Raw genomic sequence first — 57,671 nt, 5'->3', positions numbered from 1 at the left:
CACCGAAATCGCCTGCTCCAGGGTGTCACAGCTGACCGCCGCCTGGGACAGCGCGCCGTGGGTTGTGAACTTCAGCCTCAGGCCAAACGCCAGCCCCAGCGCAGGGTCACCGCTTCGCTGCAGGCATTCACGGCACAGGGCAACGAACTGTGGAATGGAGATCAGATTGTCCGGATGCTCGAGCAGGCCCGGCCGGATCCCGGCAGCACTCAGCAACGACGGGCGGGAAACCCCCTTTTCCTGAACCAACTGACACAGGATGTCGGCGTAGTGGGCGTGGATAAACGGTTGATTGGCGGCACTGGTTGGGGCGTTCATCAATGGAAGCCTCTCTGATTATTGTTGTTTTTGCAGCCTAATGCGGTTGAAACCGCTCGGCAATCTCCGGTCCGACGCGGCCAGGCCGGCACTTTTACCACTGAGTTACCCACCCGATCCGCGAGCCAGACTGATTGGCCGAGAAAATGATCCAGACTGGACCACCTCTCGTAAGTTCAGTCACTGACAAATACCGGACGAGTGCATAGAATGACCAGAACGATTTTAAATAATGCGTCTGTCAAGGAGCGGCCAGTGACCACACTGGAGCACACGCCGTCTAGCTCAGAGGGAAGAAAAGATCCCTGGAGCCAGTTACTGCAGAAAGTGGGGAGCCATCAGGATCGGGAAGCTTATCACCAGCTTTTTGAGCATTTCGGCCCGCAAATCAAGTACTACGCCATTGCCAACGGGCTCGCGAGCCACGCCGAGGAGCTGGTGCAGGAGGTGTTCGTGTCGATCTGGCGGCGGGCCACCCTGTACGACTGGAGAAAGGCAGCCGCATCGACCTGGATTTTCACCATTGCCCGTAATCAGCGCATCGACATGCTGCGCAAGATGCAGCGAATGAGCGCGGAAATGGCGGTGGAAACAGAAGATCTGTGGCAGATCCCCGGCGAGAACGAAAATGAACCGGTGACGTCATTGCATCGTCTGATGTCTGAGAGGCGCATTCGCGAATCATTGAGCCATTTGCCGGAAGAGCAGATCACCGTCATTGCCAAAGTGTACATGGAGCACAAATCGCATCAGGTGGTCGCGGACGAACTCAACATTCCCCTTGGCACCGTAAAGAGCCGGGTGCGCCTGGCGCTGAATAAGTTAAAAGTAATTTTGCAGGATCAGAACGTATGACACGGCATCATCCCGATAGCTTGAGTTTGATGGATTACAGTGCAGGCAGCTTGAGCGAGCCTCTGGCGCTGTGTATCCGCTTGCATCTGGACGAGTGCTCCGAATGCCGAGGCCGGGCCGACATGCTGGACAGCCTTGGTGCGGTGATGATGGAGCGTCAGCCGAAAGTATCGGTAAAAGAAGAGATGTTCAGCAATATCCTCGCCCGTATTGATGACGAGATGGCGATGAGCGCTGAACAAGCGGCAAGCCTGGAAAGTGCCTCTGGTCACAGGCAACCGAGACGCAGTGCGTTGCAGAAATTGCTCGGTGAAGACATCAATCAGCTGCCATGGAAGCGGCAACTCGGTGATGTGAGTGTACTGGATATTTCCGACCGGTTTCCTGGCCAGAGCCAGCAGGTGGTGTTGCAGAAACTTGCGGCAGGTGGGAAGGCACCGGCTCATACCCACCGTGGCGACGAGACAACGATCGTACTGCAAGGCGCTTTTGCTGACCAGAACGGGGTTTTCAATCAATGGGACTACGTTGTTTTGAATGAAAAAGACGAGCACAAACCGGTTGCGGTCGGGTGTGAGGACTGCATCACGTTATCGGTGCTGAGCGCGCCGGTGAAACTGACCGGCACCTTTTCCCGAATGTTGAACCCGTTCATCCGGTGAGCAGCAGTAAGATGAGCAAGGGCACCTGACGGTGCCCTTTTTTTGGCTCCTCACCAGGGCAGCTCGCTGCCATCCCAGCTGAGAAAACGACCATTATCGTCACTGCTCACGCCCTCGAGCACGGTCATCAGATTGGCTGCTGTGTCAGCCGGTTGATGAACCTGCAACTGCGCCAGGGACTGGCCAAATGGTGCGCTCAACTCCGACTCCGTGGTACCCGGGTGCATGGCAACACAGGCGACCGGCTTGCAGCGCCTCGGCAATTCCACCGATAACGTCCGCACCAGCATATTCAACGCGGCCTTGGAACTGCGATAGGCATACCAGCCACCCAAGCGATTGTCACTGATCGACCCGACCTTCGCCGAAATCGCCGCAATTCGCTTGAATCGCCGATGCCGGAACCAGGGTAAGAGCGCACGTACCAGCACAGCGAACCCGGTCGCATTCACAGCGAACGCCCGGGTCATGGCTGTGGCGGAGAGGTCCTCCAGCCGTTTTTCGGGAAACATGTCGGACGCATGCAGTATTCCTGCGGCGTACAGCAACATATCCACGCCCTGCTCGGCCGGCATAACCGACTCCAGAGCGTGCGTCACGCCCGTCAGCGACTCGGGATGCTCCGCGTCCCAAGGGATAAGCTCGACCCGATCGGAGGTCTGCAAGGGCTCGGCCGCTCGCTCCGGACGGCGGCACAACCCCACAATCCGGCTATCGGGAACCGCGTCCAGAATGGCCTGCGCCATGGCCCCACCGATGGCGCCGGAGGCTCCTGCAATCACGACGTGTCTCATAAGTCTTTCCTGCTCCAGTTAAGCACCTGGGCCAGTGCCAGGCGGGAAAGGTCTCCGATGAATCACACCAGAGCCGCTGTAGCTGTAGAAGGATACGACGAGTTTCGGCCTCAGACCGCTTAAGCCAGTGAACCGGAAAATTAAAACAACCGTATGAAATGACAGTTTTAACCGGCAGCGGATTGAGGCAATTCCTCCCGGCCATGAAAAAAACAGCAGGCAAAGTAAGGAGAGCAAGGCATGCAATATAAGGCTCCAGCGAACGACCTCCGATTTTTGTTGTTTGATGTTCTGGGCGTGGATCAACTCCACAAACTGGAAAAGTACGCAGACGCAACACCCGACCTGATTTCCGCCGTCATTGACGAGGCCGGGAAACTCGCGGCTGAGGTCATTCAACCCACGAATCAGATTGGCGATCGGGAAGGCTGCCAATACGATCCGGAAACCCGTTCCGTGACTACGCCGGACGCCTTCAAGTCCGCCTACAAGACCTTCGTTGAAGGGGGCTGGACGGCGTTGGACGCACCACTGGAGTTCGGCGGCCAGGGCCTGCCCCACACGCTCAAATTTGTGGTGGATGAGATGGTCTGCTCCACCAATCTGTCGCTGGGCATGTACCCGGGACTGACCCACGGCGCCATCAGCGCTTTGTATGCCCACGGCTCCGACGAACTCAAGCAAACCTACCTTGCCAAACTGATCTCGGGCGAGTGGACCGGCACCATGTGCCTGACCGAACCCCACTGCGGCACTGACCTGGGACTGATTCGCACCCGGGCGAAACCGAACGATGATGGCAGCTACGCCATCGAGGGCACCAAAATCTGGATCACCGGTGGCGAACACGACCTGGTCGACAACATCGTGCACCTGGTGCTGGCCAAACTGCCCGGCGCGCCGGACACCACAAAAGGGATTTCCCTGTTCGTGGTGCCCAAGTTCCTGCCCGACACCGGTGAACGTAACCCGGCCTTCTGCGGGGGTCTGGAGCACAAAATGGGCATCAAAGGCTCGGCCACCTGTGTGATGAACTTCGAGGGCGCCAAAGGCTGGCTTGTCGGCGAAGCCAATGACGGCATGCGCGCCATGTTCACGATGATGAACGAAGCTCGCCTGATGGTGGGCATGCAAGGTCTTGGCCTGGCTGAAATGGCCTATCAGGAAAGTCTGGGATTCGCCCGGGAACGTCTGCAAAGCCGTTCCCTGAGCGGCCCGAAGAACCCGGACGGACCGGCCGACCCGATCATCGTTCACCCGGACGTGCGCCGCATGTTGATGCGCCAGAAGGTTCTCAACGAGGGCATGCGAGCGCTGGCGCTGTTCACCGGCCAGCAGCTGGACGTGTCGGTCGCCCACCCCGATGACGCTACCCGGGAATCGGCAGACGATCTGGTGCAGCTGCTCACACCGGTGGTAAAGGCCTTCCTGACCGACGAAGGTTTCAATAACGCCAATACCGGGCTGCAGGTATTGGGCGGATCGGGGTTCACCACCGACTGGCCGCTGGAGCAACTGGTGCGCGACGGGCGCATCGCGCGTATCTACGAAGGCACCAACGGGATTCAGGCCATGGATCTGGTCGGCCGCAAGCTCAGCCTCAAAGGCGGTCAGCTGGTTCGCACCCTGTTTGCCACCCTGGTCGGCTACCTCAAGGACAACCCGGAAGCGCCCCACCGGGAGCAGCTCAAGGAGGCCATCAGCGCGCTGGAAGAAGCCACCGGCTGGCTGGCCAGCAATGCGCCAGCTGATCCTGAGCAGGCCGGAGCCGCGGCCTCGCCGTACCTGCGTCTGATGGCGCTGACCGTCATCGGTTACCTGTGGTCCCGCATGGCGGGCGAGGCCCAGACCCAGCTGGCTGGCAGTGACAAGGGCAACAACCCGGCCCTGCTGGAAAGCAAGCTCGTATCGGCTCGTTTTTACTTTGAAAAACTGCTGCCGGAAGTTCACTGGCTGCTGGCCGACATTCGCACTGGCAAGGACAGCATGATGGCCTTTGAGGACGATCACTGGGTGGCGTGACCCGGGCCGTCGCGGCCACGGGTTCAGCCGTGGCCGCAAATGACCGATGAATGGCTATTTGTGACCTTCTGGCGCGGACGGCGACAATGAATAATGAAGTCGCTGATTAGTGTCTCTGAACTAGTCCAGCTCAGGCCAGTATCGGACTGGGCCTCTCCTTACATGCCACGCCTTGCGTGGCTTTTTTTCGCCTGCTTTTCGGTCCCCGCCAGCGCTGGGTTACAATGGCGCCCTTGCAACCACCCCGACAGCACACCGGACACCACCGGAGGCCCGATGAACGCCGACGATTACGCTTTCCGCTTTGGCGGCATTGAACGACTCTATGGCCGGCGAGCCCTGCACGCTTTCCGTGACGCCCACATAGCCATCGTGGGGCTTGGCGGCGTGGGGTCCTGGGCAGCCGAGGCCCTGGCTCGCAGCGGCATTGGCACCCTCACCCTGATCGACATGGACGACATCTGTGTCTCCAACACCAACCGTCAGCTTCACGCGCTGGAGCAGCAATATGGTCGCACCAAGACCGATGCCATGGCGGACCGGCTCCGGGCCATCAACCCACACGCCACGGTGAACGTTCACTTCGGCTTTGTCACGACAAAAAACACCGCAGACCTGATTACACCGGAGATGACCGGCGTGGTGGACGCCATCGACAGCGTGAAAGCCAAGGCCGCCCTGATCGCCCACTGCCAGCGACGAAAAATCCCCGTCGTGTGTGCCGGCGGCGCCGGGGGCCAGATGGACCCGACCCAGATTCAGGTGGCGGACCTGAGCAAAACCACCCAGGACCCCCTGCTGGCCAAGGTTCGCAACCTGCTGCGCCGGGAATACGGTTTTTCCCGCAACCCCAAGCGACGCTTTGGCGTGGAGGCCGTATACTCATTGGAACAGCTAACGTATCCTGCCGGGGATGGCGAGGTATGCCTGCAAAAGCCTGATTCGTCAGGCCCGGTGAGACTGGATTGTGCGACCGGGTTCGGTGCGGCCAGTCCGGTCACGGCCAGCTTTGGTTTCTTTGCCGCATCCCGGTTACTGAACCGAATTGCGCGAAAAGCCAACCAATAACCCAAAGGATTTGACCACAACATGCCCGTCAGCACCGTCATGCTCCTTGCCAGCATTGGCATTCTCTCCCTGTTTTGTCAGTGGCTGGCCTGGCGGGTTCGCATGCCTGCCATTCTGTTCCTGCTTGCCGGCGGCATCGCCGCGGGCCCGTTGCTGGGCTTCCTTGCACCGGAGGCGGTGTTCGGAGATCTGCTCTTCCCGGTCATTTCCCTGGCGGTCGCCATCATTCTGTTCGAGGGCAGCCTGACGCTGCGCTACGAGGAAATTCGCGGCCACGGCAAGATGGTGCGCAATCTGGTGCCGGTGGGCACCATTGTCACCTGCATCATCGGCACCCTGTCCGCCCACTGGCTGCTAGACATCTCCTGGGCCGTGGCGCTGCTGTTTGGCGCCATATCGGTGGTGACCGGACCGACCGTCATTGCGCCCTTGCTGAGATCCGTGCGGCCAGACGCCAAGCTCGCCAACATTCTGCGCTGGGAAGGCATCATCATCGATCCGGTAGGCGCCCTGCTCGCGGTTCTGGTCTTCGAAGGCATTGTGTCCTGGGGCCAGGGCGACGTGTTCAGCCATTCCCTGTTTATTTTTGGCAAGACCATCGCGGTGGGCTTATTGATCGGTGGCGTGGCCGGTTACCTGAACGGGCTGGTACTGCGCAAGCATCTGGTTCCGCAGTACCTGCATAATGCCGGCACCCTTACCTTCATGCTGGGGGTGTACGCCATTTCCAACGAAATGGCGCACGAATCCGGCCTGTTGACAGTCACCATCATGGGTATCTGGATGGCGAACATGAAGCAGGTGCCCATCGAGAGCATATTGGAATTCAAGGAATCCCTCAGCGTTCTGCTGATCTCCGGTCTGTTTATCATCCTTGCCGCGCGGGTTGAATTCAGCGCCATAGCCGCCCTTGGCTGGGAACTGGTGCTGGTGCTGGCCATCCTGATTCTCGTGGCGCGCCCGCTGAGCATTGGGCTGTCGGCGATTGGTACCAAGCTGAACTGGCGGGAACAGGCGTTTCTGAGCTGGATTGCGCCCAGAGGGATCGTGGCTGCCGCGGTTTCCGCGCTGTTTGCCTTCCAGATGGAAAACCTTGGCTATGAAGGTGCCGACGCCCTGGTGCCACTGGTGTTCGTGCTGATCATCACCACCGTTACTCTGCAAAGCCTGACCGCCCGGCCGGTGGCGAAACTGCTCAAGGTTGCAGCGCCTCCGGAGTACGGCTTCCTGATTCTGGGTGCCAATCCGGTGGCCCGGATGATTGGTCGGGCACTGGATAAGCAGGAAGTTCCCGTCACCCTGAGTGACACCAGCTGGGAAAACGTTCGCCAGGCACGGATGGAAGGGCTTCGTACTTACTTCGGCAATCCGGTATCCGAACATGCATCGACACACCTCGAGCTGACCGGGATTGGTAATCTGCTGGTTATCTCACCCTATAAACACATGAATTCGCTGGCCACCTATCACTTCCTGGACTGGTTCGGCAAAGGCCACGTGTTCAGCCTGGCAGAGGGCGATCAAGACCAGAAAGCCCGGCACCAGACGGCGGAAAAAATCCAGATGACGCGGGGCCTGTTTGACGGGGTCAGTTACGCCAAACTGGCGAGCCTGGCCAGCCAGGGCTACACCGTGAAAACCACCCAGCTGAGTGACGAGTTCAGTTATGACGATTTCCTGAGCAAGTACGAGGGACAGGCCTTAGTGCTGTTTGTTTTCGACCGCAAGGGTCATGTTCAGCCGGTGATGAACATGGACTCGTTCAAGCCCGAAGAAGGCTGGATGCTGATCAGCCTGGTACCGCCTCAGGCACGGAAAGAACGAAAATCGAAAGACGGCGGAAACGGCGCAGACAAGGCGGCGAATCCGGCACAACAGCCCGATGCCTGATTTCAGGCACCGGGCATCATGGGTTGGGAAAGGAAAGGGTCAGCGGCAATCCAGAACCAGCTTGCCACGTACGTGCCCGCCTTCGAGCTTTTCATGGGCATCCACCACCCGTTCCATGGGGAAGGCCTGCTCAATGTGCACCCGAACATCGCCGTCTTCAATCAGCTCAGCGATTTCGTCGAGATGGAAAGCGTCAGGACGTACCGTCATGCCATGGGCGCGCAAGCCCATGTCTTCGGCGGCGCTGACAATATCATCGGCGGTGACGGTGGGGATGGTCACCAACACCCCATGTTCACCCAGTGTGTGCAGCGAACGCTTGCCGGCTTCACCGCCGACCAAATCAAGCACCACATCCAGCCCGTAGCACTCTTCGGCAACATCGGTGGTGCGATAGTCAATGACCTCATGCACGCCCAGCTCGGCGAGGAAGTCCCGGTTGCGTGCTGATGCGGTGGCAATCACGTGCGCGCCGCGCTCAAGCGCAAACTGAACGGCGAAATGCCCCACTCCGCCCGCACCGGCGTGAATCAGAATCTTTTGTCCCGACTCCAGCTTGGCCACCTCAAACAAAGCTTGCCAGGCGGTCAGGGCCGCCAGTGGCAACGCCCCGGCCGTCATCAGATCCAGCTCCTCCGGCACGATCGCCAGTTCGTCGGCCTGGGCGAGCGCGTACTGGGCATAACCACCTCCGACCGAGGGAAAACCGATCATGCCCATCACCCGATCACCGGGCACCAACGTGGTCACCGCCTCGCCAACAGCCACAACCTCGCCCGCCACATCGTAGCCGGGCGTCCACGGCAGGGTGTTTTCAATCTGGCGGGCCGCAAAACCCAGGCCCTTGCGGGTTTTCCAGTCAATCGGGTTGAGCCCGGCACCGTGAACCCGGATCAATACCTGTTCGGCATCCGGCTCGGGAATATCCGATTCAACCAACTGCAGGACATCCCGCTCACCAAACCGGTCATAGATCACGTGACGCATGGTGGATTCAGAGGGGGTGTCAGTGGAATTCGCCATGGTGTTCTCCGGACATCTGGGGTTACGGGAATGAACGTCTGTTCAGACTAGCAGAAGATAATAGCAAAGATGGGTCAATCGACACGAAGGCCCTGCCCGCGAGCGACAACAGCCGCGGCAAGGATATCGCGAAAAGCCTGCGGCGCCCGCGCCGGGCGCTGGGTTTCGAGATTGACGCAGGCATGGGTCGAGATGGCACGCGCCAGGGTTTTGCCATCCGCCGGGCGCACCAGCTGAAATTGGCGCGAGGACCGGAGCCGGCCATCAAACCCCGTTATCCAGGTACCCAGCACCAGATGGTCGCCGGTGTTGGCGGCACCAAGATAGTCGATCTCCGTACGCGTAATGGCCATGGCCCGGCCGGTGCGCTCATGCAGGTCCCAGGTCATGCCGAGGCTTGCAATATGCGCCCAGCTGACCTCCTCCAGCCAGCGTACGTACACCACGTTGTTGGCATGCCCCAGCCGATCGGTGTCGTCGGCGGCCACCCTGATTTCCATGGTGAAAGGATCGGGAAGATCCCAGTCGATCGCGCCATCTGCGCTCATGCATCGTCTCCGAGTTCAGGAATCGCGTGTAATGGCAGGCGCCCGATACGGTCGTTGTGCAACGAGCCGAAATACAGATAGCCATTGTGCGGGTTGACCGAGGTGATCTCCTGCAAATGGGTGCCTCGGGTATCGTGCAGACTGGTAATCACATTGCCATCCCGGTCGAAGGCCACCACCAGCCCATATTCCTGTGGTTTCGGCTTGAGGCTGTCCGGCAACTTGGCCACCAGATCCTTCAGCCAGGGCGTCCGGTGCAGCGCATCGACCTGTGCGTTCCTCAGAGTCGGAAAGGCCACCCAGTAACGTCCCTCGGAATCAACCGCCAGGTTATCCGGAAAGCCCGGCAGGTTATCGGCAAACACTTCGGCCTGCCCCGCCTTGGGCCCGGTAATCCAGTACCTCAGGATACGGTATTTCCAGGTTTCATTGACCAGCACAAAGGCACCGTCCGGTGATACCGCCACGCCATTGGCAAAGTGCAGGTTACCCAGCAGAACTTCGGTTCGACCGGTACGCGGCGTGTAGCGCAGCAGCCGGCCCCAGGGCCGCATTTCGAGCAGATCCAACCGGTAATCCGGCTGTTGGAAGCGGGAACTGGCATCGCTGAAGTAGATCCGGCCGTCGGGTGCAATATCGACGTCGTCAGTGAACCGGAAGGGCGTGCCCTCGGCTTCCCGGGTCAGCAGCGTGGTTTCTCCATCCGGAGCCACCGAGAGCAGCCCCCGCCAGGCGTCCGCAACGATCAGGTTGCCGTCCCGGTCGAAGACCATGCCCAACGGTCGGCCCTCGGTTTCCAGCCAGGTTTCGATGCGGCCATCGGGGAACAGACGGACAATGCGGCCGTCCTGAGTACCCGAGTAAAGCACACCATCGGCGCTGACAGCGGTATCTTCCGGGCCGTACACCTTGCCCCGGGCAAGCAGGTCCGCCAGCCTGAGGCGCTCATTGGGGGCCAGCGGGCCGGTCAGCGGCGGCGGAGACGGCGGCGACCAGGCCCGGCTATCAATGGGGGATGGAGCCAGCAGAAAGCCTCCCGCCAACACAAACAGCACCAAGCTCCCGATCATCAGCCATCTCATAGACCATCCCCGCCTGCGTATGTCGTTCCCTAGTCTTGGCCCCTACCTTAGCAGACTGCACCCGGGCCCTGAACTTGCAGACCGCTCATTGTCATGCATTTTTGGCCAGGAAACGCCGGCTCAGGGCGGCAAACGTTTCGGCCTTTTCCGCGTGTAGCCAGTGCCCGGTGTCCTTGATGATACGAAGCTCAGCGGACGGAAACAGGCGCTGGATTTCCTCGCGGTGCTTTTCCTGAATGTAAGCGGAATTCTCGCCTTTGATGAACAACACCGGGCCGGAATAGGGCCCGTCGCCTTGAGGTGCCCGGGTCAGGTTATCGTAGCTGGCCTCGATAACGGGCAGATTCAATCGCCAGCGGAACATCGGCCCGCTATCTGACTGCTCTTCACGGGGCACGCGTTCGAGATTCTTGAGCAAAAACTGACGCGTGGGTACTTCCTCGACGTACTCAGCCAGGGCCTTGTCCGCCTCCTGTCGCGAACGCAGGACCGACAGATCAAGGCTGCCCAAACCCTCAAGAACCGCATCGTGGCGGGGGTGGTAGTCCACCGGGGCGATATCAGCGACCACCACCTGCTCTACCCGCTCCGGCGCCATCAACGCCATTTGCATAGCCACTTTGCCACCCATGGAGTGCCCGAGAATCGAGGCACGGTCCAGCCCCTGGGCGTCCATGTAAGCCAGAACGTCCCGGGCCATGGCCGGATAATCCATGCTATCGGTATGAGGCGAACTGCCATGATTGCGCAAATCCAGGGCGTGAATCTGCCACTCGTCCTGCAACCGACGGGCAATTCCGCCCAGGTTTTCCAGCGACCCGAACAGTCCGTGCATGAGAATCAGCGGCTTGCCGTCGCCAGTGATACGGTAGTTCAGATCAACAGTCATCAGGGTCTGGCCTCCGGTTAAATCAGGTTTGCGCGAGAACCGCTACATTACCACCCACACACCCGTGGGCAAGCTCTACCAAGGCGGAATTGCAGACACAAAAAAACCGGGGAGTCCCCGGTTTTTCTTCCCATGCCTGGCTGAGGCGATCAGCAATAGAAAATGCTGTTCAGATACTCGGCCAGCGCCATCACGTTTTCACGTTCGGATTGTGTGTGCGGTACAAAAATTTCCTGTTCCATAGCGACCTCCCGGGACTGCTTGTCCATTGCTTCAACCTTCTGAAAACAATGTTATCGTTACTGTCATGACAAACCGTTGACAGGCTGTCTCAACTATTTGACATTTTGTACCAATCTTCGGAACAGGCTGTTAACGTAGGGACACATGACCGTGAATGCGCCTCTGGCTGAAAACAACGATAAACCTCTGGTCGCCGCATCCAGCACCCTTGCCCTGGTTCATTACCTGCAACGCCAGGGTGTACTTGATGCCGCCAAGGTAGAGCCCATTCTCGGCCACACCATTGAGGCCCTGTCCGCGCCCGACCTGCGCATCCCTGCTGACGCTCATTACCAATTCTGGCAATACGCTGAGCGCGTCACCGGCGACCCCGGAGTCGGGCTTCATGCCGGCCAGGTGGTGGACCCTGAACGTATGGGGCTGGTGGGCCATGTGTTCTTTAACTGCGACACGCTCGGCGAGGCCGTTACCCAATATGTCCGGTTGCACCGGCTGATTAATGAATCGGTTACCCTGAGTTTTGAGCAAACCGGCAATGAAGCCATTCTGACCTGGCAACCGGACGGAGCAGAGCATTACTGCCGACAAGACATGGATCGCACCCTGGCCGCAGCCCTGTGCCGCACCCGACACTTCATCCACCCGACGATCACCGCGCAATGGGTCGAGGTAGCACACCCCAGGCCGGACTACGCCAGCGAGTACGAAACCTTGCTGGGTGGACCGGTGCGCTTCGATTGCCCGACTACCCGGCTGGCGTTCAGCAGCGATCACCTGAGCCACCCGATACCCAAGCGCAATCCCTACGTGTATTCAGCGGTACTCAAGCAGGTCAACGGCCTGCTCGCCCGCCTGGGTTCAAGGCGTTCCTTCGGCCGCAAGATCCGGCGTCTGATCTCCAAACAGATGTCCACCGATCGGATTGATGCCGATACGCTGGCGAAGAAGTGCCACATGAGTCGGCAGACTCTCTACCGCCGGCTGAAGCGGGAGGGGCTCAGCTTCCACGATCTGGTGGAGCAGGTTCGTCAGGACAAAGCCCTGCGGTACGTGGCCGGAGACCACTATGCGCTGGGCGAAATCGCGTTCCTGCTGGGTTTTTCCGAACTCAGCGCGTTCAGTCGCGCCTTCAAGCGCTGGACGGGACAGTCACCCGCTCAGTACCGGGCCAAACACCAGCCCCCGAAGACCACATCCGACAAACATTCCAACATCGCAAAAGGCTCACGCTGATATGGTGGAGTCCTGGGCTTTGATAGTGGCCATTGGTGTCATCTACCTGACGGCACTGGGCTGCATCTATCGGATCCTGCTCACTTACCGGACAGCCCAGGGCGCCATCGCCTGGATCATCGGCCTGCTTGGCCTGCCCTACCTGACCGTACCCTTGTTTCTGTTGATCGGGCGCAACCGGTTTGGCGGTTACGTCAAAGCCCGACGTATGGGCGATGAATCGCTCACCAACCTGCTGGATTATTTTGAGCAGCAAACCACCTCGATCAGCGAACCGGCCGACCGCCATTTCACCGATGAACTGCAGGTGTTGTGCAGCCTGGGCCGGCAGCCATTCACCGAGGGCAACCAGTGCCGGTTGCTGCGCGATGGCGACGACACCTTCGATGCCCTGTTCGAGGCCATGGAAAACGCCCGCCGATACATCCTTCTGGAGTTCTATCTGGTGCGCTCGGACCGGGTCGGCCAGCGCATCAAGAGCATCCTCAAGCGCAAGCTCTCCGAGGGGGTAGAGGTCTGGTTCCTGTATGACGATATCGGCTCGGTATGGCTCCCCAGACACTACCTGAAGGAGCTGAGCAAAGCCGGTGCCCATGTGGCCTCGTTCGGCGATGGTAACGTTCGTCGCAGGCGCTTTCAGATCAACTTCCGGAATCACCGGAAACTGCTGGTGTGCGATGGCCTGGTGGGATTTGTTGGCGGCATCAATCTCGGTGATGAATACCTGGGCACCGCAATCGATCAGGAACCCTGGCGCGACACCCACTGCCGCATCGAAGGACCAGCGGTTACCGGCCTGCAGCTGGCCTGGCTGGAGGACTGGAACTGGGCCAGCGATGAAGTGCCGTCGCTGGACTGGGCGCCCCACGAGGCCACCCCGGGCGAGGACAAGGTGCTGATACTGCCTACGGGCCCGGCCGATGAGTGGGAAACCTGCACCCTTTTCTTCCTCAACTGCATCAACAACGCGCGGCGCCGGCTGTGGATTTCCTCGCCCTATTTCGTGCCGGACGTCCAGATCATGCACGCACTGCAACTGGCCGCGCTGCGGGGCGTAGACGTGCGCATCCTGATTCCGGAAAAAGCCGACAGCCGGATCATTGGCCTGGCTGCGTACTCTTACCTGGCGCAGGCCGCCCAGACCGGCATCCGGATCTATCGCTACCAGCCGGGGTTCCTGCATCAGAAAGTGGTACTGGTGGACAACCGCTACGCCGCCGTCGGCACGGCCAATCTGGACAACCGGTCGATGCGGCTGAATTTTGAGATCTCCATGATCACCACAGCCGCTCATTTCGTGGCAAGTGTGGAATCCATGCTGAAGGATGATTTCGGCAATAGCCGAACAATGACCGAACAGGACTACCAGGCACGGTCCATTGTCTTCCGCCTGACCTGTCGGGCCTTGCGGCTACTCGGGCCACTGTTCTGAGCAGAGGATGCGCCTCTGGTCTGGCGGCCCCGGAATGTGCGAATATTCCCTGACAACCCAGTGGCGCCTTAGCGATATAACAATATGAATGCGTTCAAGCCCAGAGAAACCCTGACCGAGCAGGTCGCCCGCCATATTGAAAACCTGATTGCCTTTGGCCAGCTTCGCTCCGGCGAGCGAATCTATGAAGCGGCGATGGCCAAGGAAATGAACGTCAGCCACGGCTCGATCCGCGAAGGCTTGCTGCTTCTCGAAAAACGCCACCTGGTGCGGAACGTGCCACGCAAGGGCGCCTTCGTGACGCCACTGGATGAGTATTTCGTACGCAGCCTGTACGAAACCCTGCAACTGTACCTGACCCATACCGGCCAGAAGCTGGCAAAGAACTGGAAGCCGGAGGACATGGAACGACTGGAATCACTGCACGCACAGATGCAAGAGTGCTACGACCGCAGTGACCTGATGGCGTTTCTGGAATTGGGCATCGAATACACCAAGGCCTCACTGGCCTACGCCGATAATTATTTCATCGTTGCCGCCATTGAGGATCTGTGGCCCTCTGCCAAACGGTGCGCGTTCGTGGCTTTCCAGAAAGGCGGCAAACATGTGCTGGAAGATAATCTGGCACACATGGAGGAATCCATTGAGGCCATTCGGGCGCGAGACGACCAGCGACTGGCAGACATCCTCGGTCGCTACGCGTTGCAGCAATGCCAGCAGGTGCTGGCAGCCATCCGCAGCACCGACCGCAAGGGCGCCTGATCAGAATGCATCGTAGAACAGCTCGGGGAAGGAGTAACCGATATTGAGATAGGCCCCCCAGGTATCGGCATTGCTGTACGCGAGCGCCAGCTGAACCGGACCAAGGAAAGTGTCAACGCCGCCAAACACACTCCAGGACCGCACGGTATTGCCCCAACTGACATCACTCAGTGACTCCCAGGCGTTACCCACCTCAAATCCCGCGCCGGCAAAAACCGGCACCAGTGGCCCACCGAAGTTCTTACGCCCGTACATGGCCGCCATCAGAGCGTTATCCCCGCTGATTTGCCCAGGCCCCAGAGCCGACAGCCGCCGGAACCCACCCAGCCGGGCCGCATTTTCGAGTCCCGGCTCGCCCCGGGTGACAAGCTCTCCATAGAACAGACCGGTCAGGTTGAAATCCTGCCAGGTGTCTGTGCCCAGGCCCATCCCGGTAATCGTATCAAAGCTTCTGTCGGAGCCGAGGCCATCCCGGTCGATACGGCCCCGCAGGCCGGCGAAGGTTCCGTGCGAGGGGTAGAAGGCATCGTCCAGCGAGTCATGCACCCACTGCAGGCTAATCCCGCCCTGCTGGATATCGTCGTCGTCAATGACCGCCTGGCCAACCAGTTCATCGACGGTGGCCTTGCCCCGGAAGTACTGCAATCGGACTTCGTTGTCGGAGCCCACCTCCATGCCCAGCGCCACATCCACCAGACGATGAGATACTTCCAGTTCAGCGACCGGATCATTGCCGCCTTCGTAAACTCCGAAAATATCCCGGTCGTACTCGGCGCCTACCACCAGAAAACGCTCGTAGCCGTAATCCAGCGGCTGGTACCACTGGGTACGCACCCAGGGCTCCGTGCCCAACTGGACACCGGTGGCCCATTCCGCCCCCAGATCGTTCAATTCCGTTAAGGTGAGGCCTGAGGCCAGGTTGAAGCGGGTGTCACCATCGAAGTTGTCTTCGTAGCCCAACCCGAAAGACAGATAATTGGGCCCCCAGCTTTTCTCCTGCACCAGGATATTCAGAATCGTGCCCTCGGCCGACGGCGACACGGAATAAGACACGGTCTCGTAGTAGCCAAGGCCGTAAATCCGCTTCAGATCGGCTTCCAGAACATCCACTTCCAGCGGCATGCCTTCCTGCTGCTGGATACGCTCGCGCAGAAACTGGGTCGCCAGTGCGTTGCCGTGAATGATATTGATGCGGGCGATACGACCGACCCGGAAGCTGCCGCCGCCCCGGCGTTCCTGATACTGCGCCCACTGCTTCTTCGGCACCGTTAGCCCTCGAAGCTCTACGGCGTGTTCCCGGGCCGCCGTGGCGCCGAGTTCAAACAGCACCAGGCCATCGTAGAAATCAGCGGAGGTGTAGCCCTCCAGGTCCGGCTGGATCAGCACGTCCCGCTCGCCCAGCAGTTTCAACTGCTCATCGGTGTTGCGGCGGGTCATCAGGGTAGTCAGCTGTCCGACCACCGTGAATGCGCCGGTCAGCTCTTCCGATTCGAGCAGCGTATCACTGATGTCGACCGCGATAACGATCTCAGCCCCCATGCTCCGGGCCACGCTGATCGGCAGGTTATTGGCCACCCCGCCATCCACCAGCAAGCGGCCATTGCGGCGCACCGGTGCATAGACGCCGGGAATGCTCATGCTGGCACGCACGGCTTCGGCCAGGTTGCCCTCGGCCATCACCACCTGCTCACCGGTTTCGAGGTCGGTGGCAATGGCCCGATAGGGAATAGCCAGCAGATCGAAGTCCTCGACAAGGGCGTCGTCACGGGTCAGCTCATTGAGGATAAAGCCCAGATTCTGGCCAGCGACAATACCACCGCCCATCCGAAAACCGTCGGCACCCACGCCGATACCCGGTGCGAGCGGCAGGCGAGTTTCATCCTTTTTGCGGCGCACCGGCTTGTAAATGCGGCCCGGGTCGTCCTTGAAGCTCGCCACCCAATCCAGCTTGATGAAGCGACTTTCAATTTCCTTGACCGACATGCCCGAGGCATAGAGGGCCCCAACCGCCGCTCCCGCGCTGGTTCCCACCACCACATCCACGGGAATCTTCATTTCCTCAAGCACCCGCAGCACACCGACGTGGGCCATGCCCTTGGCGCCGCCGCCACTGAGAACCAGGCCCACCTTGGGACGCTCTGCTGCATGGAGCATGGGCGCGACGAAGGCGCCCACAAGGGTGAACAATAATAGGATGCGTTTCACTGCCACAAGATTCCTTTCTTCACGAGGGCTGGAGAGGCCGTTACTGCTTGCTGCCTGTTTCCTCATCGGCCAGCGACAGATGGGACACATCGGGAACCATGGGCGGCGGCAGATCCTCTTTGACACCAAGATCACTGCCCGTCGGCGCCAACGACCAATCGTCCAGATGCTGGAATGCCGGAGCCTCAACCGTTGCCGACTCCGCCAGGGTCACCCCGGCCGGATCCAGACTCAATCCGGACCCGGTCAGAATATCGTCCACCTTTTCACCGGCCACTGGCAGGCGTTCACCGGGTTCGGTTTGCGGAACCTTACCGGCTGCCGCACCGCCGGTTGCAGAGGCCGGTTCGGCGGCCCGAGCCGGCTGTGCCGGTGCGGCTGCCGTCGGACGAGGTGTCGCGGCCTCAGGTGCAGGCGCTGCGCCCGGCATCGGATGCACATACGCAACCATGCCATGCTTGGCCAGAACGGCCCGATATTTTTCCGCTTGTGCCTCTTCGAGCTTGTTCCGGATCACCACCGGCTGGCCGCTAAACATACGATCGACCTGCTCGACACTGGCCTTGAACAGTGCCCGCGCGTTGTTGCGGGCGCTCTGAGTGTCGGTGCCCGGAACGCACTCGCCTTTAAACACAAGCTGAAACATGCCACTTCCTCTTCTACGTATACCGCTGTTTATTGTTCAGAATAGTTGATAACGTCGCGATCAGCGCCGGTCTGGCACCTTTCCTCAGTGTCAGATAACTGCAAACATTTGAAAAAATTTTTGCCCGGATTGTTTAAAATGCCAACCAGTTTGCAAAAATAACCCACGACATAAATTTACACTTCGTTACATATGACAAAAAAGTCACCGGCGGCGTCACCATGAAAAATTCCAGTCTCCACTGCCTCCTCGCCGCAACGCTGATGTTGTCAGCGTTGCCGGCCCAGGCCGAAAACCTGGACCTGCTGATGAGTCAGGTATTCGCCCATGACGAAGCCACCTACATCGGGTACGAGAGCGTGGAACGTGAAGACATTCCTGTCGCGTCGGCCATTGATCGCAAGTACCTGATCGTCGACTTCCGATTTCCGGCCAAGCAACCCCCGGCCGAACAGCTCCAGGCCAGTGTGCACAAAGTCTGTATGACTCTGCTCAAAGACCGCGCACTGATCCGCGAACTGTCCGATTCCGGTTATGACATGGTATCCGTTGCCTTCGACCGTCGCTCGCAATTTGATTGCCTGTAACCTTTACGCTTACTCCTTGCGCCCCAGTAATCGGGGAAAGGCATCCAGCGCGCTGTTCACCGCATCCAGATTAAAGGCCTCCACATCGGCCAGCAGCTTTTCCCCATATTGCGTCACTGACGGAGACCGGAAGCGCTGCCCCCAGGCCAGCACCCGCCGGGCAAAGTCTTTCATCGCTTCCGGATCGCCGCTTTCTCGAACCTCCTGCCACTCATCGCCGAAATCTTCCGCCAGCTGCTCCCGCAGCCAGCCTCGTTCCTGAATACTCAATTCGTGCGCGAGTAACGTCTCAGCCTCCTTCGGCTTACCAAGGTCTTCAACCTGTTTGCCCGTGGCTTCCACGTTGGGCAGCACCACGGTGAACACCGAGCCCGCATCGGCCTCGCTTTCAACCTCCAGTTCACCGCCCATCATGCGCACAAGCTTCCGGCTGATGGCCAGGCCCAGACCGGTGCCGCCGTAGCGCCGGGTGTTTTGACCCTCGCGCTGCTCGAAAGCCTCGAAAATTCGCTCCCGCTGGTCTTCCGGCACCCCGATCCCCGAATCCTTCACCGTGACCACCAGGCGATAGTGCTGAACGTCCGTAATCTGGGACTCGCCATCGTCACCGTCGGACTCTGCAGTCAGTGGCGTTGCCGTAGCCCGCACCGTCACGCCACCCTCATGGGTGAACTTGATGGCGTTGCCGACCAGATTAAACAGCACCTGACGCAGTCTCGTCTCATCCAGCATCATGGCCGCCGGCATACCGGAGTCCACGCTCACTTCGAGGGAAATTTCCTGTTCCCGGGCCCTCAGATCAAAAATATGCCGGACATCCCCCAACAACTGCCGTACAGACACCGCAGAATAATCCAGGCGCATCTTGCCGGCCTCGATGCGGGACAGATCCAGAATGTCATTAATCAACATCAGCAGGCTGCGACTTCCGGCGCGGATCGCCTCGAGGTAATTACGCTGCTGAGGATCCGTGACCGTGTTATTGAGCAAATCGCTGTAGCCAATGACCGCGTTCATCGGGGTCCGTATCTCGTGCGACATGTTGGCCAGAAATTCACTTTTGGCGCGGCTGGCCGCCTCGGCTTCCCGAGCCAGTCGCTCCGCCTCCAGTTTTGCCCCCCGCAGCTCGTCCTCACTCCGGCGCAGGGCATTCTCCGACCGGATCCGCTCGTCCACTTCCCGGGACAGTTTGCGGTTCCAGTACAGGAAGATCAGGACAACCACAACGGCGATCAGAATGACCCGACGCACCACGGTATAGTCTGGCTCCTGCTCGATATCCAGGTGAATCCACCGGTTGTAGATCGCTTCGGTTTCCGTGGCATCCAGGCTGCTGAGTGCCTGGTTCAGGATACGATGCAGTTCGGGCCGGTCAGCCTGCACGGCCAGTCGCAGGTCATAGGCGTAAGGAGTGATACTGGTGATCCGCAGATTCGACAAGCCAAGCCGGGCCACGGTGTAACTGACCGCAGGGATATGAGTCACCATCACATCCAGATCGCCATTGGACAGCGCCAGCAATCCTTCCTCCACGGTGCTCACCGGGAACAGGTTCAGCTCCGGATGATTGATCAGCAGGTAATCGTGGGCCGCATGACGATTGACCACCCCCACACGTTCGCTCTGGATCTCCCGCAAGTCGCCGATAAAACGGCCTTCGTCACGGATGGCCAGGGCAATCGGCACGTTCAGGTAGGCCTTGGTGAACAGGAAATCCTCTTCATTGCGTGGTGTCCGGGCCAGGCCTGGCAGCACATCCACCGTGCCTTCCCGGAGCTGCGCCTCGGCAGTCATGCGATCGGAGACCAGAGTTCGCTCAAAGCGCAGATTCAGTTTGTTTTCCAGCCGGGAAACCAGGTCCGACACCAGACCGCCGGGGCGACCATCCTGGGCAAACTCGAACGGCGGCCAATCCGAACGGAAGGCAACCCGAAGGTTCGGATTCTTCCTGAGCCAGTCCTGATCAGACGCCGACAGTTCCAGCCCGGTACGCTCAAGCTCCGGCACATCGGTCTGTAACCAGGAATGGCGAATCGTACGGTGCTCATAGTGATTGATGGCCGCGACCGCCTGATCCAGAACCTGGAACAAGCGGTCGTTCTTGGCGTCCACCTGCAGCACCACGTCCACCGTGCGCTGGTCCAGCAATTGCGACAGGCCAATGCCATCAATCATGGTCGACTGCAGGTATTCGGAGACCACCAGAACCGGGCCCAGAAAGGCATCGGCCCGGCCTGAAAGCACACTGCTGACCGCCTCGCCAATACTGCCCACCTCTACCGGCGTGAAGTGCTGCACGGGATCCAGCATGGGAAACTGATTGGGGTCTGACTCGATGATGGCTACCCGGCTGTTCTCCAGATCATCGAGGCTGCGGATCGACCGGTCGCCGGCGCCGATGAACAGGCCATAGGTCAGCGACATCAGCGGTTCGGTAACCCGTTTGCCGGCGGGCACCGGGGCATCGGGCAGGCGGCTGATCAGTTCGGCGTCAGCCGGCTCGGAGGCAATACCGGCCTGGCCTTGGGCAATCACCGGTTCCAGTGGTTTTTTCAGCTTGTCCGACAGACGCTGCAGGTAATCCACGTAGATACCGACCAGCGTTCCATCGCCCGTTGCGAAGATCAGCGGAACCTGCGGATTACGGATGCCAATGCGAAAGCCTTCCTGCGCTTCCAGCCAGGTCAGCTCAGAGCTCCCGAGCACCGGTGCCGGAGAAGCCTGTGGTGGATCAGCCCGCAACAATGTGGGGGCCAGAGACAACAGGCAGAGCATCACAAGGGGAAGAACGGCCTTCACTGGATATCCTTTGGGGTTCCGCTACATTTCAGGGAACCATACCTGCAATCGGGTGCAATTTCATTCGGGCAAACACTGTCGGGAGCGTCGTAGCCATGGATACCAGCAAACACACCATGAACACTTTGTTTGAACAACTTGGCCTGCCGTCCGATGAGGCAAGCGTGGATCAGTTTATCGGCAAGCATTCCCCTCTCCCGGCAGGCACCGCAATCCAGGACGCACCGTTCTGGTCAGAGAGCCAATCCAACTTTCTGGAAGAGGGCCTGGAGCAGGACAGCGACTGGGCCGAAATCATTGATGAACTGGATGCCAGGATGCGTCATTGAAGCGACGGCGCAATCACCGTACGGTTTCGTCCTGCGTCCTTGGCGTCATACAGCGCCCGGTCCGCCCGCTCAAACACGGATTCCTCGGAATCACCCGGCGCGAAGCCAGTCAGCCCCGCTGAAAAAGTGATGCTGACCGGTTCGCCGCGGAAATGGAACGGCAAACGCCCAACATGCTGCCGCAGTTTCTCGACCGCAACCTGGGCTTCCTCCGGCGAGGTTTCCGGAAACAGCAGCGCAAACTCTTCACCACCGTAGCGCGCGACGAAATCGGTTGCACGGACCCGCTCGCCCAGTTCCCGGGCGACGATCTGCAGCACTTTGTCACCGGCCTTGTGGCCGTAGGAATCATTGATGCGCTTGAAGAAATCGATATCAACCAGGCCGATGGTCAGCGGATGCCCATAGCGCTGCCAGCGACTGAATTCGAACGTCATTCGCTCCTGCCAGGCCTCACGGTTGGGCAGTTGGGTGAGCAGGTCGGTCATGGCCCGAACCCGCTCGCGCCGTACCTGATTCTGCACCTCTTCGGAGTGCGCCTCCATGGCCGCCAGCTTTTCCTGCATTGCCTGAAGCTGTTCTGAAAGCATCCGTTCGCGATCGGTTTCACGCGTCCGGAAGCGCTGCACGGCCTGCCCTATGGACGCCAGGTTCTGACTGACCGATACCTTGAGTTGCTGCAAGTCCTCGCTGGCCCGAACTTCCTGACCGACCCGTTCCAGCTCGTCGCGAATCTCCCGTTCCAGGGTTTCGCTGTCGGACAGGCGTTCGGTCTGAGCCGAAGACTGACTGGTGAAATGACTGCGCAAAAGCGCCAGCCGTTCATCGAGGTTTTTGAGGAATGCCTCGAACTCTTTCTGGCTTCGGGTCATGGCCACGATCACCAGCTCGGCAACCTGATTCAGCCCCTCCCGGAGTTCATCCCAGTTTTCACTGGTCAGCAGGGACTGCTGCAGCGACCGGGCCTGACGCTCGGCCTGATCATCCAGAGAAACACGGTCAAGCATGTAGTCAAGAAGTTCCCCGACCCGCCGGGCCAGCCGCAGACGCTGCGCGTGATCGGCCAGATCCTGCGAGTCCCCCGGCACGCCGGCCGTTGTTGTTGCCGGCGTCGAAGCGTCGTGCGGGACTTGCGAGCGTTGACGGGGTGCCACAGGCGTGGTCTCTGCAGGAGTGCGGTTGGGAGCCGCCGGGGGCTGATCGTCCAGGCGCGCCACCTGGCGGTCGATCTGTTCCTGCAGCTGGCGCCAGCCGGCAACATCGAAATGTTTCTTTTTCAGGTCCTTTCGCAGTTTGGCCAGCAACGCGTCCAGCTCCGGCGTTTGCCCTTCCGACGCGAGGCTGGTGCGCACGAGCATGCGCTGGAGCAGACTGCGTTCGTCTTGCCACTGCTTGTGCCGGGTCTCAGCGGACTCGAGCTCTTTGAAGTACTTTTCTTTCCAGGACACATCCGATGCCATTGGGCACTCCCAAATCCCTTGCACTACCACATTCGTTGTTGATCGTCCTGATCGTCACTTACTCGTGATTCTGAGCGTCCTTGTCGGAGCCACCATCATAACGCCGCCGGCGCGCACGGGGGTGACTCTTGTCATAAACCTGAGCGAGATGCTGGAAATCGAGGTGGGTATACACCTGGGTTGTCGCAATGTCGGCATGTCCGAGCAGTTCCTGAACCGCCCTCAGGTCACCGCTGGACTCCAGCATATGACTGGCAAACGAGTGTCGGAGCATATGCGGGTGGAGCCGCTGATCGGCCCCTTTCACCAGCCCCCAGCGACTCAGTCGCGACTGAATACTGCGGTGGCTCAGGCGATCGCCGCGCTGGCTGACGAACAGGGCCTGCTCGGCATCCGATGCCATGCCGGACCGGACCGGCAGCCAGGCCCGAATCGCCGCCACGGCCTTGCGACCCACCGGTAGATCCCGTTCCTTGCCACCTTTACCCTGCACCCGAACCTGGCTGCCTCGAAGGTCCACGGAATCGAGATCCAGGGCCGCCAACTCCGATAGCCGCAGGCCAGACGAATAGATCAGTTCAAACATGCAAACGTCCCTGATTTCCAGCGGGTCGTCCGGGAGGGAATCGAGCAGATGGTTAACCTGATCCACATCGGCCACCTTGGGCAGCCGACGGCCACTCTTCGGCGCTCTGATGTCGAGCGCAGGATTATCGGTGGCGAGTTTTTCGCGCACCAGAAAGCGATAGAAGCGCCGGATGGCGGAGAGATGGCGGGCGATACTGCGACCACTCAGACCCTGCCGTGTCAGGTCCGCCACGTACCGGCGCACATCATGGGAGTTCGGCGCCTGCCACTGGTGATACTGGTGCTGATTCAGCCAGACCGCGAACCGGTTCAAGTCGCGCTGGTAGCTGTCACAGGTACGTTGCGAATGCCGGGTTTCCGATGCCAGGTGGTCAAAGAAGGCCGCGAGGGGGTCAGCGAGCGAACCCGGCACCGCGACCTCTGGCACAGCTGCGTGCACTCAGGGCTTCTCCGCGGTCCGGTCAGCGGTTCCGGCCCCAGCGCTGTGGCGCTCGAGCATCGGCGGCAACAGCCGGCTCAGGGTGTCGCTGATGTAGCTGAGAAACAACGACCCCATGCTCTGGTCGAAATAACCCGGCTGACAACTACCCACCGCAAAAACGCCCACCAGACCCTGACTTCGCAGTGGCACCAGTGCAACTGAGGCGATCGGTTCGTCGCGGTTGGGAAACAGGAAATTCCGTTCGCTTTCCCGGAACTGGCCGCAGACGGCACGGTCGCCTTCGAGCAAACTGCCCAGGCGTTCCTGCGCATCCTGCGGCGTCACCACGTGCAGTGCGCCCTGGGACGCATCTGGCAGCTTAGTGTCGGTGACCAGAAGCACCGAGGCCGCATCCAGGCCGAAATCACCACGTATGCTGTCGTCGATGACCGCCGCCATGTCGTTGACGTTACGTGCTTCAATCACCTGCAGCAGCATACGCTTGCTCTTTTCGAACAAACGCTCGTTCTGGCGGGCGATGGACACCAGTTCGCTCAATTCATGCTGGAGCGTGTCCCGCTGCTCCCGGTACAGATGCACCTGTCTTTCTACCAGGGAAATGGCCCGGCCACTGTCGTGGGGCAAGGTCAGTCCGCGCAGCAGCTCATCCTGATCGACAAAGAAGTCCGGGTTGTCCTGCAGATACTGCACCACCTGTTCGCGGGTTATTTCCTCAGCCGTCTGCTGGGCCGTCTGCTCTGTCATGCTCTGTCTCCTGATGGTCAGGACCGCTGTCTTGCGGGCTTGCCCTGTTTCGGGCGACGGCTCGGCTTGTCGCCGCCCGGCAGTCGCAACTGGCCTTCAAAGACCGTGGTTGCGGGGCCATCCATCATAACAGGGGCCCCATCCCCCTTCCATTCAATGACCAGCCGGCCACCGAGCAGCTCCACCTCGACCCGGCTATCGAGTAACCCCCGCAGACAGCCAGCCACGACGGCAGCACAGGCGCCAGATCCGCAGGCCAGGGTTTCCCCGGCACCCCGTTCATAGACCCGCAAGCGGGCGTGACTGCGATCAACAATCTGTAAAAAACCAATATTGGCCCTGGCCGGAAACCGGGGGTGTGATTCCAGCCGTGGCCCCAGGGTTTCCACCGGAGCCGTGTCTACATTGTCCACCACCAAGACGCCATGGGGGTTACCCATGGAGACGGCGCTGAGATCCACCGTCTGCCCGTCCACGTCAACGGTGTAGACGGTTTTCTGTCGATCCGCAGCGAAGGGAATGGCAGGGGGATTGAGCTCCGGCACCCCCATATTGACGGTCACCATTCCCTGCCTGCCAACCCGGAGTTCGATGACGCCCTTGGCGGTCTGAACCCGGATGATCTTCTTGTTGGTCAACCGCTGATCGCGTACGAAGCTGGCAAAACACCGGGCACCGTTGCCGCATTGCTCCACCTCGGAACCGTCCGCGTTGAAGATCCGGTAACGGAAATCCACATCCGGCAGGCCCGGCGGCTCCACCACCAGAAGCTGATCAAAGCCGATACCAAAGTTCCGGTCCGACAACTTGCGGATCATATCGGGCCGCAGACGGAACGGTTGGCTGATGGCGTCCACCACCATGAAATCATTGCCCAGGCCGTGCATCTTGGTGAAGCGCAGTGACGGGCCCTGCCCCCGGCGATGCTGACTCATTTCCCCGGTCTCCCTCATTCCGGCAGACAACTTTCGGGTGCGAGCTGGTCCTCAAGGGTTTCCCGCCGCCGAACCACATGCACCTGGTCACCATCCACCATCAACTCAGGCGGGCGGTTACGGGTGTTGTAGTTCGAGCTCATGACGAACCCGTAGGCCCCGGCTGAACGCACCGCCAGCAGATCACCGGGCTGCAGGCTGAGGTTGCGGTCTTTGCCCAGGAAATCGCCGGTTTCACAGACCGGCCCCACCAGGTCCCAGCTTTTTTCCGCACCATCCTGACGGGGCTTGGCGGGCACGATCGCCTGCCAGGCGCTGTAGAGCGCCGGACGGATCAGATCGTTCATGGCCGCATCAATGACGGCAAAATTCTTGTGTTCGGTGCATTTGAGGATTTCCACCCGGGTCAGCAGGATGCCCGCATTAGCGGCGATGGAGCGGCCAGGCTCAACCACCAGTTCAAGCTGCCGGTCTCCAAGACGCTCGACCAGGGCGCGCACGTAATCCGATGGCTGTGGCGGATGCTCCTGATCGTAGGTGACGCCCAGGCCGCCGCCCATGTCCAAATGGCGAATTGTGATGCCTTGCTCGGCGAGGGTATCGATCAGCTCCACCACCCGATCAAGGGCATCGAGGAATGGATCGACGGACGTGAGCTGGGACCCGATATGGCAGTCGACACCAATGATGTTCAGGTTTGGCAGACGGCTGGCCCGGGCGTAAACCGCCGGTGCCTCGGCGATATCAATGCCGAATTTGTTTTCTTTCAGACCGGTGGAAATGTACGGATGGGTGCCCGCATCCACATCCGGATTCACCCGCAGTGAAACGGGTGCGCGAACGCCGAGCTCACCGGCCACCGCATTCAGGCGATCCAGCTCGGTGTCGGATTCCACGTTAAAGCAGCGCACGCCCGCCTCCAGGGCGCGACGCATTTCCCATTCCTGTTTGCCAACGCCAGAAAACACCACTTTGGATGCCGTGCCGCCCGCCCTGAGCACCCGCTCAAGCTCGCCGGCAGATACGATATCGAAGCCCGCACCCAGCCGGGCCAGGACATTGAGCACCGCCAGATTGCTGTTGGCTTTCACCGCGTAGCACACCAGATGAGGCAAGCCACTCATGGCATCGTCATAGGCCCGGTAATGACGCTCCAGCGTCGCCCGTGAATAAACATAGGCCGGCGTACCAAAACGCTCAGCAATCTCGGAGACGGGCACGTCCTCGGCAAACAGCTCGCCGTTGCGGTAATTGAAGTGGTCCATGGTTTCCCTAAATCGTCAAACGGGCACAGAGCAGACCGACTACTGGTCAGTGTCGTCGTCTTCACGCGCCGGCTGGCCATCGGCCGGAGCTTCGGAACGACTGGATGCGTCCGGCTCCGGCAGATACAGATCGCCTTTCTGTCCGCACCCCTGAAGCACCGGCATCAGACTCAGGCTGGCCAATAAAAGCGTTATGGCGCGCATTCCTGCAACCTCTACATGTGTTTTGGCCTGAGTATACCCGAGACGCAACCTGCCCGGCGAGGACACGATCACGACGCCTCCAGCGCCTGGTTCAGCAAGCGCTCCAGTGCCGAGCGATAGTACAGGTACTGGCTGGTCTGGATATCCTGCTGATAGGCCTCCGGTGCCAGATCGTTGGGCAGATGAACATCGGTCAGGTAGACCGGGTAGTCAGCGCCAGCCCGCCTCTGCGACCGGATAAACTGAGCGACGGCCGGAATTAACTGGTCGCCATGCTCCTGGACCGTAAACTCCTGATTGCCGCAAAACAGATCGAAACGGACGGGGCCGTCCCCCTCCTGCACGCCCACCGCCTGCACTTCCAGGCCAGGTGGCGGGGCGGTATGGCCGGAGTCTTTACACCTTACCGTGGACCATTGGCCGTGGCGCAGCACCACCTCCCGACACTGAACTGACGACGAAGTAATGGACGAATAGCCCTGCCTGAGCATTCGGCGTTCCAGCACATTTTCCAGGAATCGCATCAGGGGCACCAGCAGGTAACGGCGGTCACCCAGCGGCTGTTCCCAACAGGACAACGAACCGACTTCATCCACCACCCAGATTCGCGCACGCTGCCCTCGAAGCCAGAAGAACACCTGAACATTATCCGGTTCGCTGGCCTGGCAAACCGCGCGTAACGCCGGATCCTCCGGGATTGCGCAGCGGTCGAACACCACCGGCAGGAACCGGGCCTGGGGCAAGGTCAGATGTTCCAGCAGATCTGCAAAGCTATCGAGCGCGACGAAGCCCGGCTCAGCCCCGTGGAATTGAAGCAGGAAGTAGCGCCGGTCCATTTCGATCACGTAACGCAACGGGTGGGGCCCGCTGTCGCCCGCAAAAAAATGATTCAGCACGTCATCGAACAGCTCTTGCACCCGACGGGCAATTGCGGCGCCGTGTCCACGGTTGTGGGCATGCACCCGAATGTCGGGAACCCGAGCAGGGCTGGCCGCAACGGAGGCCAGAACATTCTTCAGGCACTGCACCAGGGTATCCCCGGTGGCGTAGTGCTGAAGGCTCACCTCGTGCCAGCTGTTGAAGGTGATCTGATCGATGGTCACCACCAGGTTTTCCCGACCACCGCTGAACCCCAGCGAGTCGTGCCGGGCACTGAGTTTGTGCAGTCCTTTTTCGGTCAGGCGGGACTGGGGATCAACACCCACGTTCACCAACAACAGGTGGCGCAGCGGATGCAGACTCTCGGACAACGCATCCCGGCCGGCCGGGGCAATCGGAAACGGCAGGAATTCGGTCAGCGCATCCAGCATCTCCCGCAATTCACTCACCGAGGCAACCGTCCGCCCGGCGCGGACATTCAGGCGCGTGGAGCGGTTCAGCAGGCCGTTGCAGTAACACCAGAGCATCAGCTCAGCCAGGTGCCCGGAACGACGGATAACCGGTTGCCAGAAGGCATCGGTGGGATCTTCCAGGTCCCGGTACAGCTGCCAGCCATCACCGCCGCCCTGATAGGACTGGTGATGAAACGACAGGTTTTCCTCCGTCAGTGACGGCACCAGCCCCGGGTTGATCGGTTCGACCTTGCCCGCCTTGCGCTGAAACGCCGCGTACAGCTTGCGCCCCAGCAAGTTGATATCGTGTTCACTGATCGACACCTCAGCGCCGTGTTCCCGGGCCAGGCGCGACAGCAGCCGGTAACTGTGGGACAGTTCGGCCACGATGGTCCGGCGAATCCGGATCACGTCCTCGGCCCGCCAGGCGTGGCGATTATCCAGTTCCACCAGAATGGCCTCGGACCATTGCCATCGGGCGATCAGATCACCCAGCAAGCGAACCCGCCACTGGTCCGCCGACGCCTCTGCCCGCGTCAGCGGCAGGCCGGCCTTCAGATACAGGCTACGGCGCACCAGATCGAGCCTTTCCGGCGCATTACTGTCGTTGAGCCAGGTTTCCAGGCGCTGGTAAAGCTGAACGTAGGGGTCCAGGACATCGGCACTGGACTCACCCGCAAAGACGGCCTGCTTGAATACCCCTGACAGCAACGGCCAGTGGCGCGTCTGGGCGTAGCACTCAATCAGCAGCAACTTGAGAAGCGATTTCCAGGGCGCGTCGATACCCTTGTAAAGCTGCCACACGCCCGCCCCAAGGAACTCGCCCTCGGGCACCGACGGCACCGGGCCGAAATCAATGTAGTCGTTCCCCTTCACGAACCGGCAATCCACCAGCTGGCGCATGCGGTCATCGTAACGGGCCTCCTGCTCAGGCGGAATCAGCCACCACATCGGGTACTTGCCACCCAGGTGAATCGCAGTGCGGTAGAACTCATCCAGCAGCAGATAATGCTGCGCGCTGCCGCAATTCTCCCCTTTCACCTCCGCCCGCTGCCGGCCGGCACGCCAATCGTCGGCACTGAACACGAAGACATGCAGCTCAACCCCCAGAGAGGCGGCCCACCGGGACAGTTGTTCGGCCTTTCGCTCCAGGCAGACAACACCCCGCTCCGACAGGTCGGCGCGGTGGCAAAGCCAGACATCCAGATCGCTGGCCACCGAGTGGCCGAGTGAGCCGGGACTGCCCATCAGAAACAGCGCGTCCAGATCGGGCTTGCGCTTGCCCTCATCCCGCAGGCTGAAAGTGCGAGCCAGGCGGCGGGCGGCGTTCAAGGTATCGGATGACGGTTGGTAGCCGCTCAGCCCAAACGGACAGTCACGGTCGAGGTAACCGGGCAAAGAGGGATGATTAACATGGAATACCAGCGGCAGGATCTCGAGCACGATCTGCTGGCGATAGGTCAGCGACGACCGGGCCCGTTCCCAGCGCTGTGCGTTCAGAGCCAGGAACCGGTCCCGCAGGCGCCGCAGAGTCTTGCGGTCAATCCCCTCGTCGAAATCGAGAGTGATCGGGGCAACGTGGGCAGTCAAGGCGGCTCCTGGGAGAGGTTCTTTTCGGCGTCAGGATCAGTATTATGTGGGCTGCATCGTGGCAAAACCGGCAGAAAAATAAAAGTACGTTGTCACGCGTTCCGGATCTCCGGCACCCCGTTCCCAAGATTACCGAGGCTCATCCGTCGTGAAAGAGTTCGTCATTCGTCGCTACCGTGCTGATCAGCCACAGACTTCCGACCGCAGTACCCTGCTGCGCATCGACGATGAAGGTACGGTTCTGTTCGCCGACCGCTACGTCGAAGCGGTACTGGGTTATGAGCCCCGAGAACTGCAGGGGCAGTCGGTCCACGGCATACTGGCATCGCGACAGGACGACCCTTTCGTACCCGCCAACTGGAACCGGATCGAGCGCGGTCACAAGGTGCTGGTGACCTTCCGGCACAAAGAAGGCTTTTTCTTCACCGCCAGCCTCAGCATGCGCCTGAGCATGCGCGACTCGGACACCGCAGCTTCAGCGACCATTTCCCACCGCGACATCGGCGCGACCGACCCCCGACTGCTGAAACTGGCCGAGGACACCGCCAGTGCCGGGATCTGGGAGCTCGACACCCAGAGCAATGAAATGACCTGGACCGATGGCCTGTACCGCCTTCTGGAACTGCGCACGGATACCGAGATCACCCCCGAACAGGCGCTTTTCTACTGCCAGACCGGTCAGTCCCGGGTGCGAGCAATGTTTCGCCGCTGCCTCCGTACCGGGCAACCGTTTTCGCTGCAGCTGGACATCCTGACCTCCCGGCAGAATGTGCGCAGGGTGACCATCACCGGCCGCGCGCTGAAGCTGGCGGATCGCGCCAACCGGGTCGGCGGCACCATTGTTGACCAGACCCGCGAGATGCAACGGGACCAGGCCCGCCGTGACGCCAACCGGATTCTGGCCGCCACCACCGCCGCCACCCCGGATCTGGTGGCGGCGGTGGACCGGGAGCTCAACCTGCTGCACTGCAACCATGCGTTCGTCCAGCAGTTCGAGACCATTTTCAACGCCCGGCCAAAAGCCGGCGACAACCTGAAGGCGCTGCTGCACGACTACCCCAATGAGCGACGCTTGATCGAACGGCTATGGCAGCGGGCCCTGGAGCGGGACAGCTTCGTGGTGGAAATGCCCCTGGCGCAGCAGAACAGGGAACTACCGGTGTACGAGTTCCACTACCAGCGCCTGACCAATGATCAGGGCGAAACCACCGGCGCGGTGCATGTGGCCCGCGACATCACCCAGCGCGTCAGCCACAGTGCCAGCAGTGACTACCGCATTCGCCACGACCCGGTCACCGGCCTGATGAACCGGCGCGCCTTTATCGCCAGCTTGCTGAGAACACTGGAACAAAAAACCCATCGGGAATCCTGCGACAGCCTGCTGTACCTCGATCTCGACAAATTCGAACGCTTCAACGACCTGACCGGCAGCGGAACCTGCGATCGCTACCTGCGGGAACTGGCCGGCAATCTGGGCGTCCGGGTTCGCCAGCGGGATGCCTTGTCCCGCCTGTCCGGCGATACCTTTGCCCTGCTGATTGAAAATTGTCCGGAAACACGAGCCAGGAAGATTGCCGACAGCATCCTTGCGTCCATCTCTGAATTCGTCTTCCAGTGGCAGGGTGAAAGCCTGCAGACCACCGCCTCCGGTGGCCTGTTGATCATGGACAGCGATGTCCCGAGCGATCCCGAGCTGTTGCTGAGCCAGGCGGCAGACCTGTGCCACGTTGCCAAGATTTCCGGCCGCAACCGTATTCATGCCGCCCATGCCGTGGGCGAGCATGTCGACGACAGCCAGGTGTCTGACCAGGTTGACCAGATCCGGGAGGCTCTGGACAACAACCGGCTGATCCTCGAATACCAATCCTTCAAGCCCGTCGCCAGCGCCACCTGGGGCGACCACATTGAAATCCTGGCCCGCGTTCCCGGTGACAAGGCAACCCAGAATGCGTTGCGACCGGACCAGTTCCTGCCCATCGCCGAACGCTTTGATCTGGCCAAGCGCCTGGACCGCCAGGTGATCCGGCAGACCTTCGCCTGGCTGAATGAGCAGCCCCTGCTGGAACCCCGACTCAAGTACTGCGGCTTCAACCTGTCGTTGGCGAGCGTGCTCGATGACACCTTTGCGGACTTTGTGGAAAGCCTGCTGAGTGACTCAAGCTTTGATTCGGAAAGCTTCTGCTTTGAAATTCGCGAAGCCCACGCCACCCAGTATCCGGATGACGTCTCGGTGCTGTGTGATGCCCTGCATCGGGTCGGCTGTCGAGTCGCATTGGACGGTGCCGGCGCCTCGATTGAGAGCTATCGCCTGGCGGCCAGGTTGCCGGTGGATATCATCAAGCTGGATCGACGGATGATGGAGCATCTGGAGGATGATCCGGTGCAACAGGTGATGGTCGAAGCCCTGCACCGGATTGCGGAAGCGGCAGGCAAAGTGACCGTCGCAACCTTTATCGAGAACGAGGACACCCTGCGCAAGGTGCGCACCTTGGGCATCCATTACGGCCAGGGATTCAAGCTGTCCCTCCCCCGGCCGCTATCCGAGCTGACGCCGGCGGCGGTTCAGCTCACTACCGGGCGAATCGGCGGTTAGCCAGGCGCCCGGCAGTGATGGCGCGTCAGCCCGTCAGCTGAGTGCGGGCACGCGCCACGGCCGCCCGCACCTGATCCGGAGCAGTCCCGCCCAGATGGTTCCGCGCCTGCACCGAACCTTCCAGAGTCAGTACATCGAACACATCTTCACCAATGACATCGGAGAACTGACGCAGCTCTTCCAGAGTCATGTCAGACAGGTCACGCCCCTCGGCCACGCCGAACGCGACGGACTTGCCGACAATTTCATGGGCATCCCGGAACGCAACCCCTTGCTTCACCAGGTAATCCGCCAAATCGGTGGCCGTTGAGAAGCCCCGTTTGGCGGCGACGCGCATGTTGTCTGCCTTGGCGCGAATCGCCGGCACCATATCGGCGTAGGCCTTCAGGCAGCCCTTGATGGTATCGACGGTGTCAAACAGCGGCTCCTTGTCTTCCTGATTGTCCTTGTTGTAGGCCAGCGGCTGGCTTTTCATCAGGGTGAGCAGGCTGATCAGGTGACCGTTCACCCGACCCGTCTTGCCCCGCACCAGCTCAGGCACATCCGGGTTCTTCTTCTGCGGCATGATCGACGACCCTGTGCAGAACCGGTCCGGCAGATCGATGAAGTCGAACTGGGCCGACGTCCACAGCACCAGCTCTTCACTGAAGCGGGACAGATGGGTCATCAGCAGTGACGCGAAGCTGCAGAACTCGATGGCAAAATCCCGGTCACTGACCGAATCCAGCGAGTTCTCAGTCGGGCGATCAAACCCCAGCAGCTCGGCAGTCATGTTTCGGTCGATCGGGTAAGTGGTGCCGGCCAGGGCGGCCGCGCCCAGGGGCATCACGTTCACCCGCTTGCGGCAGTCCTGCAGGCGATCGGCGTCGCGTACCAGCATTTCGTACCACGCCAGCAGATGGTGCCCGAACGTCACCGGCTGGGCGGTTTGCAGGTGGGTAAAACCGGGCATGATGGTGTCCGCCTCGCGCTCGGCCAGATCCAGCAAACCGGCCTGCAGGCGATTGAGTTCTTCAGCAATCACATCGATCTCATCCCGCAGGTACAAACGGATATCGGTGGCAACCTGGTCATTCCGGCTGCGCCCGGTATGCAGTTTCTTACCCGTGATACCGATCCGGTCAGTCAGGCGGGCTTCGATGTTCATATGAACGTCTTCCAGGCTGACAGACCACTCGAAGGCACCCGACTCGATGTCTGACTTCACAGCCTTCAGGCCGTCGATAATGGTGTCCCGTTCCTGCTCAGTAAGCACGCCCACCGCGGCCAGCATGGTGGCGTGGGCAATGGAGCCGGTGATGTCATGGTGGTACAGACGCTGATCAAAGCCGACCGAAGCGGTAAAACGCTCAACAAAGGCATCGGTGGGCTCGCTGAAACGTCCACCCCAGGGTTTTTCGGAGGTTGTGCTCTGTTCAGATTTTTTCTGATCCGTCATGATCTATCTTTCCTGCTGACAGCCCGGCATCATCTGGCGGGAGGTAATAAGGTACATTGGATGTGGCGCGAGTATAGCATTCCGACCCGTGTAAGGAGCCACCCCTGAGAGGCGACAAAGCAGTAACAGCCAACGACTTTTTCGTTCCGGACCTGTGCCGGGTGCGGGCCGTTTTCATGCTACTGGTGACCAGTGAGCTCCTGGTGCTGGTGCTGGCCATTGTGCAGGCCGAATCCGGCTGGATCGACTGGAGTTTTTTTGGTCTGCTGTCGTTATTTGTGCAGTGGACCACCCTCACCAGCGCAGCGCTGATCTGTGTGCTTCGGGGCAAACTGGCCCAGCTTTCCATACCCCTGGCCACGCTCTGTATTGTCACAATCGTGCTGCTGGATGTCCTGGCCTTCAGTCTGTTTGCCGACAGCCTCCTGCAGCCCAACCAGGGCGTATCGGCCTGGCAAAGCATTGCCAAGAAAATGCTGATGGCACTGCTTATTGTGTTGATCGCGCTGCGTTATTTTTACCTGCAGCACCAATGGCAACAACAGCGAGAGGCGGAAATGCAGGCGCACCTGGCGGCACTGCAAGCGAGGATTCAGCCCCACTTTCTGTTCAACAGCATGAACACCATCGCCAGCCTCATTGCCATCAACCCGGAACAGGCCGAAGAGGCGGTGCTCGATCTGTCCGAGCTGTTCCGGGCCAGCCTGCGCAACACCGACCAGCTGGTGCCGCTCGGGCGGGAACTGGAACTGTGCCAACGCTACCTGGGCATTGAGGCCCTGCGCCTGGGGGATCGCCTGCACGTCGAGTGGCACATTGATCCGGCACTGGAGCGGCAGGCCATTCCGCCACTGGCCCTGCAACCGCTGGTCGAGAACGCCATTTACCATGGCATCCAGCCCAGTGCCGCCGGCGGCACGGTACGCATCGAAGCGCAGGCCCGGGGCCAGTTTGTCTACCTGTTAGTGCAGAACCCCAAGCCGGATCAGACCGATCGCCAACACGAAGGCAACCGTATGGCACTGTCCAACATTCAGTCCCGCCTTGCCGCCCTGTTCGGCGAGCCCGCGGTGTTGAAACACAGTCAGCAGAACGATACGTATACCGTCACCCTGCGACTGCCGCGCCAGAATGTCCCGGCCCAATCCGGCACCGGATCAACCCACTAACCGCAACGACGAGGTGCAGCGCACTGCCATGACCAACCGCCGCATTCTGATTGCCGACGACGAGCCTCTGGCGCGCGAGCGCCTGCGACGCCTGGTGGACGCCTTGCCCGGTTACGAAGTCTGCGGAGAGGCGACCGATGGCGACAACGCCCTTGCTCAGGTAGCGGAACTGGAGCCGGACATCATGCTGCTGGACATCCGCATGCCCGGTTTGGACGGCATGGCGGCGGCGGCCCGGCTGGGGCAAGTCGCTAACCCGCCGGCTCTTATTTTCTGTACCGCTTACGATAACTATGCGATTCAGGCCTTCGGGGTACAGGCCATGGCGTATCTGCTCAAGCCGGTGCGCAAGGAAGCCCTGGCCGACGCTCTGCAGCGCGCCGGGCGCATTAACCGGGTTCAGGCCCAGACTCTGGGCAACCTGACTCAGGCCAGCGACGAGCAACTGGCAGTGCGCACTCATCGCGGCACCGAACTCATCGACCTCGCCAACATCCTGTACTGCGAGGCCGATCAGAAGTACGTCACCCTGCACCACACTCAGGGCGAAACCGTGTCCGATTACACCCTGAAAGAACTCGAGAGCACGTATCCCAATCACCTGCTGCGTATACATCGCCAGACCCTGGTGGGCGTCCGCTTCATTCAGGCCCTGACACGGACGGATGAGGGCCAGGCGATGGTCCAGCTCAAGGCCGGACGTGGCCACCTGCCGGTCAGCCGTCGCCATGCCAGTGGCGTGCGCCAGTGGCTGCAGGACCACCAACCGGGATAGAGGCCCATGGCGACGCCCGGGCGCGGGACATTTTACCAATCACAAGGTACCCTTGGCGCAACTACTTCGAACCGATTGTGAGTGTCATGTCCAAACGAACCCTTCGCATCGCAACCCGCAGCAGCGCACTCGCGCTCTGGCAAGCAGAATTCATCAAGGCGGAACTGGAACGCCTGAACAGCAACGTGGCTGTGGAACTGGTCAAGATCAAAACCCAGGGCGACAAGATCCTGGATGTGCCGCTGGCAAAGATTGGCGGCAAGGGCCTGTTCGTTAAGGAACTCGAAGAAGCCATGCTGGATGGCCGTGCGGATCTGGCGGTGCACTCCATGAAGGACGTACCAATGCACTTCCCGGACGGGCTCGGCCTGGTGGCCATCTGTGAACGGGAGGACCCCACCGACGCCTTTGTCAGCAATCACTACGACAACGTCGACGCCCTGCCGGAGGGCGCTGTGGTCGGCACCGCCAGCCTGCGGCGGGAAGCCCAGCTCCGGGCCTATCGCCCGGATCTGAAAATCCACGTGCTGCGTGGCAACGTCAATACGCGCCTGGCCAAACTGGATGCGGGCAACTTTGACGCCATTGTTCTCGCCAGTTCCGGCCTGAAGCGACTGGGGTTCCATGACCGTATTCGCTACGCAATGCCGGACACCGTCTCCCTGCCCGCCGTGGGCCAGGGCGCCCTCGGCATCGAATGCCGGCTGGATGACACCGAATTGCGGGACATGCTGGCCGACCTGAACCATGTCGATACCTGGGACCGGGTCACCGCTGAACGAGCACTGAATCGCCGGCTCGAAGGCGGCTGTCAGGTGCCTATCGCCGCGTATGCGCTGCTGGAAGATGACGATACGCTCTGGCTACGGGGACTGGTGGGCTCCGTTGACGGCAGTCAGATTTTCCGGGTCGAGGGTCGCGCGCCGCGCCAAGAGGGCGAGCGCCTGGGCAGGGAACTGGCGGAAGACCTGCTGGCGCTTGGCGCTGACAAGGTGCTCGCGGAAATTTATGGCCACACCCCACGCTGACACCACACCACCGCTGTCCGGCCGGCGCATCCTCATTTGCCGGCCCGAACCCGAAGCATCCCGCCTGGCCGGATGCTTCCGGGCCGCCGGTGCCGATACCCGCACTTTCCCCCTGATTGAGCGCCAGCGACTGCCGGAGACTCCGGAGCGGCGCACACTGATCCTGAATCTGGACCAGTTCACCCATATCATCGTTGTCAGCCCTTACGCTGCACGACTGCTGCTGGACGTTCTGGACACCTGGTGGCCCCAGCTCCCAGCCGGCATCCGCTGGTATGCGGTCGGCTCAGGCACCGCATCGGTACTCACCGATCACGGCATCAGCACCCGAAAGCCCGCCGCGGGCTGGACCAGCGAAGCGCTGCTGGCACTGCCCTCTCTGGCACAACTGTCCGGGGAGCGAGTACTGTTGGCTCGCGGCGAGGACGGTCGCGAACTGATCCGGCACACCCTGGAGCAGCGGGGCGCTCAGGTAACGCCTCTGGCCCTGTACCGGCGACGCGCACCTGACTACACCGGGCAAGAGATTCAGAGTGCCATCAATGACTTCGAACCCGATGCCATCGTTGCGCTATCTGGCGAAACCTTGAACAATCTCATCGCACTATGCGGAAATAGCAGCCATAATCTACACGATAGGTTATTGATTGTGCCCGCCGCCCGCGTTGCCGAACAGGCCCGAGCAGCAGGGTTCGTAAACCCGTGTATACCAGGAAGCCTTGCCGATACTGACATCGTGGCCTGTGTTGCAGAGCAACTTCGCGGCCGGGACGGTGGCTTCGGATCAGCCAAGTAAGGACGCCCGTGACTGAGACAACAGAAGAAGCAAAAGAACAGCTGCCTGCCCCGATTGCCAAAGAAAAACCCGCACGCCCGCGCATCTGGCCGGTGTGGCTGATAGCGCTGCTGGCCCTGGCCGCGGCGATTGCGCTCGGGCTGTGGAACTGGCAACAGTGGAACAACAACCAAGCCTTGATTCAGGCCGTCGCTGACCTGAAAACCGACACCTCGCAATTGGCTGACCGCCTGGGTGACGGCCGCAGTCAACAAAGCCAGCGCCTGCAAAGCCTAGAAAGCAAGCTGAGCGAGCAGCGGGAACTGATCGCCACCCAGCAGCGCCAGATCGACCACAACGCCCGCGAGCTATTGGAATCCGGTAATCGGACCCGAACCGATTGGCTGCTGGCCGAAGCCGAGTACCTGCTGCGTATCGCCAATCAGCGCCTGATCATCGAAAAAGATATCAAGGGCGCCCTTTCGGCGCTGCAATCGGCGGATGAAGTGCTGAAAGAGTCCGACGACATCGGGGTCTACCCGGTACGCCAGCAAATCGCCAAGGAAATCCTCAGCCTCAAGAGCATCAGTGGCGTGGATCGCACGGGACTCTACCTGACCCTGGAAGCCGCCATTGACAGTGTCCACCAGCTGACCGATCAGGCGCTGATCAACAGCGAGGCGCCAGACTTTACCATTGAGGACACCGACGACCCGGCGTCAGAAGGCACCGAGGAACCCGATGCCCTTGACCTGGCGTGGACTGACTTCAAGGAAACCATGATGCAGGTGGTTGTCGTCCGCCGCATGGACGAACCGGTCAAGCCTCTGCTGTCGCCGGACCAGAGCGCCTACGCCCGCCTCAACCTGCAGCTGATGCTCGAGGAAGCGGAGATGGCGGTGCTCAGGGGCAACCAGACGCTGTACGAGCGAGCGCTGACCAAAGCCACCGACACCATCGACAACTGGTATGACGACAGCCATCCCCGCGTCAGCGCGCTGGCCGACACCCTGAAAGAACTGGCGGGCAAGGACGTTGACCCGGACCTGCCGGACATCAGCCAGTCCCTGTCGCTGCTCAAGCAACGTCTGGCAGGCCGCCTGGCCCCCAAGGAAGACTCCAACCGGAGTTCCGGAGGCAGTAACGGAGGCGGCAATTCATGATTCGCGTGTTACTCATCGTCTTGGTAGCCCTGCTGATTGGTACCGGTCTGGCACTGGGCCTGCAGTATGACCTCGGCTACATCCGGGTCAGTTTTGGCAACTACCTGGTAGAAACCAATTTCTGGGTCGGGCTGGGCCTGCTGGTGGTGATCACCCTGCTCATTCAGCTGGCGATTAGCCTGCTGCGTCGCATGCGCCGCAGCGGTGGCGCGGTCAAGAGCTGGCTGTCCCGTGGCAACAAGCGGCGGGCTCGCCGGCGCACCACCAGCGGTCTGTTGGCACTGGCCGAAGGCAATTGGCCACGCGCACGGAAGCTGCTCACCACATCGGCAAGCAACGCTGACACGCCACTGATCAACTACCTTGCAGCAGCCCAGGCGTCATTCGAGTGTGGCGATTATGATGGCGTTGAGGACCTGCTCCGCCAGGCCTTCGAGAGCACTCCGGGCTCTGACATGGCGGTCGGTATCACGCAGGCCCAGCTGCAACTGGCCGGTAACCGACTCGAACAGGCCCTGGCCACGTTGATCAGGCTGAGAAAGCAGTCTCCCCATCACCCATTCGTACTGAAGCTGCTGAAGAACACCTACCTGAAGCTGGAAGACTGGCGAGAACTGGCAAAACTCCTGCCGGAACTGAAAAAACACGATGTCTTGCCCGAAAGCGAATTCCATGAGCTCCAGCGCCAGGTATGGCACAACCTGTTGGAGAGCGCTGCGGAGGACTGCCTCAGGCGCCGGCAGGAAGACCCTGAGGCCTCACTGGAACCGTTAACCCGACTCTGGGATGAGCTGCCCGGCTACCTTCGCCGCGATGAATACACCATCCGGGACTACGCCCGCCTGCTCGCCAGCCTTGGCGACGAAGCCCAGACCGAAACCTTGCTGCGCAAGGTCCTGCGTAATCACTGGAGTGACGAGCTGATCAACCTGTATGGCCGCATCGAGGGGCAGCATCCAGACGAGCAACTGATCATGGCCGAGCAGTGGCTGAAAGACCGCCCGAACAACCCCGAGCTATTGCTGGCACTGGGGCGCCTGAGCCTTCGCAATGAGCTCTGGGGTAAAGCGCGGGAATACTTTGAAACCAGCCTTCGCCTGCGCCGGAGCCGGGAAACACTGGCCGAGCTGAGCCGGTTGAACGCGCACATGGGCGAGGAAGAAATCAGCATCAAGCTGATGATGCAGGGACTGGCAAAAGACAACAGCCTGCCCGAACTGCCGATGCCGAAGGCCTGAAGTAACGGGCCGGAACTGCTATCCGGCCCATTCAGTCATCGGTTGCGGGGTGCATACTCCAGCACATCCGAGAAAAACGCGTCTTGCGGCAAGCCAGCCTCCACCAACGCATCCATCAGGGTGTACACCATGGTTGGTGAGCCGCTGGCGTGCACTTCCACATTTGCCCAGTCACTGCCCGCTGCGAGAACAGCCCGCACCAACTGGTCGTGGTGGCCGCTCCAGTCATTGTCCTCGTCGTCACCGACCACCGGGAGAAAGGTAAACGTCGAAGAATCGGCTTCCCACTGCTGCGCCATGGACCGCAGGTACATGTCTTCGTGCCGGCGCACCCCCCAGAAGAACTTGATGGGCTGGTCGTAAGTGGTTCCCGCCAGGTAGTCCATCAGGCTCTTCATCTGGGCAAAGCCCGTGCCCGCAGCCACCAGAAACAACGGTTTCGTGGGCGCTGCTGCCAGACAGGCCCTGCCATACGGCAGTTCGAGCGTCACTTCCGCACCGGGCGACAGGGCGTCGATGACTTTCTGGGCAGAGCCCCAGTCCGGTGATGCCTGGATGTGCAGCTCCAGATTCTTGGCTTCGGGGCTACTGGCAATGGAAAAAAAGCTTGGCCCCTGGTCCGGGAGACTCACGGACAGATACTGCCCCGCGTGAAAGGTCAGCTCTCGTCGTCTGGGAAGTTCAAGTTCCACCCGATACACATCGTGATTGATGGATCGAACATCGACGACTTTTGCCTGAAATTTGCGCGGCTGAATAGCTCCGGCTGCCATAACAGCGTTTATCTCCAAAGTTAGGTTTTCGAGCGCCCGACTGCGACACAGCATCAAGCGTTCGCCAACCTGTATTGTGTGTTGGTTACGGGTGTTCAGGGCCTGGCCGGCCAGCAGCCTGGCCTCGCAGATTTCACACACCCCATTACGACAGGCCGCGGGAACCGCCACACCGGCCTCGGCGGCGGCACTGAGAAGGTCATCCTGCGGGCCAGCCTGAACGACAAGCCCGGAGGGTTCAAGAACGACATGATACACCCTGCTGCCCTATCAGTCGGGGCGTTGGCCCGAAGTTTCAAGGCCAAGCTGATCCCAGAGTTCGTCCACCCGCTGGCGAACTTCATCGGTCATGGTGATGGGCGAGCCCCACTCACGGTCGGTTTCACCCGGCCACTTGTTGGTTGCATCCAACCCCATCTTCGACCCGAGTCCGGCAACGGGCGAGGCGAAATCCAGATAATCTATCGGGGTGCTTTCCACCAGAGTGGTATCCCTGGCCGGGTCCATGCGGGTGGTGATTGCCCAGATCACGTCTTTCCAGTCCCGGGCGTTCACATCGTCATCGGTCACGATCACAAACTTGGTGTACATGAACTGCCGCAGGAACGACCATACCCCCATCATCACCCGTTTGGCATGGCCCGGGTACTGTTTCTTCATCGTCACCACCGCGAGACGGTAGGAGCAGCCCTCCGGCGGAAGATAGAAATCAACGATCTCCGGGAATTGCTTCTGCAGAATGGGGATAAACACTTCGTTCAGGGCCAGCCCCAGAATAGCGGGTTCATCGGGCGGGCGGCCAGTGTAGGTACTGTGATAGATCGGGTCCCTACGATGGGTGATTCGCTCCACCGTGAACACCGGGAACTGTTCCACTTCGTTGTAATAGCCGGTGTGATCCCCGAACGGGCCTTCCGGGGCCATGTCGTCCGGGTAGATAAAGCCTTCCAGCACAATCTCGGCACTGGCCGGCACCTGTAAATCACTCAGGCCACAATTCACCAGCTCGGTCCGGCTACCTCGCAGCAAGCCGGCAAAGGCATATTCCGACAGCGTGTCTGGCACCGGGGTGACGGCGCCCAGTATGGTGGCCGGGTCCGCACCGAGCGCGACGGCAACCGGGTAAGGCTCGCCCGGATGCATTTTCTGAAATTCCTGAAAATCCAGTGCCCCGCCGCGGTGGCTGAGCCAGCGCATGATCAACCGGTTCCGGCCAATCACCTGCTGGCGGTAAATGCCGAGATTCTGACGTTCTTTGTGGGGCCCGCGGGTAATGACCAGCGGCCAGGTCACCAGTGGTCCGGCATCCCCTGGCCAGCAGGTTTGTACCGGAATCTGGTACAGATCCACCCGATCCTTCTCGATCACCACCTCCTGGCAGGGCGCCGACCGGAGTACCTTCGGGCTCATCCGCATGACCTGCCGGAACACCGGTAGTTTCTCAATCGCATCCTTGAAGCCCTTGGGGGGATCCGGCTCCTTGAGAAACGCCAGCAGCTTGCCTATGTCCCGCAAGGCAGTGACATTGTCCTGCCCCATACCCAAGGCCACCCGTCGAGGAGTGCCAAACAGGTTGGCCAACACGGGCATGTCATAACCTTTCGGATTTTCAAACAGCAATGCCGGACCCTCGGCCCGCAAAACGCGGTCGCAGATTTCCGTCATTTCCAGATGGGGATCAACTTCAACAGAGATGCGCTTCAATTCGCCCAGCGTTTCCAGCTGATCAATGAAGTCTCTCAGATCGTTGTATTTCATCGTTTGCTCCGAAGGTTTCGGGCTAGTTTACGGGATAAAGGGCCGATCGGATGTTTAGGCCCGGGCGCCAGGTCAGAATAGGTGGGGAACGCACAGGCACCTGGGGAAACCGGGCCCGAATGGCCTATCTCCAACGACCTCTTGCCGGGAATGGAAAAACCCGGACTACAGGGATGTAGCCCGGGCTTACTCGGGATAAGACATCCCGGCGCTGCCGGCCTCTGACCGCCGGCGCGCCAGCGCCTATCCGCAGGCCGGCTTAACGACGCTTCATCGATTGGAAGAATTCGTCGTTGGTCTTGGTGTCTTTGAGTTTGTCCAGCAGGAACTCGATGGCCGCAGTGTCATCTTCCATGGAGTGCAGGAGCTTGCGCAGGATCCAGATACGCTGGATATCGGCTTCGCTCATCAGCAGATCCTCCCGGCGGGTGCCGGAACTGCGGATATTCATAGCCGGGTAGGTCCGCTTCTCGGCGATCTTACGGTCCAGGTGGACCTCCATGTTACCGGTACCCTTGAACTCTTCGTAGATCACTTCGTCCATCTTGGAACCGGTGTTTACGAGTGCCGTGGCCAGAATAGTCAGGCTTCCGCCTTCTTCCACGTTACGGGCTGCACCGAAGAAACGCTTGGGCTTCTCGAGCGCATGGGCATCCACACCCCCGGTCAGCACCTTGCCGGATGACGGGATGACGGTGTTGTAGGCACGGGCCAGACGGGTGATGGAGTCCAGCAGGATGACCACGTCTTTCTTGTGTTCGACCAGACGCTTGGCCTTCTCGATCACCATTTCAGCCACCTGCACGTGACGCGCCGGAGGTTCATCGAAGGTGGAGGCAATTACTTCGCCGCGCACAGTGCGCTGCATCTCGGTTACTTCCTCCGGGCGCTCGTCGATCAGCAGTACCATCACGTAACATTCGGGATTGTTCCGGGTGATCGACTGGGCGATTCCCTGCATCAGCAGGGTCTTACCGGCCTTGGGCGGAGAGACGATCAGGCCACGCTGGCCTTTACCGATCGGTGCCACCAGATCCAGAACCCGTGACGAGAGGTCTTCGGTACTGCCATTACCCGCCTCAAGCAACAGCCGCTCCTGGGGAAACAGCGGTGTAAGGTTCTCAAACAGAATCTTGTTGCGTGCGTTGTCCGGCTTGTCGAAGTTAATCTCGTTAACTTTCAGCAGCGCGAAGTATCGCTCGCCGTCCTTCGGCGGCCGGATTTTGCCGGCAATGGTGTCACCGGTACGCAGGTTAAAACGACGAATCTGGCTCGGGGACACGTAGATGTCGTCGGGTCCCGCCAGGTAGGAAGCGTCGGCGGAGCGAAGGAAACCAAAACCGTCCTGCAGAATCTCCAGCACGCCGTCCCCGTAAATATCCTCCCCGCTTTTGGCGTGCTTCTTCAGGATCGTAAAAATGACATCCTGCTTGCGCGAACGGGCAAGGTTATCGAGGCCCATCTCTTGCGCAATTTCGAGCAATTCGGGCATGGATTTCTGCTTGAGTTCAGTAAGATTCATAGTTTTGTTGGATTTTCAGGAATGGAATTAAACGAATAATGGAATGACAGGGCTGACCCCTGATCAGTTTGGTCAAAGCTTGTCGTCGTTGAACGTGATGCTGGCCAGGTGGAGCAACCGGTTGTAGATGGAATCCGGTGTGTATGGGACTGGAGCCGGGATGGGAAACAACCGTTTGCCGAGCAGGTTTGATATTCGGCCACTTCGGCGGCACATGTCAAGTGCACTGGCCAAATTAACATCAAATTCATGCTGCTGGCACCGGCAGGGTTTTGATTGCCACTGACGCCCCTCTTTGGTCGGTCTTCCCATAACCCGATTTCACACCGATACTGTCAGAAAAACGATTACATTCTTCGGAGTTCCAACCATGAGCAGTGACATCACCAGTGAACTCATTCCACTGAACATCGCCCTTCTGACGGTGTCGGATTCCCGCGGCCCGGACCAGGACACCTCCGGCCAGTTCCTGGAGGACCAGATCCTGGCGGCGGGCCATCAACTACTGGCACGACGCCTGCTGCCCGACGACGTGTATCTGGTACGAGCGTTGATAGCCAAATGGATTGCCGACCCGGCCATTCACGGAATCATCATCACCGGGGGCACCGGTTTCAATGAGCGCGACTCCACCCCCGAGGCGGTTGCACCGCTACTGGACAAAACCATTGAGGGCTTCGGTGAAGAATTCCGCAGACTGTCCGCCTCCGAAATTGCTTCGTCGACCATTCAGTCCCGCGCCTTTGGCGGCCTGGCCAACCACACGGTTGTATTCTGTCTGCCCGGGTCCACCGGGGCCTGCCGTACCGGATGGGAGCACATTCTCAAACCCCAGCTGGACAGCCGCCACACGCCCTGCAACTTTGCCGCGCTGGCACTGAGAAAACCCGAGCGTGCTTTTGATCGACTGAACGACATCATCGGGCAACACGCCTCCCGATAGCGCTGTTTCGGACCAAACCAAGGAGCTTGAACGCATGGCCGCCCCCCAACTGACGCCGCTCGAAGCGGCCATCGATCACCTGCTAGCCATGGCCGGTGAGGTGATGGCTACCGAGACGGTCAACCTGACCGAATCACTGCACCGGGTTCTGGCCGAAGACCAGCTGGTGCCCGCCGATGTACCGCCGGCGGACAACAGCTCCGTGGATGGTTATGCGGTGCGCGTCGAAGACGTGCGACCAGGCCAGCCACTCCCGGTTTCCGACCGGATTCCCGCAGGCCAGGCACCGAGACAGCTGGCACCGGGCAGCGCGGTTCGAATATTTACCGGCTCGGAGATTCCGCCCGGAGCCAACGCGGTGGTGATGCAAGAACGTGTCGACATCTCCGATGACGGCATCACCATTCATGCTGACGTCAGCGAAGGTCAGAACATCCGCCGGCGCGGACAGGACCTCAGCAAAGGCAGCCATGCCTTGCTCAAAGGCACCCTGATCCGCCCCCAGGAGATGGGCCTTCTGGCCTCCATTGGATTGGCGCAGGTGCCGGTCAAGCGCAAGCTCAACGTAGCCATACTCACCACAGGTGACGAACTCGTCGATCCGGGCACACCTCTGGCACCGGGCCAGATCTATAACACCAACCGCTATACCCTGCTCGGTCTGCTGGAGCAGGCCGGCTGCGCGGTAACACTGTGCGAGTCACTGGCCGACGATCGCGCCACCACGGCCGACACCCTGCTCCGGGCAGCCGGCCAGGCAGATCTGATCATCACCAGTGGCGGCGTATCGGTGGGCGAGGAAGACCATGTACGGGCGGTTCTGGAGCAATCCTCCACCCTGTCCCTGTGGCGCCTGGCGATCAAACCCGGAAAACCGCTGGCCTTCGGCCACGTCGACAACACCCCGGTTCTGGGTCTGCCGGGCAACCCGGCGTCGGTTCTGGTGACCTTCCTGATGGTGGCCATGCCGTTTATCCGCAAGTGCCAGGGACGCCCCGGGCTAGAGCCAGCAGGAGAAGCACTTCCAGCGGAGTTTTCCGTGCACGAAACTTCCGTTCGGCGCGAGTTTGTCCGGGTCCGCAGGGTACACCGGTCAAACCAGTGCTGGCTTGAGACCTACCCGAACCAAAGTTCCGGCATGCTCAGTTCCGCCTGCTGGGCCGACGGCCTGGCCGTGGTGCCCGAAAACACTCGGGTCAGTCCCGGAGATCTGCTAACGTATTATTCATTCAACGAGCTGTTGGCCTGAACATGACTAATGACACCATCACCATTCGTTTTTTTGCCCGCCTGCGGGAAGAGCTCGACACTGAGCAACTGACCTTTCCGGCCGCCCCGGGGCTGACCGCCGGTGACATTCTGTCTGAACTGGCTCAGCGCTCTGGCCCCTGGGCCCAGCTCGACGGCGACCAGCCAGTGATGATTGCGATTAACCAGACCATGTCCAAAGCCACAGCGCCAGTGCAGCCCGGCGACGAAGTCGCCTTCTTCCCCCCGGTGACCGGAGGCTGAGATGATCTCAATCCAGAACGACGACTTTGATCCGGCTGCCGAGTATGCCGGCCTCAGGGACAGTGGCGCGGGCACTGGTGCTATCGCCACCTTTACCGGCCTGGTTCGGGATCATGGCGACAGGGAGGGCGTCGAGGGGCTCTACCTGGAGCACTATCCGGGCATGACAGAACAAGTCATTGCCGAATTGATCGAGGAGGCGTCCAGGCGCTGGGATGTGCGCAAGGCCCGGGTGATCCACCGGGTTGGTCGGCTGGCCCTGCAGGAGCAGATTGTGTTTGTCGGGATCTGCAGCGCGCATCGCAGTGATGCCTTTGCCGCCTGCGAGTACATCATGGATGCCCTGAAGACCTCCGCGCCGTTCTGGAAGAAAGAACTGAGCGAATCCGGTGAACACTGGGTGGAGCAAAAGGACACGGACTTGGCCCGGACCGACTCCTGGGACGACTGATCGGGTGGGCGGCGCTGGAAGAACACTGCGTGTATTGTGTTTTGAAAGCCACCGCCGCCCGAAGCCAAACGGTCTCATTCCGTAAGCTGCACACCCGACCCTCCAAGCTCTGCGGGCAAATCGGCAAATTTCGGTAACTCATCAAGAACCGACAGTACCTTTTCGCCATAGTGGACATGCAATTCGGGCTTGAAGACAAGCTCCGGGAGCATTGCCGAGAAAACGTCAATCAAGCCCATCTCCGGATGATAAGTCATCAGGTGCCCACCACAGTTTCTGCAAAACCGTCGATGACTGTTTTCAGTTTTTCGGTACTCACCGACCTGGTCTTCACCTCCTGTGATAGCAATGTCTTTGGTATCCCAAAGGGTAAATCCGTTCAACGGGGATGCTGACCACGAACGGCAGCTTTCACAGTGACAATATCCCATTTCTTTGGGTGCTCCCGTGACCTCAAATTTTACCGCCCCACAAAAACATTGGCCCCGATAGGTTGAACTGGCCATGATTTTCTCCTCATCTTCATGTGATCAGAAAAGCCTGCGACACTTCACCCTGATCTACTGCGAGAAATCGACAGGCTCATTGGTAAAGGCCACTGGCTTCATTTCCTCTCGATTAACTGACAGCTTGAAAACATCGGGACGGGAATAGTGACCACTTACGTCGAACTTTCGACGTGACGCCCGGGCCTCATTAACCTCAATTTCGGCTACCAGCAGACCTTTCTGCTGATGCATGGGGCCCGCAAGGATTCCGCCAAATGGCCTGTAAACGACTGCGTCGCCCGGATTGACCCATTCCTCCTTGTTGGGAAACAGTTCGTCATAGTGGGGAATATCAGCGGGGATATCGGATGCCTCCAACGCCGTGGCACAGCCGATCACCCAACAACCGCCTTCTCGGGCAATGTGCTGCATGGTGGCCAGCCAGGTATCACCGCTGTCCCAGGTGGGGGCAACATAGATGTCAATGTTCTGGGCATAGAGTGCTGCGCGCGCCATAGGCATATAGTTCTCCCAGCAAATAAGCGCGCCCACACGGCCCACGGCGGTATCGACCACATTCAAACCTGAGCCGTCGCCAAATCCCCAGACCATTCGTTCCGGATTAGTCGGCATCAGTTTTCGGTGGTTGTTCGCGATCCGCCCATCGGCATCAATAATGATGCAGGAGTTGAACAGTGTTGAGCCCGAGACTGCGCCATCAAGCTCGTGGTAGCCGGCGACAATAACCATGCCGCTCTCGCGGGCGGCGACCTGCAGCGGCGCGAAACCGTTTTTGCTCAGATCGACGGCATTGGCCTGCAGTCGGGCAAACAGGTCGTCCGTTTTGCCCATACCCGCACCAGGAGGCAGACGCCAGACGAACGTTGGGTAGCCGGGAAACCACGCCTCCGGAAAAACCAGCATATGGACGCCATCCTTGGCAGCCTTTTCGACCAGTTCCACGGCCCGGTCCATGGTGGCAGAGAGGTTCAGATAGACCGGAGGCTCCTGAACGATGGCGATCTTGATCATGAGAAAACTCCTTGTTCCAGATTGGACTCGGTTGCCCGAGCCTCGATAGCGGTGACACCGCGATTTTTTGTCGCTTGCCACGGCTGTGGGGTTGCTAACCTGTTAGTTAAGAAATTTAGTCGAGCTGTCGTCATGCGAGCCTCCGAATTCCCGGCTTGGATGCCGAAGTAAGCAGGTTGACCATGACAGCATCGCGGACGATCGTTTGAACCAGCGTTTGAAGGAGGCGGGGACTTGCAAAAAGTCAGGGCAGATTCGGGCCCAACGCCACTGCGCGCTGAGCTTTTTGGACAAATCCATGTGTCATTCAACGGCAGGAAAATAGACCTTCCAGCCTCCAAGAAGACCCGAGGATTGCTCGGCTATTTGCTGGCCAGGCCGGTCCCGCGAACCCGCAGCGAGCTGTGCGATTTGCTCTGGGAAGACGCCGAGGACCCTCGCGGGGCATTGCGCTGGTCGCTCAGCAAATTACGCACCACCCTCGGACCGACAATCATTGTCGCGAACAGGAACACGGTGGAACTGAACACCAACGGAATCTCGGTAGACGTTGCCATGATCGACGCGGCCTCCGGAGACATCAAAAGCCATACGACCGAAGAGCTCACTAGCCTCGAGGCACTATTTCGGGGCGAGTTTCTGAACGACCTGGAGCTGTCGGACTGCTATGGCTTCTACGAATGGTGCCAGTCGGAGCGGTCCAAATATGGCAGGGTTCACACCCACATTCTGGAAACACTGGTCGACCGCAACCGCACTCATCCGGGAGCGGCGCTGGAATACGCGCACAGGCTTGTCGGGAGGAATCCGTTTGACGAATCCGCCCACATTCGGGTCGTAGAATTGCTGCTGTCGCTCGGGCGGCAGGAAGAAGCTGCCGCGCAGGTCGCCCAATGCCGGAAGATATTTCAGCTTGAGCTGGGGGTCGAGCCCTCACCGGCGCTTGATATGGCCGGCCAGGCACTGCTAACGACGACGAAACAGCGAATACCGGAAGGTGAGCGACAGGAGTCGAGCAAGCTCTCAAGCGAACCGCTTCCGGCGCCAAAGAAATTCATTGGCCGAGCGACCCAAATTCGGCTCATCCGGAGTGCCTTTTCCGGTCACGGTCCTGCCCTGGCCCTGATCGTGGGAACGCCCGGGATCGGCAAATCCGCCCTGCTTTCAGAAATTGCAAAAGGCTACGGACTCCGCCACCTCTCGGCGTGCGCCATTGAGGTCGAGCGTTCACGCCCGTTTGGTGTCTGGATTGATGCCCTCCGAAACCTCCCCCCTGGGGCGTCCGCAACGAAAGCGCAGGACACGCTGCGTGACAGACTCCTTTCCGGCAAGGACAAGCCAGAAGCTCTGACGGAACAGTGGGTGTTTGACAGTTTCCGACAGCTGATGACCGAACTCGCACAAGAAGGCCCGGTCTTGATAGCCCTGGATGACGTGCAATGGATAGAACCGTCCTCCTGCGCCTTGCTGAGCTATCTGATTCGGCACTTCGACGATGGCCGGATACATGTCTGTCTCGCCGCTCGGGCCGGAGAAGTCGACGATAATGACGCCGTTCAAACCCTGATATCAGGGCTCGGCAATAACCTGCATAGAATAACCCTCACCGGGCTGACAGGAATCGAAGCCAGCGCACTGGCACAGCAACTGGCCCCGGCAGACAAGGTGCCCGACATTGTTGCCAAGGCACAGGGCAATCCGTTTTATCTGATCGAGCTTGCCCGAGCGGACCGGCGCGGTCCTGCCGAAGCCACGTTACGGGAAACGCTGGCAACTCGTATCGAGCGGATGTCCCAGCCCGCCGCTAACATAGCCTCTTGGGCCTCAATATTCGGGCGCAGCATCCCGGCTGACACGGTCATCTCGGCCTCTGGCATGGACCTGACATCTGCTTTGGAGGCTATTGAGGAGCTGGAAAGACACGGAGTCATTGAATCGCTTGAGACCGGGTCCATCGAGTTCACCCATGATCTGGTAAAGAATGCCGTCTATGAACGGATTTCAAACGCGAGACGGCGTCTTATGCATAGTCGCGTGGCGGAACTATTGGCATGGGAAATGGCCGAGGATCCGAGTCAGGCTGCTCGCGTGCTGCATCAGAGCACACTGTCCAACCAACATTTGCTTGCGGCCCGAGCGGCTGTCATTGCCGGACAGAACGCCTTGCGGTCGTTTGCCAATTCCGAGGCATCAGATCTGGCACGGAAGGGCCTGTTTCACGCCGAAAAACTGGGGATCGGCAGCGACCGGATCAGCCTTGCCATGTCCCTTCTGGGCATCCAGGTACTGGCGACATCGGGCATCGCAAGGAGCACCCCCTCCAGGCTCACCACCGAGATCCGGTCCTTGATTTCAAGAGCAAGCCAACAGGCTATGGCCGAAGAAGTCGCACAGGGTGAGTACCTCTTATCCGTGCTTTTTCAGGAGATGGGAGACCCTGAAGCCGCAGGTTTGGCCACGACACGCGCTGCCGATGCGGCAAGACAAATTGAGGCACAGAAAAAGATTCGCCAACTTGCCAATTCCGCCCGCTGCCTACTGGAACTTGGCAAAGACATTGCCAAGGCTGCTGATCTCAGCCGGGATGCCGATCTGTTAGCACGACAGGAGGGGGTAGCAGATGTCGAAGTGGCCTGGAGCTGTGGACTTCTGGCCTATTGGCAGGGGAACCTCGACGTGGCCGCAACGAATATCGAATGTGCGCTGGATCTGGCGCGAGACGTCGAAGACCACTGGCGCGAAAGCAAATGCCTGACATGGGCTGCAAAGATTGCGCTGGAGCAAAACCGTCTGGACGCCGCGATTGGGCATGCTACCGAGCTGGGCTCGCTCGCCGCCAAGATCGGTGAGGGCTCGATGGCCCCCCTGTCCTGCGCCTTCATCGCCATTGCGAAGCAAAACGCGAAAGGTCTCTCTGACGCCATCGAGGCCTTGAAAGGCGCCGACGACAAATCCCATCTAGCCTATATTCTGAACTTTGCCGCAGATCGACTTCAAAAAAGGGGTGACGCGTCCCGCGCCATCGATTTCGCGCGCATGGCCTACCGGTTTGCCGATGACGTCGGTAACAACAATGAGAAAGTATTTGCTCAGTCTCTGATTGCGCTATCCGAGAGTGAGATTGACAGCCCTGCAACACTGGAAGAGCTGGAGGAATGGTCCTCTTCCCCTGAACTCACTGCCCGTGTGCAACGGATGGCCGGGGCAGCTAGAAAACATCGCCGCCAACGGCGCCACGATGGAGGACAGTCGCCAAATGCCTAAATTCATTGTCGAACGCAGTTTTGAGCCGCCGCTGACACAAGAAGAGCTCAAGGCCACCGAAGAACGTATGCTGCCGTGCCTGGAGCTCTACGACGTTACCTGGCTCAGAAGCTACTGGAGCAAGGATCGCAAGAGAATGATCTGCGAGTATGAAGCACGGGATACCGAAGCGGTTCGCAACGTCCAGCGCGAAGCCGGCGCCAAGTTCGAGCGCGTCTGGACCGCAGATCTTCTCGAGTGACATTTCGCCGTTCCTCGGCCAAAAAGGAGCCGGTTGATCTGCTGCTCACAAAAAAACCGCCCGTGGAGCAACCCCAGGGGCGGTTTATTCTATCGATCAGCGATCAGAGATTGCTGTCGAGGAAAGCGGCCAGCTGTGACTTGGACAGGGCGCCAACCTTGGTGGCGTCGACATTGCCGTTCTTGAACAGCATCAGAGTCGGGATACCACGGATGTTGAACTTGGGCGGAGTCTGCTCGTTTTCGTCGATGTTGAGCTTGCAGACTTTCAGCTTGCCCGCATACTCGTCAGCGATTTCTTCCAGTACCGGAGCAATCATTTTGCACGGTCCGCACCACTCTGCCCAGTAGTCCACCAGAACCGGGACATCAGACTGCAGTACGTCCTGCTCAAAAGAAGCGTCGGTTACGTTTACGATATTTCCGCTCATTACAGTTTCCTGTTTGATACGCCCTGCATGCACGGTCTGCCGTGCAGCTCCGGACGTCATTGGCTTCACAGATAAAACTGCCTGACTTGGGGGCAGTTCATCACCGTATTGGATTGGCATACTTTACGCGATTGCTCTTGTGGATGTGAAGCCGTAGGTCCCCGTACCCTGTACTGACACTACTCAGGAATTTCGCTTATAGTTAGCGCTACGCTCCGGACGAAAAGGATTCAGACCAACGTGATGTCCGCTACCACCGCCGAAAACGCTGCCCCCGCATCGTCCTCCGACGTGCTGGCAGCCATCGACATGGGCTCCAACAGTTTTCACATGGTCGTTGCCCGCGTGGTTCACGGCGAAATCCGCACGCTGGAAAAAATGGGCGAAAAAGTGCAGCTTGGCGCCGGGCTGGACGAGCAGAACCGCCTGACCCCAGAAGCCCAGGAGCGAGGCCTGGCGTGTCTGAGCCGGTTTGCCCAGCGGCTCCAGGGCTTCTCCCCGGAGTCGGTCCAGATTGTCGGCACCAACGCGCTCCGGGTAGCGCGCAACGCCGATGAATTCATTGCCCGCGCGGAAGAAACCCTTGGCTTCCCCGTTGAAATTATTGCTGGCCGGGAAGAGGCTCGACTCATCTACCTGGGGGTGTCCCATACCCTGTCCGATGATGCCGGCCGACGGCTGGTGATCGATATCGGCGGCGGCAGTACCGAATTTATTATCGGCAGACGCTTTGAACCCCAGCATCTTGAAAGCCTGCACATGGGCTGTGTGTCCTTCCGCAACCGGTATTTTCCGGACGGGAAAATTACCCGCAAGCAAATGGATAAGGCCGTCACCCACGCCAAGCAGGAACTCCTGAACATTCGCAGGCGGTACCGCTCCGCTGGCTGGAAAAGCGCCGTGGGGTCTTCCGGCTCAATCAAGGCCATCGCCAGCGCCCTTGCCACCCTGAAAATATCCGACGGCACCATCACCCGGGCCGGGATGGACGAACTGCGCCAGCGCCTGATCAACATGGGCAAAACCGAGAAACTGGGCGACATTGGTATCCGGGTCGATCGGCAGAGCATCTTTCCAGCCGGGTTTGCCATCCTGATGGCGGCGTTTGAATCGCTCGAGATTGAGGACATGGCGTTTGCCGATGGCGCCCTGAGGGAAGGTTTACTCTACGACATCCTCGGCAGAATCCAGCATGAAGACGTCCGTGAACGGACCATCTCCGCCCTGCAGGAACGCTATCATGTCGATCAGACACATGCCGAAGCGGTTGAGGAAACCGCGGTGTCGGCGTGGAACCAGGTCGCCAAGACGTGGGGGATCCAGACCCATGCCGACGAGGAAGTTCTGCGCTGGGCCTGCCGGCTGCACGAAATCGGCCTGACCATTTCCCACAGCCAGTACCACAAACACGGTGCCTATCTGCTGCGCTACTCCGACCTGCCCGGATTCACCCAGCAATTCCAGCGCGACCTGTCGATTCTGGTCAGGGGCCATCGGCGGAAGTTCTCCGCCACTATCTTCGAAGGCCTCGACGCCGATGATGAATACCGCCTGCGACTGCTGTGCATACTCGTTCGCCTGGCCAATATTATCCAACACCCGCGCAACATGGAGCCGCCACCGAGCTGGACACTGCACGCTCAACCGAATCGGCTGGTGATCGAGTTCGAGAAGGGCTGGCTGGACGATCGCCCGCTGACGCGGGCTGACCTTGAAAACGAACAGGAATACCTGGCCCGGCAGGATTTCACGCTGGAGATCTCAGAGGGCTGAGCGCCCTCACCCCGCCAGCTCTGCTTCCAGCGATTCGACCGTTTCACTGACCGCCAACCACTCGGCCTCGGCCTCTTCCAACCTTCCCCTGGCCTCGGCCTGCTGGCCCAGAAGCTCCTTGAGCCTGACCTTACCATCGACCTGATAGAGCAAAGGGTCCGCCAGTTCGGTTTCCAGCCCGCTTAACCGCGTTTGCAGCTTGTCCATATCTTTTTCCAACGAGGATAGCCGCTTACGGTACGGACTCAGCTTCTGGCGCAGCTCCGCCTGAGCCCGCTTGCGGGCTTTGCGATCCTCTGCGGATTCCCCCACTGCGGCCTCAGCCTGTCCCGCACCGGAAGGCTCTGTTGGCGCCTGGCCAGACCGGGGGGCTTCACCGTCGTCCTTTCGACGCTCCGCCAGCCAGCGTTCGTAGTCGTCCAGATCCCCGTCATAGGCCTTCACCCGGCCCTCGTTCACCAGCCAGAATTCATCCACGGTGTTGCGCAGCAGGTGACGATCGTGGGAGACCACCACTATGGCCCCGTCAAAGTTCTGCAGCGCCAGGGTGAGTGCCTGGCGCATCTCGAGATCCAGGTGGTTGGTTGGTTCATCGAGCAACAGCAGATTGGGCTTTTGCCAGGCGATCACAGCCAGCGCTACCCGTGCTTTTTCACCGCCTGAGAACGAGCGGATCGGGCTCAGTGCATCATCACCATGAAAATCAAAACCTCCCAGAAAATTACGAATGCTTTGCTCGGAGGCTTTCGGGCTCAGCCGCTGAAGATGCAGGAACGGGCTGGCATCAAGATCCAGCGATTCCAGTTGATGCTGGGCGAAATAGCCAATGGCGAGGTGCTCTCCGCACACCCGGTCACCGGCCAACAGAGTATTCTCCCCCCGCAAGGCATCCATCAGAGTGGATTTACCGGCTCCATTGGGCCCGAGCAAACCGATGCGGCTGCCGGGTAACAGCGTCAGATTGATGCCATCCAAAATGGCAACCGCTCCGTGCCCGGCCTGACCATTGCGGATTGTCAGCAAGGGATTGGATACTTTTTCTGCTACCGGAAATTCGAAACTGAAAGGCGAATCGATGTGGGCTGGCGCAATGCGCTCCATGCGTTCCAGCGCCTTCACCCGGCTCTGGGCCTGCTTGGCTTTGGTGGCCTTGGCCTTGAAGCGATCGATAAAACGCTGGATTTCAGCGATGCGGGCCTGCTGACGCTCATACCCTGCCTGCTGCTGCGCCAGGCGCTCACCCCGCTGGCCCTCAAATGCGGAATAGTTGCCGGTATACACTTCCAGTTTCTGTTGATCGAAGTGCACCACATGGCTGGCCACGCGATCCATAAAATCCCGGTCGTGGGAAATGAACAACAAGGTGCCGCTGTAGCGGCGAAGCCAGTTTTCCAGCCACAAACAGGCATCCAGGTCGAGGTGGTTGGTGGGTTCATCCAGCAACAGCAAATCCGAAGGCCGCATCAGAGCCTGGGCCAGGTTCAGCCGGATGCGCCAGCCACCGGAAAAGGAAGAGACCGGGCGGTCCGCGTCTGAATCGGCGAAACCAAGTCCGCGCAGCAGCGCCTCGGCGCGGCGCGGAGCAGACCAGGCTTCATGCACGTCCAGCTCACCGTGAATACGGGCCTGCGCGTGATCGTCCCCCCGGGCCTCGGCGTCGGCCAGGTCGAGTTCAAGGCGCCGCAACTCAAAATCGCCATCCAGGACATAATCCCGTGCGCTGCGATCAGACGCTTCCACTTCCTGGGCCATGTGGGCGATGCGACAGCCTCCCGGCAGGGACACCTGCCCCTGCTCCGGTGCTAACTGGCCCAGCAGTAACTGAAACAAACTGGATTTGCCTGCGCCGTTGGCACCCACAATTGCCACGCGCTGCCCGGGCTGGACGGTAAGGTTGACTGACTGTAGCAACCAAACGCCGCCCCGTTGTAAACTGAGATCGGTTATCGTAAGCATGAGTCCATTTTATCAACGTAACGGTGTCTGGGAAGGCTCTGAACCATGGAGATTGGGTCGGACAACCATGAGCTGGCAAAGACAACACCTCTGATGCTGCCCAATCAGTTGGAACCCGATAACCCTCTCTGGCGTTTTGCCCTGAGCTTCTGGCAACAAACCGGCGTTCAGGACAATTGCCTGGCGCTGCAGGAGCAAGGCTGGAGTGTCACGAGAATCCTTTGCGCCGGCTGGCTTGCAGTGCACGGCCATCGCTATTCGGGCGACGAGGATGATACGCTAAAAGCGTGGAGAAAGCGTGTGACCGCTGCACTGCGCAGCGTCAGGCAGGCTTTGCCCAAGCATCACGATGCATGCCAGTCACTCAGGCCCGATGTTGCCAGCCTTGAACTGAATGCGGAACGTATAGAACTGGCACTGGCTTGGCAAACTTTGATGATTAACAACTCTGAAACGTGCGACATGCACGGACGTCACGCGCTGATTCAGAGGAATCTTGAGGCTGCGGCTCCGGTAACGGGATTGTCCCGGTGCACTAGACCCTATTTGAACTCACTGGCCAGGGCACTGGCCGAATTCTCCAAGGGAGAACCCTTGCCATGATAACGAAGTGGCTGTTGCGACTCTCGTTCCCGGCACTCGGGCTGCTGATGCTGCTGATTTTCTTTGGCCTTGAGGCCCCTGAGCAGGTCGCCGAACCCGTAGCCGAAGAAAAGCAAACCGACATCCCGGCGTTCGAAGGGCTGGTGCCTTCACCTATGCCCACCGAAGGGCCAGACATTATCTTCAAGTGGCGCGACACCAATGGCCACTGGCACTACGCCGATCAGCCTCCGAAGCAGGGCCCCTGGAACACCCTGGCCATTGAACGGGTGGATAACAACCATCTTGGCGGCTCACCTGACACCGACTGGCAGGCCCCCTACCAGGCCCCCTTCGCGATGGGCCCCACGCCGGGCAATAACGGCAGTTGAGAAAAAGGGTCCTTTTTCTTAACACATGTTCAGTGGCATCCACCGCCAGAACCCGTTACCTTCTGCGTTCATATTCACGATCCGGGGCACTCGCCCCTGCAACATGGCTAAAGGTGAAGTAATGAAAAAAACAATGCTAGCGCTGGCAATGGCAGGTCTCGTTGCTGGCTGTTCAGCCCCCCAGGAAACACCCGAAGAACCGAAGCTGGACTCCACCGATGAGAAGGTCAGCTACGGTATGGGCCTGGTGCTCGGCGAGCGCATGAAAAACGACCTTCCCGACCTGCAGATGGATCAGTTCCTGCAGGGTATTCAGCACGGCCACGCTGGCGATGAAGAAGCCCAGCGCATGAGCCGCGAAGAAATTCAGGAAGCGCTGATGGCCTACCAGCAGGATATGCAGGACAAGCAAGTCAAGCAGATGGAAGA

General features: G+C 59.9%; 51 protein-coding genes (2 of these 51 running past the window's edge). 27 read left to right on the top strand and 24 right to left on the bottom strand.

Features of this window, described 5'->3' with window-relative positions; genetic code table 11:
• A protein-coding gene (locus LPB19_RS05715) for an AraC family transcriptional regulator (RefSeq protein ID WP_206645137.1) crosses the window boundary here: on the bottom strand, positions 1–318 show its 5' portion. 744 nt of this gene lie to the left of the window's left edge; 318 of the gene's 1,062 nt are visible here — the first part of the coding sequence; the start codon lies at positions 316–318; its stop codon lies off the left edge, out of view.
• A gap of 255 nt (positions 319–573) precedes the next feature.
• Here LPB19_RS05715 and LPB19_RS05710 point away from each other — a divergent pair, with 255 nt between their 5' ends.
• Together LPB19_RS05710 and LPB19_RS05705 are read left to right on the top strand one after the other, a co-directional pair.
• Positions 574–1,173 carry a sigma-70 family RNA polymerase sigma factor gene (locus LPB19_RS05710; protein ID WP_206645136.1) on the top strand — a complete coding sequence of 200 codons (600 nt, stop codon included), beginning with the start codon at positions 574–576 and terminating at the stop codon, positions 1,171–1,173.
• Complete coding sequence (locus tag LPB19_RS05705) at positions 1,170–1,835, top strand: ChrR family anti-sigma-E factor (protein ID WP_206645135.1); 666 nt, start codon at positions 1,170–1,172, stop codon at positions 1,833–1,835. The genes LPB19_RS05710 and LPB19_RS05705 overlap by 4 nt, the downstream gene beginning before the upstream one ends.
• A 50-nt stretch (positions 1,836–1,885) precedes the next feature.
• Here the strand turns inward: LPB19_RS05705 and LPB19_RS05700 are convergent, their stop codons facing one another.
• Complete coding sequence (locus LPB19_RS05700; protein WP_206645134.1) at positions 1,886–2,629, bottom strand: SDR family NAD(P)-dependent oxidoreductase; 744 nt, start codon at positions 2,627–2,629, stop codon at positions 1,886–1,888.
• A gap of 240 nt (positions 2,630–2,869) precedes the next feature.
• On the opposite strand from LPB19_RS05700, the gene LPB19_RS05695 reads away from it, so the two are divergent.
• The 3 genes from LPB19_RS05695 to LPB19_RS05685 all read left to right on the top strand — a co-directional run bounded on the left by LPB19_RS05695 (position 2,870) and on the right by LPB19_RS05685 (position 7,609).
• Entirely contained in the window at positions 2,870–4,651 is a 1,782-nt protein-coding gene (locus LPB19_RS05695) for an acyl-CoA dehydrogenase C-terminal domain-containing protein (RefSeq protein ID WP_206645133.1), read from the top strand.
• Between the two features lie 276 nt (positions 4,652–4,927).
• Positions 4,928–5,719, top strand: coding sequence for a tRNA cyclic N6-threonylcarbamoyladenosine(37) synthase TcdA (gene tcdA / locus LPB19_RS05690; RefSeq protein WP_206645132.1), 792 nt, complete (start codon positions 4,928–4,930; stop codon positions 5,717–5,719).
• Positions 5,720–5,740: 21 nt separating this feature from the next.
• A complete protein-coding gene (locus LPB19_RS05685; RefSeq protein ID WP_206645131.1) occupies positions 5,741–7,609 on the top strand; it encodes a cation:proton antiporter in 1,869 nt (622 codons plus the stop codon).
• Between the two features lie 39 nt (positions 7,610–7,648).
• On the opposite strand, the gene LPB19_RS05680 is transcribed toward LPB19_RS05685, so the two are convergent.
• From LPB19_RS05680 to LPB19_RS05665, 4 genes are all read right to left on the bottom strand, one after another.
• On the bottom strand, positions 7,649–8,632 hold the full coding sequence (locus LPB19_RS05680) for an NADP-dependent oxidoreductase (protein WP_206645130.1): 984 nt from the start codon (positions 8,630–8,632) through the stop codon (positions 7,649–7,651).
• 74 nt (positions 8,633–8,706) lie between these two features.
• Positions 8,707–9,180 (bottom strand): acyl-CoA thioesterase, encoded by a 474-nt coding sequence (locus LPB19_RS05675; protein WP_206645129.1) that lies wholly within the window; start codon positions 9,178–9,180, stop codon positions 8,707–8,709.
• On the bottom strand, positions 9,177–10,262 hold the full coding sequence (locus LPB19_RS05670) for an SMP-30/gluconolactonase/LRE family protein (RefSeq protein ID WP_206645128.1): 1,086 nt from the start codon (positions 10,260–10,262) through the stop codon (positions 9,177–9,179). Before LPB19_RS05670 ends, LPB19_RS05675 begins: the two co-directional genes overlap by 4 nt.
• Positions 10,263–10,353: 91 nt before the next feature.
• Complete coding sequence (locus tag LPB19_RS05665) at positions 10,354–11,151, bottom strand: alpha/beta fold hydrolase (protein WP_206645127.1); 798 nt, start codon at positions 11,149–11,151, stop codon at positions 10,354–10,356.
• Between the two features lie 387 nt (positions 11,152–11,538).
• Between LPB19_RS05665 and LPB19_RS05660 the strand changes: the two genes are divergently transcribed.
• From LPB19_RS05660 to LPB19_RS05650, 3 genes are all read left to right on the top strand, one after another.
• Entirely contained in the window at positions 11,539–12,627 is a 1,089-nt protein-coding gene (locus tag LPB19_RS05660; protein ID WP_206645126.1) for an AraC family transcriptional regulator, read from the top strand.
• Between the two features lies 1 nt (position 12,628).
• Positions 12,629–14,059, top strand: a complete 1,431-nt coding sequence (gene cls, locus LPB19_RS05655) for a cardiolipin synthase (protein WP_206645125.1) — start codon at positions 12,629–12,631, stop codon at positions 14,057–14,059.
• An 84-nt stretch (positions 14,060–14,143) separates the two neighbouring features.
• Positions 14,144–14,821, top strand: coding sequence for a GntR family transcriptional regulator (locus LPB19_RS05650; RefSeq protein WP_206645124.1), 678 nt, complete (start codon positions 14,144–14,146; stop codon positions 14,819–14,821).
• On the opposite strand, the gene LPB19_RS05645 is transcribed toward LPB19_RS05650, so the two are convergent.
• Together LPB19_RS05645 and LPB19_RS05640 are read right to left on the bottom strand one after the other, a co-directional pair.
• Positions 14,822–17,026, bottom strand: a complete 2,205-nt coding sequence (locus tag LPB19_RS05645; protein ID WP_228289224.1) for a patatin-like phospholipase family protein — start codon at positions 17,024–17,026, stop codon at positions 14,822–14,824.
• Between the two features lie 40 nt (positions 17,027–17,066).
• The gene (locus tag LPB19_RS05640) at positions 17,067–17,672 is read right to left on the bottom strand and encodes a hypothetical protein (protein WP_206645122.1); all 606 of its coding nucleotides are present in this window, start codon (positions 17,670–17,672) and stop codon (positions 17,067–17,069) included.
• Positions 17,673–17,935: 263 nt separating this feature from the next.
• Between LPB19_RS05640 and LPB19_RS05635 the strand changes: the two genes are divergently transcribed.
• Entirely contained in the window at positions 17,936–18,259 is a 324-nt protein-coding gene (locus LPB19_RS05635; protein WP_206645703.1) for a hypothetical protein, read from the top strand.
• A 9-nt stretch (positions 18,260–18,268) separates the two neighbouring features.
• On the opposite strand, the gene LPB19_RS05630 is transcribed toward LPB19_RS05635, so the two are convergent.
• Positions 18,269–21,058 carry an ATP-binding protein gene (locus tag LPB19_RS05630; protein WP_407943941.1) on the bottom strand — a complete coding sequence of 930 codons (2,790 nt, stop codon included), beginning with the start codon at positions 21,056–21,058 and terminating at the stop codon, positions 18,269–18,271.
• Positions 21,059–21,153: 95 nt separating this feature from the next.
• Here LPB19_RS05630 and LPB19_RS05625 point away from each other — a divergent pair, with 95 nt between their 5' ends.
• Entirely contained in the window at positions 21,154–21,387 is a 234-nt protein-coding gene (locus LPB19_RS05625) for a DUF2789 domain-containing protein (RefSeq protein WP_206645121.1), read from the top strand.
• Here LPB19_RS05625 and LPB19_RS05620 read toward each other — a convergent pair.
• The 7 genes from LPB19_RS05620 to LPB19_RS05590 form a co-directional block, all read right to left on the bottom strand.
• Positions 21,381–22,847, bottom strand: a complete 1,467-nt coding sequence (locus LPB19_RS05620; RefSeq protein ID WP_206645120.1) for a GGDEF domain-containing protein — start codon at positions 22,845–22,847, stop codon at positions 21,381–21,383. The genes LPB19_RS05625 and LPB19_RS05620 overlap by 7 nt on opposite strands.
• Positions 22,848–22,905: 58 nt before the next feature.
• On the bottom strand, positions 22,906–23,874 hold the full coding sequence (gene xerC / locus LPB19_RS05615; RefSeq protein ID WP_407943940.1) for a tyrosine recombinase XerC: 969 nt from the start codon (positions 23,872–23,874) through the stop codon (positions 22,906–22,908).
• The gene (locus tag LPB19_RS05610) at positions 23,875–24,621 is read right to left on the bottom strand and encodes a DUF484 family protein (RefSeq protein ID WP_206645119.1); all 747 of its coding nucleotides are present in this window, start codon (positions 24,619–24,621) and stop codon (positions 23,875–23,877) included.
• Positions 24,622–24,638: 17 nt separating this feature from the next.
• A complete protein-coding gene (dapF, locus tag LPB19_RS05605) occupies positions 24,639–25,556 on the bottom strand; it encodes a diaminopimelate epimerase (RefSeq protein ID WP_206645118.1) in 918 nt (305 codons plus the stop codon).
• A 14-nt stretch (positions 25,557–25,570) separates the two neighbouring features.
• Positions 25,571–26,821 (bottom strand): diaminopimelate decarboxylase, encoded by a 1,251-nt coding sequence (gene lysA, locus LPB19_RS05600; RefSeq protein ID WP_206645117.1) that lies wholly within the window; start codon positions 26,819–26,821, stop codon positions 25,571–25,573.
• 39 nt (positions 26,822–26,860) lie between these two features.
• Positions 26,861–27,025 (bottom strand): LPS translocon maturation chaperone LptM, encoded by a 165-nt coding sequence (gene lptM / locus LPB19_RS05595; RefSeq protein WP_206645116.1) that lies wholly within the window; start codon positions 27,023–27,025, stop codon positions 26,861–26,863.
• Between the two features lie 68 nt (positions 27,026–27,093).
• Positions 27,094–29,946: a class I adenylate cyclase gene (locus LPB19_RS05590; protein WP_206645115.1), complete on the bottom strand. Its 2,853-nt coding sequence runs from the start codon at positions 29,944–29,946 to the stop codon at positions 27,094–27,096.
• A gap of 148 nt (positions 29,947–30,094) precedes the next feature.
• On the opposite strand from LPB19_RS05590, the gene LPB19_RS05585 reads away from it, so the two are divergent.
• Positions 30,095–32,539, top strand: coding sequence for an EAL domain-containing protein (locus LPB19_RS05585; RefSeq protein WP_206645114.1), 2,445 nt, complete (start codon positions 30,095–30,097; stop codon positions 32,537–32,539).
• 25 nt (positions 32,540–32,564) lie between these two features.
• Here the strand turns inward: LPB19_RS05585 and argH are convergent, their stop codons facing one another.
• Positions 32,565–33,977, bottom strand: a complete 1,413-nt coding sequence (gene argH, locus LPB19_RS05580; protein ID WP_206645113.1) for an argininosuccinate lyase — start codon at positions 33,975–33,977, stop codon at positions 32,565–32,567.
• 176 nt (positions 33,978–34,153) lie between these two features.
• Here argH and LPB19_RS05575 point away from each other — a divergent pair, with 176 nt between their 5' ends.
• From LPB19_RS05575 to LPB19_RS05550, 6 genes are all read left to right on the top strand, one after another.
• Positions 34,154–35,146 (top strand): sensor histidine kinase, encoded by a 993-nt coding sequence (locus tag LPB19_RS05575; protein WP_206645112.1) that lies wholly within the window; start codon positions 34,154–34,156, stop codon positions 35,144–35,146.
• A gap of 28 nt (positions 35,147–35,174) precedes the next feature.
• Complete coding sequence (locus LPB19_RS05570) at positions 35,175–35,921, top strand: LytR/AlgR family response regulator transcription factor (protein ID WP_206645111.1); 747 nt, start codon at positions 35,175–35,177, stop codon at positions 35,919–35,921.
• A gap of 86 nt (positions 35,922–36,007) precedes the next feature.
• Positions 36,008–36,949, top strand: coding sequence for a hydroxymethylbilane synthase (gene hemC / locus LPB19_RS05565; protein WP_206645110.1), 942 nt, complete (start codon positions 36,008–36,010; stop codon positions 36,947–36,949).
• On the top strand, positions 36,930–37,745 hold the full coding sequence (locus LPB19_RS05560; RefSeq protein WP_206645109.1) for a uroporphyrinogen-III synthase: 816 nt from the start codon (positions 36,930–36,932) through the stop codon (positions 37,743–37,745). Before hemC ends, LPB19_RS05560 begins: the two co-directional genes overlap by 20 nt.
• An 8-nt stretch (positions 37,746–37,753) precedes the next feature.
• Complete coding sequence (locus tag LPB19_RS05555; RefSeq protein ID WP_206645108.1) at positions 37,754–38,887, top strand: uroporphyrinogen-III C-methyltransferase; 1,134 nt, start codon at positions 37,754–37,756, stop codon at positions 38,885–38,887.
• Positions 38,884–40,125, top strand: a complete 1,242-nt coding sequence (locus tag LPB19_RS05550) for a heme biosynthesis HemY N-terminal domain-containing protein (protein ID WP_206645107.1) — start codon at positions 38,884–38,886, stop codon at positions 40,123–40,125. Before LPB19_RS05555 ends, LPB19_RS05550 begins: the two co-directional genes overlap by 4 nt.
• 35 nt (positions 40,126–40,160) lie before the next feature.
• On the opposite strand, the gene LPB19_RS05545 is transcribed toward LPB19_RS05550, so the two are convergent.
• The 3 genes from LPB19_RS05545 to rho form a co-directional block, all read right to left on the bottom strand.
• Positions 40,161–41,156 (bottom strand): 2Fe-2S iron-sulfur cluster-binding protein, encoded by a 996-nt coding sequence (locus LPB19_RS05545; protein WP_206645106.1) that lies wholly within the window; start codon positions 41,154–41,156, stop codon positions 40,161–40,163.
• Between the two features lie 12 nt (positions 41,157–41,168).
• Positions 41,169–42,656, bottom strand: a complete 1,488-nt coding sequence (ubiD, locus tag LPB19_RS05540; protein WP_206645105.1) for a 4-hydroxy-3-polyprenylbenzoate decarboxylase — start codon at positions 42,654–42,656, stop codon at positions 41,169–41,171.
• A 259-nt stretch (positions 42,657–42,915) separates the two neighbouring features.
• On the bottom strand, positions 42,916–44,178 hold the full coding sequence (gene rho, locus LPB19_RS05535; RefSeq protein WP_206645104.1) for a transcription termination factor Rho: 1,263 nt from the start codon (positions 44,176–44,178) through the stop codon (positions 42,916–42,918).
• 370 nt (positions 44,179–44,548) lie between these two features.
• Here rho and moaB point away from each other — a divergent pair, with 370 nt between their 5' ends.
• From moaB to LPB19_RS05515, 4 genes are read left to right on the top strand one after another with little or no spacing between them, the layout of a single operon-like run.
• Positions 44,549–45,121, top strand: a complete 573-nt coding sequence (gene moaB / locus LPB19_RS05530; protein WP_206645103.1) for a molybdenum cofactor biosynthesis protein B — start codon at positions 44,549–44,551, stop codon at positions 45,119–45,121.
• A 34-nt stretch (positions 45,122–45,155) separates the two neighbouring features.
• The gene (locus tag LPB19_RS05525; protein WP_206645102.1) at positions 45,156–46,370 is read left to right on the top strand and encodes a molybdopterin molybdotransferase MoeA; all 1,215 of its coding nucleotides are present in this window, start codon (positions 45,156–45,158) and stop codon (positions 46,368–46,370) included.
• Positions 46,371–46,372: 2 nt separating this feature from the next.
• Positions 46,373–46,633 (top strand): molybdopterin converting factor subunit 1, encoded by a 261-nt coding sequence (gene moaD, locus LPB19_RS05520; RefSeq protein WP_206645101.1) that lies wholly within the window; start codon positions 46,373–46,375, stop codon positions 46,631–46,633.
• Between the two features lies 1 nt (position 46,634).
• Positions 46,635–47,084 (top strand): molybdenum cofactor biosynthesis protein MoaE, encoded by a 450-nt coding sequence (locus LPB19_RS05515; protein WP_206645100.1) that lies wholly within the window; start codon positions 46,635–46,637, stop codon positions 47,082–47,084.
• 74 nt (positions 47,085–47,158) lie between these two features.
• Here the strand turns inward: LPB19_RS05515 and LPB19_RS05510 are convergent, their stop codons facing one another.
• Positions 47,159–47,590, bottom strand: coding sequence for a GFA family protein (locus LPB19_RS05510; protein ID WP_228289223.1), 432 nt, complete (start codon positions 47,588–47,590; stop codon positions 47,159–47,161).
• Between the two features lie 54 nt (positions 47,591–47,644).
• Positions 47,645–48,604, bottom strand: coding sequence for a carbon-nitrogen hydrolase family protein (locus tag LPB19_RS05505; RefSeq protein WP_206645099.1), 960 nt, complete (start codon positions 48,602–48,604; stop codon positions 47,645–47,647).
• A 300-nt stretch (positions 48,605–48,904) separates the two neighbouring features.
• On the opposite strand from LPB19_RS05505, the gene LPB19_RS05500 reads away from it, so the two are divergent.
• Positions 48,905–51,868 (top strand): ATP-binding protein, encoded by a 2,964-nt coding sequence (locus LPB19_RS05500; protein ID WP_206645098.1) that lies wholly within the window; start codon positions 48,905–48,907, stop codon positions 51,866–51,868.
• Entirely contained in the window at positions 51,861–52,109 is a 249-nt protein-coding gene (locus tag LPB19_RS05495) for a DUF4242 domain-containing protein (RefSeq protein ID WP_206645097.1), read from the top strand. Before LPB19_RS05500 ends, LPB19_RS05495 begins: the two co-directional genes overlap by 8 nt.
• A 103-nt stretch (positions 52,110–52,212) precedes the next feature.
• Here the strand turns inward: LPB19_RS05495 and trxA are convergent, their stop codons facing one another.
• The gene (trxA, locus tag LPB19_RS05490) at positions 52,213–52,539 is read right to left on the bottom strand and encodes a thioredoxin TrxA (RefSeq protein WP_100639177.1); all 327 of its coding nucleotides are present in this window, start codon (positions 52,537–52,539) and stop codon (positions 52,213–52,215) included.
• A gap of 243 nt (positions 52,540–52,782) precedes the next feature.
• Between trxA and ppx the strand changes: the two genes are divergently transcribed.
• Entirely contained in the window at positions 52,783–54,312 is a 1,530-nt protein-coding gene (gene ppx, locus LPB19_RS05485) for an exopolyphosphatase (RefSeq protein WP_206645096.1), read from the top strand.
• Between the two features lie 6 nt (positions 54,313–54,318).
• On the opposite strand, the gene LPB19_RS05480 is transcribed toward ppx, so the two are convergent.
• Positions 54,319–56,268, bottom strand: coding sequence for an ATP-binding cassette domain-containing protein (locus LPB19_RS05480; RefSeq protein WP_206645095.1), 1,950 nt, complete (start codon positions 56,266–56,268; stop codon positions 54,319–54,321).
• Between the two features lie 45 nt (positions 56,269–56,313).
• On the opposite strand from LPB19_RS05480, the gene LPB19_RS05475 reads away from it, so the two are divergent.
• The 3 genes from LPB19_RS05475 to LPB19_RS05465 all read left to right on the top strand — a co-directional run.
• The gene (locus LPB19_RS05475; protein WP_206645094.1) at positions 56,314–56,871 is read left to right on the top strand and encodes a TIGR02444 family protein; all 558 of its coding nucleotides are present in this window, start codon (positions 56,314–56,316) and stop codon (positions 56,869–56,871) included.
• Positions 56,868–57,242 carry a DUF4124 domain-containing protein gene (locus LPB19_RS05470; RefSeq protein ID WP_206645093.1) on the top strand — a complete coding sequence of 125 codons (375 nt, stop codon included), beginning with the start codon at positions 56,868–56,870 and terminating at the stop codon, positions 57,240–57,242. Before LPB19_RS05475 ends, LPB19_RS05470 begins: the two co-directional genes overlap by 4 nt.
• A 121-nt stretch (positions 57,243–57,363) precedes the next feature.
• Positions 57,364–57,671 carry the start of an FKBP-type peptidyl-prolyl cis-trans isomerase gene (locus LPB19_RS05465; protein ID WP_206645092.1) on the top strand. It continues 424 nt past the right edge of the window, so 308 of the gene's 732 nt are visible here — the first part of the coding sequence; it begins with the start codon at positions 57,364–57,366; the stop codon falls past the right edge of the window.

Origin of the sequence: Marinobacter salinisoli, from assembly GCF_017301335.1 — a bacterium.
Taxonomy (GTDB): Bacteria; Pseudomonadota; Gammaproteobacteria; order Pseudomonadales; family Oleiphilaceae; genus Marinobacter; species Marinobacter salinisoli.
The sequence above is the reverse complement of the archived record's forward strand: the minus strand, read 5'-3'. Positions and strand labels throughout refer to the sequence as shown.

Bases quoted from the DNA above. Each gene is read 5' to 3' on its own strand.
- LPB19_RS05650 (WP_206645124.1), top strand. From the start codon at position 14,144: ATGAATGCGTTCAAGCCCAGAGAAACCCTGACCGAGCAGGTCGCCCGC.
- LPB19_RS05625 (WP_206645121.1), top strand. From the start codon at position 21,154: ATGGATACCAGCAAACACACCATGAACACTTTGTTTGAACAACTTGGC.
- lysA (WP_206645117.1), bottom strand. From the start codon at position 26,821: ATGGACCACTTCAATTACCGCAACGGCGAGCTGTTTGCCGAGGACGTG.
- LPB19_RS05480 (WP_206645095.1), bottom strand. From the start codon at position 56,268: ATGCTTACGATAACCGATCTCAGTTTACAACGGGGCGGCGTTTGGTTG.
- LPB19_RS05700 (WP_206645134.1), bottom strand. From the start codon at position 2,629: ATGAGACACGTCGTGATTGCAGGAGCCTCCGGCGCCATCGGTGGGGCC.
- LPB19_RS05640 (WP_206645122.1), bottom strand. From the start codon at position 17,672: ATGTTTCAGCTTGTGTTTAAAGGCGAGTGCGTTCCGGGCACCGACACT.
- LPB19_RS05510 (WP_228289223.1), bottom strand. From the start codon at position 47,590: ATGGCCAGTTCAACCTATCGGGGCCAATGTTTTTGTGGGGCGGTAAAA.
- LPB19_RS05660 (WP_206645126.1), top strand. From the start codon at position 11,539: ATGACCGTGAATGCGCCTCTGGCTGAAAACAACGATAAACCTCTGGTC.
- LPB19_RS05695 (WP_206645133.1), top strand. From the start codon at position 2,870: ATGCAATATAAGGCTCCAGCGAACGACCTCCGATTTTTGTTGTTTGAT.
- LPB19_RS05665 (WP_206645127.1), bottom strand. From the start codon at position 11,151: ATGACTGTTGATCTGAACTACCGTATCACTGGCGACGGCAAGCCGCTG.
- LPB19_RS05515 (WP_206645100.1), top strand. From the start codon at position 46,635: ATGATCTCAATCCAGAACGACGACTTTGATCCGGCTGCCGAGTATGCC.
- trxA (WP_100639177.1), bottom strand. From the start codon at position 52,539: ATGAGCGGAAATATCGTAAACGTAACCGACGCTTCTTTTGAGCAGGAC.
- LPB19_RS05705 (WP_206645135.1), top strand. From the start codon at position 1,170: ATGACACGGCATCATCCCGATAGCTTGAGTTTGATGGATTACAGTGCA.
- lptM (WP_206645116.1), bottom strand. From the start codon at position 27,025: ATGCGCGCCATAACGCTTTTATTGGCCAGCCTGAGTCTGATGCCGGTG.
- ubiD (WP_206645105.1), bottom strand. From the start codon at position 42,656: ATGAAATACAACGATCTGAGAGACTTCATTGATCAGCTGGAAACGCTG.
- dapF (WP_206645118.1), bottom strand. From the start codon at position 25,556: ATGAGTCAGCATCGCCGGGGGCAGGGCCCGTCACTGCGCTTCACCAAG.
- LPB19_RS05525 (WP_206645102.1), top strand. From the start codon at position 45,156: ATGGCCGCCCCCCAACTGACGCCGCTCGAAGCGGCCATCGATCACCTG.
- hemC (WP_206645110.1), top strand. From the start codon at position 36,008: ATGTCCAAACGAACCCTTCGCATCGCAACCCGCAGCAGCGCACTCGCG.
- LPB19_RS05575 (WP_206645112.1), top strand. From the start codon at position 34,154: ATGCTACTGGTGACCAGTGAGCTCCTGGTGCTGGTGCTGGCCATTGTG.
- LPB19_RS05670 (WP_206645128.1), bottom strand. From the start codon at position 10,262: ATGAGATGGCTGATGATCGGGAGCTTGGTGCTGTTTGTGTTGGCGGGA.
- LPB19_RS05635 (WP_206645703.1), top strand. From the start codon at position 17,936: ATGTTGTCAGCGTTGCCGGCCCAGGCCGAAAACCTGGACCTGCTGATG.
- LPB19_RS05470 (WP_206645093.1), top strand. From the start codon at position 56,868: ATGATAACGAAGTGGCTGTTGCGACTCTCGTTCCCGGCACTCGGGCTG.
- LPB19_RS05475 (WP_206645094.1), top strand. From the start codon at position 56,314: ATGGAGATTGGGTCGGACAACCATGAGCTGGCAAAGACAACACCTCTG.
- LPB19_RS05495 (WP_206645097.1), top strand. From the start codon at position 51,861: ATGCCTAAATTCATTGTCGAACGCAGTTTTGAGCCGCCGCTGACACAA.
- tcdA (WP_206645132.1), top strand. From the start codon at position 4,928: ATGAACGCCGACGATTACGCTTTCCGCTTTGGCGGCATTGAACGACTC.
- rho (WP_206645104.1), bottom strand. From the start codon at position 44,178: ATGAATCTTACTGAACTCAAGCAGAAATCCATGCCCGAATTGCTCGAA.
- moaB (WP_206645103.1), top strand. From the start codon at position 44,549: ATGAGCAGTGACATCACCAGTGAACTCATTCCACTGAACATCGCCCTT.
- LPB19_RS05560 (WP_206645109.1), top strand. From the start codon at position 36,930: ATGGCCACACCCCACGCTGACACCACACCACCGCTGTCCGGCCGGCGC.
- moaD (WP_206645101.1), top strand. From the start codon at position 46,373: ATGACTAATGACACCATCACCATTCGTTTTTTTGCCCGCCTGCGGGAA.
- argH (WP_206645113.1), bottom strand. From the start codon at position 33,977: ATGACGGATCAGAAAAAATCTGAACAGAGCACAACCTCCGAAAAACCC.
- ppx (WP_206645096.1), top strand. From the start codon at position 52,783: ATGTCCGCTACCACCGCCGAAAACGCTGCCCCCGCATCGTCCTCCGAC.
- LPB19_RS05675 (WP_206645129.1), bottom strand. From the start codon at position 9,180: ATGAGCGCAGATGGCGCGATCGACTGGGATCTTCCCGATCCTTTCACC.
- cls (WP_206645125.1), top strand. From the start codon at position 12,629: ATGGTGGAGTCCTGGGCTTTGATAGTGGCCATTGGTGTCATCTACCTG.
- LPB19_RS05610 (WP_206645119.1), bottom strand. From the start codon at position 24,621: ATGACAGAGCAGACGGCCCAGCAGACGGCTGAGGAAATAACCCGCGAA.
- LPB19_RS05550 (WP_206645107.1), top strand. From the start codon at position 38,884: ATGATTCGCGTGTTACTCATCGTCTTGGTAGCCCTGCTGATTGGTACC.
- LPB19_RS05620 (WP_206645120.1), bottom strand. From the start codon at position 22,847: ATGGCATCGGATGTGTCCTGGAAAGAAAAGTACTTCAAAGAGCTCGAG.
- LPB19_RS05505 (WP_206645099.1), bottom strand. From the start codon at position 48,604: ATGATCAAGATCGCCATCGTTCAGGAGCCTCCGGTCTATCTGAACCTC.
- LPB19_RS05570 (WP_206645111.1), top strand. From the start codon at position 35,175: ATGACCAACCGCCGCATTCTGATTGCCGACGACGAGCCTCTGGCGCGC.
- LPB19_RS05680 (WP_206645130.1), bottom strand. From the start codon at position 8,632: ATGGCGAATTCCACTGACACCCCCTCTGAATCCACCATGCGTCACGTG.
- LPB19_RS05685 (WP_206645131.1), top strand. From the start codon at position 5,741: ATGCCCGTCAGCACCGTCATGCTCCTTGCCAGCATTGGCATTCTCTCC.